At 68.6% G+C, this 57671-nt stretch carries 48 protein-coding genes and 1 pseudogene (2 of these 49 cut by a window edge); 33 read left to right on the forward strand and 16 right to left on the reverse strand.

Going from position 1 to position 57671, the window contains the following annotated elements:
• Positions 1-198, reverse strand: partial view of a response regulator transcription factor gene (locus ACWGSK_RS00235; RefSeq protein WP_452454813.1) — the 5' end (the start) only. 405 nt of this gene lie to the left of the window's left edge; 198 of the gene's 603 nt are visible here — the first part of the coding sequence; it begins with the start codon at positions 196-198; its stop codon lies off the left edge, out of view.
• Positions 195-1376, reverse strand: a complete 1182-nt coding sequence (locus ACWGSK_RS00240; RefSeq protein ID WP_452454814.1) for a sensor histidine kinase — start codon at positions 1374-1376, stop codon at positions 195-197. The genes ACWGSK_RS00235 and ACWGSK_RS00240 overlap by 4 nt, the downstream gene beginning before the upstream one ends.
• Positions 1377-1536: 160 nt before the next feature.
• On the opposite strand from ACWGSK_RS00240, the gene ACWGSK_RS00245 reads away from it, so the two are divergent.
• From ACWGSK_RS00245 to ACWGSK_RS00255, 3 genes are all read left to right on the forward strand, one after another.
• Positions 1537-2427: an ABC transporter ATP-binding protein gene (locus ACWGSK_RS00245; RefSeq protein ID WP_358506414.1), complete on the forward strand. Its 891-nt coding sequence runs from the start codon at positions 1537-1539 to the stop codon at positions 2425-2427.
• 38 nt (positions 2428-2465) lie between these two features.
• Positions 2466-3182, forward strand: coding sequence for an ABC transporter permease (locus ACWGSK_RS00250; RefSeq protein ID WP_358506417.1), 717 nt, complete (start codon positions 2466-2468; stop codon positions 3180-3182).
• A gap of 167 nt (positions 3183-3349) precedes the next feature.
• Positions 3350-4654: a DUF418 domain-containing protein gene (locus ACWGSK_RS00255; protein ID WP_452454815.1), complete on the forward strand. Its 1305-nt coding sequence runs from the start codon at positions 3350-3352 to the stop codon at positions 4652-4654.
• Positions 4655-4670: 16 nt separating this feature from the next.
• Here ACWGSK_RS00255 and ACWGSK_RS00260 read toward each other — a convergent pair whose 3' ends face one another.
• The 3 genes from ACWGSK_RS00260 to aceA form a co-directional block, all read right to left on the reverse strand.
• The gene (locus ACWGSK_RS00260) at positions 4671-5510 is read right to left on the reverse strand and encodes a CPBP family intramembrane glutamic endopeptidase (protein WP_358506423.1); all 840 of its coding nucleotides are present in this window, start codon (positions 5508-5510) and stop codon (positions 4671-4673) included.
• A gap of 106 nt (positions 5511-5616) precedes the next feature.
• Positions 5617-5850, reverse strand: coding sequence for a hypothetical protein (locus ACWGSK_RS00265; protein WP_452454816.1), 234 nt, complete (start codon positions 5848-5850; stop codon positions 5617-5619).
• Positions 5851-6116: 266 nt separating this feature from the next.
• Positions 6117-7415 carry an isocitrate lyase gene (gene aceA, locus ACWGSK_RS00270; RefSeq protein ID WP_358506429.1) on the reverse strand — a complete coding sequence of 433 codons (1299 nt, stop codon included), beginning with the start codon at positions 7413-7415 and terminating at the stop codon, positions 6117-6119.
• Between the two features lie 217 nt (positions 7416-7632).
• Here aceA and ACWGSK_RS00275 point away from each other — a divergent pair, with 217 nt between their 5' ends.
• Complete coding sequence (locus tag ACWGSK_RS00275; RefSeq protein WP_358506431.1) at positions 7633-9072, forward strand: helix-turn-helix domain-containing protein; 1440 nt, start codon at positions 7633-7635, stop codon at positions 9070-9072.
• Positions 9073-9148: 76 nt separating this feature from the next.
• On the opposite strand, the gene ACWGSK_RS00280 is transcribed toward ACWGSK_RS00275, so the two are convergent.
• The 8 genes and pseudogenes from ACWGSK_RS00280 to ACWGSK_RS00315 all read right to left on the reverse strand — a co-directional run.
• Positions 9149-10306 carry an alpha-hydroxy-acid oxidizing protein gene (locus ACWGSK_RS00280; RefSeq protein ID WP_452454817.1) on the reverse strand — a complete coding sequence of 386 codons (1158 nt, stop codon included), beginning with the start codon at positions 10304-10306 and terminating at the stop codon, positions 9149-9151.
• A 57-nt stretch (positions 10307-10363) separates the two neighbouring features.
• Entirely contained in the window at positions 10364-11008 is a 645-nt protein-coding gene (locus tag ACWGSK_RS00285) for a TetR/AcrR family transcriptional regulator (RefSeq protein ID WP_452454818.1), read from the reverse strand.
• Between the two features lie 1169 nt (positions 11009-12177).
• Complete coding sequence (locus ACWGSK_RS00290; RefSeq protein WP_452454819.1) at positions 12178-13545, reverse strand: DUF222 domain-containing protein; 1368 nt, start codon at positions 13543-13545, stop codon at positions 12178-12180.
• Between the two features lie 858 nt (positions 13546-14403).
• Positions 14404-15714 carry a TRAP transporter large permease gene (locus tag ACWGSK_RS00295; RefSeq protein ID WP_358506446.1) on the reverse strand — a complete coding sequence of 437 codons (1311 nt, stop codon included), beginning with the start codon at positions 15712-15714 and terminating at the stop codon, positions 14404-14406.
• Positions 15714-16346 (reverse strand): TRAP transporter small permease, encoded by a 633-nt coding sequence (locus ACWGSK_RS00300; RefSeq protein ID WP_452454820.1) that lies wholly within the window; start codon positions 16344-16346, stop codon positions 15714-15716. Before ACWGSK_RS00300 ends, ACWGSK_RS00295 begins: the two co-directional genes overlap by 1 nt.
• Before the next feature lie 40 nt (positions 16347-16386).
• Positions 16387-17460 (reverse strand): TRAP transporter substrate-binding protein, encoded by a 1074-nt coding sequence (locus ACWGSK_RS00305; protein WP_452454821.1) that lies wholly within the window; start codon positions 17458-17460, stop codon positions 16387-16389.
• A complete protein-coding gene (locus ACWGSK_RS00310) occupies positions 17453-19060 on the reverse strand; it encodes a glycoside hydrolase family 3 N-terminal domain-containing protein (protein WP_452455177.1) in 1608 nt (535 codons plus the stop codon). Before ACWGSK_RS00310 ends, ACWGSK_RS00305 begins: the two co-directional genes overlap by 8 nt.
• A pseudogene (locus ACWGSK_RS00315) lies at positions 18955-19611 on the reverse strand (glycoside hydrolase family 3 N-terminal domain-containing protein); the annotation flags it as partial. The gene ACWGSK_RS00310 and the pseudogene ACWGSK_RS00315, both read right to left, overlap by 106 nt.
• Between ACWGSK_RS00315 and ACWGSK_RS00320 the strand changes: the two are divergent.
• The 16 genes from ACWGSK_RS00320 to ACWGSK_RS00395 all read left to right on the forward strand — a co-directional run bounded on the left by ACWGSK_RS00320 (position 19495) and on the right by ACWGSK_RS00395 (position 36505).
• Entirely contained in the window at positions 19495-19740 is a 246-nt protein-coding gene (locus ACWGSK_RS00320; RefSeq protein ID WP_452454822.1) for a hypothetical protein, read from the forward strand. The pseudogene ACWGSK_RS00315 and the gene ACWGSK_RS00320 overlap by 117 nt on opposite strands.
• Before the next feature lie 309 nt (positions 19741-20049).
• Positions 20050-21090, forward strand: a complete 1041-nt coding sequence (locus tag ACWGSK_RS00325; RefSeq protein WP_358506457.1) for a LacI family DNA-binding transcriptional regulator — start codon at positions 20050-20052, stop codon at positions 21088-21090.
• Positions 21091-21159: 69 nt separating this feature from the next.
• Positions 21160-22578 carry a glucuronate isomerase gene (gene uxaC, locus ACWGSK_RS00330; protein ID WP_452454823.1) on the forward strand — a complete coding sequence of 473 codons (1419 nt, stop codon included), beginning with the start codon at positions 21160-21162 and terminating at the stop codon, positions 22576-22578.
• Complete coding sequence (locus tag ACWGSK_RS00335) at positions 22575-23978, forward strand: mannitol dehydrogenase family protein (protein WP_452454824.1); 1404 nt, start codon at positions 22575-22577, stop codon at positions 23976-23978. The genes uxaC and ACWGSK_RS00335 overlap by 4 nt, the downstream gene beginning before the upstream one ends.
• A 53-nt stretch (positions 23979-24031) precedes the next feature.
• Positions 24032-25246: a D-mannonate dehydratase ManD gene (gene manD, locus ACWGSK_RS00340; protein WP_452454825.1), complete on the forward strand. Its 1215-nt coding sequence runs from the start codon at positions 24032-24034 to the stop codon at positions 25244-25246.
• Between the two features lie 11 nt (positions 25247-25257).
• Positions 25258-25875: a bifunctional 4-hydroxy-2-oxoglutarate aldolase/2-dehydro-3-deoxy-phosphogluconate aldolase gene (locus ACWGSK_RS00345; RefSeq protein ID WP_452454826.1), complete on the forward strand. Its 618-nt coding sequence runs from the start codon at positions 25258-25260 to the stop codon at positions 25873-25875.
• Positions 25872-26813 carry a sugar kinase gene (locus ACWGSK_RS00350; RefSeq protein ID WP_452454827.1) on the forward strand — a complete coding sequence of 314 codons (942 nt, stop codon included), beginning with the start codon at positions 25872-25874 and terminating at the stop codon, positions 26811-26813. Before ACWGSK_RS00345 ends, ACWGSK_RS00350 begins: the two co-directional genes overlap by 4 nt.
• Before the next feature lie 183 nt (positions 26814-26996).
• Positions 26997-28226: an acyl-CoA dehydrogenase family protein gene (locus ACWGSK_RS00355; RefSeq protein ID WP_452454828.1), complete on the forward strand. Its 1230-nt coding sequence runs from the start codon at positions 26997-26999 to the stop codon at positions 28224-28226.
• A gap of 87 nt (positions 28227-28313) precedes the next feature.
• Positions 28314-29093 (forward strand): hypothetical protein, encoded by a 780-nt coding sequence (locus ACWGSK_RS00360; protein ID WP_452454829.1) that lies wholly within the window; start codon positions 28314-28316, stop codon positions 29091-29093.
• Between the two features lie 49 nt (positions 29094-29142).
• A complete protein-coding gene (locus tag ACWGSK_RS00365) occupies positions 29143-29793 on the forward strand; it encodes a TetR/AcrR family transcriptional regulator (RefSeq protein ID WP_452454830.1) in 651 nt (216 codons plus the stop codon).
• Positions 29794-29926: 133 nt separating this feature from the next.
• Complete coding sequence (locus ACWGSK_RS00370; RefSeq protein ID WP_452454831.1) at positions 29927-30355, forward strand: MerR family transcriptional regulator; 429 nt, start codon at positions 29927-29929, stop codon at positions 30353-30355.
• Entirely contained in the window at positions 30355-31326 is a 972-nt protein-coding gene (locus ACWGSK_RS00375; protein ID WP_452454832.1) for an aldo/keto reductase, read from the forward strand. Before ACWGSK_RS00370 ends, ACWGSK_RS00375 begins: the two co-directional genes overlap by 1 nt.
• A 331-nt stretch (positions 31327-31657) precedes the next feature.
• Positions 31658-33523, forward strand: coding sequence for a hypothetical protein (locus tag ACWGSK_RS00380; protein WP_452454833.1), 1866 nt, complete (start codon positions 31658-31660; stop codon positions 33521-33523).
• Between the two features lie 9 nt (positions 33524-33532).
• Complete coding sequence (locus tag ACWGSK_RS00385) at positions 33533-34555, forward strand: SEC-C domain-containing protein (RefSeq protein ID WP_358506491.1); 1023 nt, start codon at positions 33533-33535, stop codon at positions 34553-34555.
• Positions 34556-34677: 122 nt separating this feature from the next.
• Positions 34678-35985: a DUF5685 family protein gene (locus ACWGSK_RS00390; RefSeq protein WP_358506577.1), complete on the forward strand. Its 1308-nt coding sequence runs from the start codon at positions 34678-34680 to the stop codon at positions 35983-35985.
• A 142-nt stretch (positions 35986-36127) separates the two neighbouring features.
• The gene (locus ACWGSK_RS00395; RefSeq protein WP_452454834.1) at positions 36128-36505 is read left to right on the forward strand and encodes an ankyrin repeat domain-containing protein; all 378 of its coding nucleotides are present in this window, start codon (positions 36128-36130) and stop codon (positions 36503-36505) included.
• A 77-nt stretch (positions 36506-36582) separates the two neighbouring features.
• Here the strand turns inward: ACWGSK_RS00395 and ACWGSK_RS00400 are convergent, their stop codons facing one another.
• Positions 36583-38055, reverse strand: a complete 1473-nt coding sequence (locus ACWGSK_RS00400) for a catalase (protein ID WP_452454835.1) — start codon at positions 38053-38055, stop codon at positions 36583-36585.
• Positions 38056-38439: 384 nt separating this feature from the next.
• The gene (locus ACWGSK_RS00405) at positions 38440-40278 is read right to left on the reverse strand and encodes a SpoIIE family protein phosphatase (RefSeq protein WP_358506500.1); all 1839 of its coding nucleotides are present in this window, start codon (positions 40276-40278) and stop codon (positions 38440-38442) included.
• Positions 40279-40529: 251 nt separating this feature from the next.
• Between ACWGSK_RS00405 and ACWGSK_RS00410 the strand changes: the two genes are divergently transcribed.
• Positions 40530-41021, forward strand: a complete 492-nt coding sequence (locus tag ACWGSK_RS00410; protein WP_358506503.1) for a DUF421 domain-containing protein — start codon at positions 40530-40532, stop codon at positions 41019-41021.
• A gap of 96 nt (positions 41022-41117) precedes the next feature.
• Positions 41118-41828: a DUF2267 domain-containing protein gene (locus ACWGSK_RS00415; RefSeq protein ID WP_452454836.1), complete on the forward strand. Its 711-nt coding sequence runs from the start codon at positions 41118-41120 to the stop codon at positions 41826-41828.
• 74 nt (positions 41829-41902) lie between these two features.
• On the opposite strand, the gene ACWGSK_RS00420 is transcribed toward ACWGSK_RS00415, so the two are convergent.
• A complete protein-coding gene (locus ACWGSK_RS00420; RefSeq protein ID WP_358506509.1) occupies positions 41903-42118 on the reverse strand; it encodes a hypothetical protein in 216 nt (71 codons plus the stop codon).
• 366 nt (positions 42119-42484) lie between these two features.
• Here ACWGSK_RS00420 and ACWGSK_RS00425 point away from each other — a divergent pair, with 366 nt between their 5' ends.
• The 11 genes from ACWGSK_RS00425 to ACWGSK_RS00475 all read left to right on the forward strand — a co-directional run.
• Complete coding sequence (locus tag ACWGSK_RS00425; protein WP_358506512.1) at positions 42485-43204, forward strand: Crp/Fnr family transcriptional regulator; 720 nt, start codon at positions 42485-42487, stop codon at positions 43202-43204.
• A 120-nt stretch (positions 43205-43324) separates the two neighbouring features.
• Positions 43325-44206, forward strand: coding sequence for a hypothetical protein (locus ACWGSK_RS00430; protein ID WP_358506515.1), 882 nt, complete (start codon positions 43325-43327; stop codon positions 44204-44206).
• Positions 44196-46262 carry a hypothetical protein gene (locus ACWGSK_RS00435; protein ID WP_452454837.1) on the forward strand — a complete coding sequence of 689 codons (2067 nt, stop codon included), beginning with the start codon at positions 44196-44198 and terminating at the stop codon, positions 46260-46262. Before ACWGSK_RS00430 ends, ACWGSK_RS00435 begins: the two co-directional genes overlap by 11 nt.
• Positions 46259-47038, forward strand: a complete 780-nt coding sequence (locus ACWGSK_RS00440; RefSeq protein ID WP_358506521.1) for a hypothetical protein — start codon at positions 46259-46261, stop codon at positions 47036-47038. The genes ACWGSK_RS00435 and ACWGSK_RS00440 overlap by 4 nt, the downstream gene beginning before the upstream one ends.
• 311 nt (positions 47039-47349) lie before the next feature.
• A complete protein-coding gene (locus ACWGSK_RS00445; RefSeq protein WP_452454838.1) occupies positions 47350-50460 on the forward strand; it encodes a HelD family protein in 3111 nt (1036 codons plus the stop codon).
• A gap of 353 nt (positions 50461-50813) precedes the next feature.
• Positions 50814-51518, forward strand: coding sequence for a Crp/Fnr family transcriptional regulator (locus ACWGSK_RS00450; RefSeq protein ID WP_452454839.1), 705 nt, complete (start codon positions 50814-50816; stop codon positions 51516-51518).
• Between the two features lie 155 nt (positions 51519-51673).
• Complete coding sequence (locus ACWGSK_RS00455) at positions 51674-52489, forward strand: hypothetical protein (RefSeq protein ID WP_452454840.1); 816 nt, start codon at positions 51674-51676, stop codon at positions 52487-52489.
• A 73-nt stretch (positions 52490-52562) separates the two neighbouring features.
• The gene (locus tag ACWGSK_RS00460) at positions 52563-54170 is read left to right on the forward strand and encodes a hypothetical protein (protein ID WP_452454841.1); all 1608 of its coding nucleotides are present in this window, start codon (positions 52563-52565) and stop codon (positions 54168-54170) included.
• Positions 54167-54733: a hypothetical protein gene (locus ACWGSK_RS00465; protein WP_358506536.1), complete on the forward strand. Its 567-nt coding sequence runs from the start codon at positions 54167-54169 to the stop codon at positions 54731-54733. Before ACWGSK_RS00460 ends, ACWGSK_RS00465 begins: the two co-directional genes overlap by 4 nt.
• Positions 54734-54744: 11 nt before the next feature.
• A complete protein-coding gene (locus ACWGSK_RS00470; RefSeq protein ID WP_358506539.1) occupies positions 54745-55716 on the forward strand; it encodes a hypothetical protein in 972 nt (323 codons plus the stop codon).
• 755 nt (positions 55717-56471) lie between these two features.
• A protein-coding gene (locus tag ACWGSK_RS00475) for an MDR family MFS transporter (protein ID WP_452454842.1) crosses the window boundary here: on the forward strand, positions 56472-57671 show its 5' portion. Its footprint extends 258 nt past the window's final position; only the first 1200 of its 1458 coding nucleotides appear in the window; it begins with the start codon at positions 56472-56474; its stop codon lies beyond the right edge, outside the window.

A 57671-nucleotide genomic window follows, 5' to 3' on the forward strand; every position in this document is an offset into this window, starting at 1 on the left:
CACCGCGTCCAGACCGTCGACCCCGGGCATCTCCAGGTCGATGACGAGCACGTCGGGCCGATGTCGCAGGGTCGCCTCCACCGCCGACCCTCCCTCCTCGGCCTCCGCGAGCACGGTGATCTCGTCCTCCATGGGCAGCAACGCCGCCAACGCCGAACGCAGTAGGGCCTCATCGTCGGCCAGGACCACGGTGGTCATCGAGCATCCTTCCAAGATCGGGCGGTGATGTCCGAAACGGTGTCCGAATCATCGGTGAGAGAGGCGCTAGGGGCGGGAAAGGTCGCCTCGGTCAGGAAGTCCTCGCCGGAGCGCTCCACGACCAACTCCCCGCCCAGATCACTCACGCGGGCGCGGAGCGCCGCCAGCCCGCGCAGTTCGGTGACGGGTCCCGTCCGCGCGCCGTCGTTGGTGATGGAGATGCCGCGTTCCGTCAACGTGATCCGGACCCGTTCCGCCTGGGCGTGTCGCAGGATGTTGGTGGTCGTCTCCCGCAGCACCTGGCCGAGTATCTCGCCCACCCGTGAATCGACCTCGTTCCGGCGTTCGACGGACACCCGGATCCCCGCGGCCTCGAAGAGGTTGCCGGCGTTCTCCAGTTCCGCGGACAGGTTGAGTCGCCGCTGGGCGTGGGCGAGTTCCTTGGTCCGGGCGATGGTGTCACCGACCAGCTCGTACACCTCGCCCAGCTCCCGGTCGGCCCGCTCCCGGTCCTGCCGCCCCTGGTCGCGCCCCAGCAGCTTGCGGGCCAGCGCCACCTTCAGCTTCACCACGTGCAGGGTGTGCCCCTGGATGTCGTGCAGGTCGCCGGCGAACCGCACCCTTTCACGGGACACCGCCAGGTCGGCCTCGCGTTGGCGGGACCGTTCCAGTTCGTCGACGAGCACGGCCACCACCTGGATGAGGGACGTCAGGACGCTTCCGGTGACCGCGACGCACACGGTGGCCACAGTGTGGGTGAACAACTCGAAGGGGGACAGCCCCAGGGTCAAGGGCATGGCGGCGAGCACCACCACACCGAAGCCGATCAAGAGCACGGTCGCCGCACGCCGGTGCCGGGCAAGCCGTTGGACGAACAACGTCCCGACGATGGCCAGCCCGAAGGACGCCGACAGGGTCTCGGCCACCAGGACCCCGACCGCCCACACCACGGCGGTCACCACCAGGCCCGGCACCAGGACCCGCAACCGCTCGTCCGCCGCCGACCGGTTGACGGTGAACAACGCCGTGGCCAGGCTCGCCGCCAGCAGGAGGGCCTGCCACCAGACCTGGGTGTCGGTGATCACCAACAACGCGCCGGTGGCGGAGAGCGCCGCCGTCACGACGCTGACGTTGAGCCTGCGCAGATCACGTGGTGTCGCCTCGGTCTGTTCGGACATGGCGGGAGACCTTCCAGGTTGCGGGACCGGCCCCAGTATTCAGGTCGCGCACGGGCGTCACCAGTGACACCACGTCATGCCCCCGCACTAGGGAAAGTCACGGTCGGCTCCTGACACGGTGACACTGCCCGCCGAGCGTCGCGAAGACTGTAATCGAAGCATGGCGAACACAACGGTCATCGACGTCCAACGTCTCAACGTCCGCTACGGCGACTTCCACGCCGTCAAGGACCTGTCCTTCCAGGTGAACCGAGGGGAGCTGTACGCGCTCCTGGGCACCAACGGCGCGGGCAAGACCTCCACCCTGGAGACCATCGAGGGGCATCGAGCCGCCACCTCGGGCGAGGTCCTCGTCTTCGGGCACGACCCTCGTGATCGCCGCGCCGTGCGCCCCCGCATGGGCGTCATGTTGCAGGAGAGCGGGTTCACCCCGGACCTGACGGTACGCGAATCGGTCCGGCTCATCGGGGCGCTGACCCGCCGCACCGACGACGTCGGCCGCGTCCTGGCGGTCGTCGACCTCACCCGCAAGGCCGACACCAAGGTGGCCCAGCTCTCCGGTGGTGAGAAACGGCGACTGGACTTCGCCACCGCCGTGTACGGGACACCCGAACTGGTGTTCCTGGACGAACCCACCACCGGCCTGGACATCCGTTCCCGGGACGAGCTGTGGGCCGCGGTGGAACGGATGCGCGAGGCCGGTTCCACGGTCGTGCTCACCACGCACTACCTGGAGGAGGCCCAACAGCGCGCCGACCGCATCGGCCTGATGCACCGGGGTTCGCTACAGCGGGAGGGGACGGTCGCCGAACTCACGCGGGCGTTGCCGTCCGTCATCCGCTTCTCCGTGCCCGACACCGCGCCGCGCCCACCGTCGTCGGCGGCCCACCAGGGGGACGGAACGTTCCTGGTGGAGACCCTCGACCTCCAGGGGGACATGTACGCCCTGCTCGGCTGGGCGCGGGAGCACGCGGTGGAACTGCGCGGACTGGAAGCCGGCCCGACCCGCCTGGACGACGTCTTCCGCGCCCTGGACACCGCCGACGCCTGACCCCGCCCCGAGCACCACACCCATAAAGGACCCACGCCATGCTCACCATCGCCCAAGGCGAACTGATCCAGATCTTCCGAAACCGGTTGGTCCTGGTCACCATGCTCGTACTCCCGGCGGCGTTCAGTGCCTTCTACATCTACCTGCACGACCTCATCCCCGCCCTGGACCTGGGGGCGACCGCCGCGGTGGTGACGTTCCTCGTGATCGCACTGGGTCTGTACAGCACCTCGGTGACCACGCTCGCCTCCCGCAGGCAGAACCTGTTCCTCAAGCGACTGCGCTCCACGGCCGCCGGCGACGGCGAGATCCTGGCCGGGCTGCTGCTGCCCGTCACCGTCATCACCGTGCTCCAGGTGGCCGTGGTCCTGATCGCGCTGACCGTGTTCGCCGGAGGACCGGCCGACCCGCCGCTGTTGACCGTGGCGGTGCTGTCCACGGTCGTCATGATGCTGGGGCTGGGGCTGGCCACGGCCGGGGTGACCGACTCCCCGGACCACGCCCAGGTCACCACGTTGCCCCTGCTGGTGGGCACCCTCGCCGTGTCCGGCTGGGTGGGGTTCACCGGAACCGAGGAACTCACCCTGCTCAAGCGGCTGCTGCCCGGCGGTTCGGCGAGCGAACTGATCGTCAACGCCTGGAACGGCGGCATGCCGCTCGGCGACTCCCTGTGGCTCCTGGCGCCCACCCTGGCCTGGGTCGCGGTCGCCCTCTTCGCCGCCACCCGACTCTTTCGCTGGGAACCACGCCGCTGACCACCGGCCCCGTCACCAGAAGTCCACGAGCCTTCGCGGGTCGACGCAGTCGATGGTCACCTGCAAGATCACGTCCATGCGCGGAGCCTGCCACACCGCTCCGACATTCCCACCAGTGACATGGCGTCATGGGCTCGCCCTCACGGAAGTCACGGGCGAGGGGTGACGTGGACGCACTGCCCGGGACCACCCCCGACGGGAGACGGTGGCCACATGACCTCGAAACCCCCGACCCGGAGCCCATCACCATGACACTCCGCCGTACCGAGACCACCTCCACCACCGCCGGATCCACCCCGGTCACCGAACGCGCCCTGGCCCCGGACCTCGCCCGGGGCGCGATGCTGCTGCTCATCGCGCTGGCCCACGTGCCCTGGTTCCTCTACGACGCCCCCGTGGGCGCGACCATGCTGCACCCCGTCGACGGAGGGATCGCAGACCGGATCGTCCAGGCCCTGACCCTGATCGTCGTGGACGCCCGCACCCACACCATGTTCGGGTTCCTGTTCGCCTACGGGGTCGGACAGATGTACGCGCGACAGACGGCGCGCGGCACGATCCCGGATACGGCCCGCCGACTCCTGCGCCGCCGACACCTGTGGATGATCCTCTTCGGGGCGGTGCACGCCGCCCTGCTGTGGCAGGGCGACATCGTCGGTGTCTACGGACTCATCGGGCTGATCATGGTCCCGCTGTTCCTGGGCCGCACCGACCGGACCCTGCGCGTGTGGGTGGTGGTCCTGCTGACCCTGGGAGCCCTGGCCACGATCGTCTCGACCATCTCCGGGCTGCTCGTGGACTCTGCCGGTCCCATGCCCGCCGACCTGCAGCGGCTCAGCATCGCCGAGGCCGACTACGCGACCTCCGCCGCGGTCCGCTTCCCCACCTGGCTCTTCACCCTGCTCTCCAGCCTGTTCACCCTCGCCCTGCCCACGGCCTTCCTCATCGGGCTCCTCGCGGCCCGACACCGCGTCCTGGAGGAGCCCGCCCGACACCTGTCGCTGCTGCGCCGGACCGCGTTCGTGGGCATCCTGCTCGGCTGGACCACGGGTGTCGCGGCGGCCCTGGGGCACCTCGGACTCCTCGAAGCCGTCCCCGAGAGCGCCCTGGGCGGTGCGCACTTCTACACCGGGATCTTCGCCGGGGTGGGCTACGCCGCCCTCTTCGGGCTCATCGCCCACCGGCTCGACACCCGCCGGGCCCGAGAGTCGCTTCCGGTCCGCGCGATGGTCGCCCTGGGCCGCCGCTCGCTCAGCGGTTATCTCGCCCAGTCGCTGGTGTTCGCCCCGTTCCTGGCGGCGTGGGGACTGGGTCTGGGCGTGCACCTGTCGAGCTGGTCGGCGGCGCTGGTGGCCCTCGCCACCTGGCTGCTCACCATGGTGGCGGCGTATCGGATGGACCGCGCCGGGACGCGCGGCCCCGCCGAGACCCTGCTGCGTCGACTCACCTACCGACGCGCCCCGCGCCGATGACCGGAGCCGGAACGGATCACATCGGCAGCCACTCGAAGCGACCGATCAGGTACACGGCGCCCACGAACGCCACGATGTCGATCACCGTGTGGGCCACCACCAGCGGCATCACCCGCCCGTAACGCAGGTAGAACCACCCGAACACCAGCCCCATCACCAGGTTCCCGAAGAACATGCCCACGCCCTGGTACAGGTGGTAGAACGCCCGCAGCACCGAGCTCGCCAGCACCGCCTTCCACGGCGACCAACCCAACTGGCCGAGCCGGTGCAGCAGGTACCCGACCACGATCACCTCCTCCAGGACCCCGTTCTTCAGGGCCTGCAGGATCAGCACCGGCATCTCCCACCAGTGGCCCTCCAGGGTGCTGGGCACGATGGTGCGGGTCAGCCCCAGCTGCCACGACACCAGGTACACGACCAGGCCACCGGCGCCGATCGCCGCCGCGAGCAGTACCCCGCTCCAGGTGTCGAACCAGGGTCGGTGCCGGTCGAAGCCCACGGTGCGCGCCGACTCCCCGGTCCGGTGCAACAGGTAGACCACCAACGCGACCGGGGCCAGGGCGAAGACCACCGCGTACAACTGGAGCGACAGGTCCAGCCAGGGTCGGTTCTCCGCGCGCGAGCGGATCAGGTTCGCTGTCTGGTCGGCCATCGACTCGGGTGCGGTGAGCACCCCGAGGAAGGTGATGGTCGCCGAGACCGCGGCGGCGCCCAGGGACAGGGCGAGCACGCACAGGATCTCCCAACGAAGCAGGGAGCGATCGGGCAGCAGGTTCGGGATCGTGGTCTCGGCCGTTACGGGGGCGGCCGGAGAAGGGGTGGGTTCGCTCGGGTGCTGGCGGGTTCTGTCGGTCACGAGTCGAATGTACCCGCGTGGCCGATGGTGCCCGTGGGAACGTGCGGGCAGGGAGCGGGGCGAGGACACCACTCCTCGCCCCGAAGATCACATCGGGGGGAAGGGGTCAGTCGTCGTCGTTGTCGTCGTCTCCGTCGTCGTCACCATCGTCACCGTCATCACCGTCACCGTCATCGCCGTCGTCCCCGTCGCCCCCGTCCTCAAGTTCGACCCCCGAGTCGTCGTCGCCTCCGTCCTCGCACGCGGCGACGCCGAAGACGGCGACACCCGCGATCGCTCCGGCCGCCAGTACACGGCGGCCGGTGGTGAGCAGATCCTCGCAAAGGTCCTCGAACTTCACAGTGACTCCAAACGGTCGGGGCGGATACAGCCGGTTCACGCATCCTTCCCGAACGGCGGAGCCGGGACCCAGCCGTTCGGGATGAACTTCCATTGAACTCGATGCCCACTCCGGCCCTGGGCACGCGGCCCGCACACGGAGAAGCCGTCGGCCATACGCGTGTGACACGGACCGCGTATGGCCGACGGCTAGGGGGAGAGGTCGTCCCGCCCCGCCCCAGCCACGAAAGCGGGGTGGGACGACCTCTGAGGAAACGAAGACCGGACTCAGTGAGCCTCTGAGAACTGGTCTTCCTCGGTGGAACCGGTGAGGGCCGTGGTGCTGGCCTCGGGGGAGATGGTCGTGCTGATGGCGTCGAAGTAGCCGGTGCCGACCTCGCGCTGGTGACGGGTCGCGGTGTAGCCCTGGGCCTCCGCCGCGAACTCGGCCTCCTGCAGCTCGACGTACGACGTCATCCCGTTCTGGGCGTAGCCCTTGGCCAGGTTGAACATCGAGTAGTTGAGCGAGTGGAAGCCCGCCAGGGTGATGAACTGGAACTTGTAGCCCATGTGGCCCAGCTCGCGCTGGAACTTCGCGATGGTCGAGTCGTCCAGGTGACGCTTCCAGTTGAAGGACGGCGAGCAGTTGTAGGCCAGCATCTGGTCCGGGTACTCGGCCTTGATGCGCTCGGCGAAGTCGCGGGCGACCTCCAGGTCCGGGGTCGCGGTCTCCATCCAGAGCAGGTCGGAGTGCGGTGCGTAGGCCAGACCACGGGCGACGCAGGCGTCGACGCCGTTGCGGAAGCGGTAGAAGCCCTCGGCGGTGCGCTCACCGGTGATGTAGGGCTGGTCGCGCTCGTCGACGTCGCTGGTGATCAGGGTCGCGGCCTGGGCGTCGGTCCGCGCGATGACCAGGGACGGGACGCCGGCGACGTCCGCGGCGAGACGGGCCGCGTTCAGGGTCTTGACGTGCTGGCCGGTCGGGATGAGGACCTTACCGCCCAGGTGACCGCACTTCTTCTCGGAGGCCAGCTGGTCCTCCCAGTGGACGCCGGAGGCGCCGGCGGCGATCATGCCCTTCATCAGCTCGTAGGCGTTGAGGGTGCCACCGAAGCCGGCCTCGGCGTCGGCGACGATCGGGGCGAGCCACTCGGGGGCGTTGTCGTCACCCTCGGACCAGGTGATCTGGTCGGCGCGCAGGAGCGCGTTGTTGATGCGACGGACCACGGAGGGGACCGAGTTGGCCGGGTAGAGGCTCTGGTCGGGGTAGGTGTGGCCGCCGAGGTTGGCGTCGGCCGCGACCTGCCACCCGGAGAGGTAGATGGCCTTCAGTCCGGCGCGGACCTGCTGGACGGCCTGGTTGCCGGTCAGGGCGCCGAGGCTGTTGACGTAGTCCTCGGTGTGGAGCAGGTCCCACAGGCGCTCGGCGCCTCGGCGGGCCAGGGTGTGCTCCTCGGTGACCGAACCGCGCAGCTTGACCACGTCGTCGGCGGAGTAGGTCCGCTCGATGCCCGCCCAACGGGCGTTGGTCTCCCAGTCGCGCTGGAGCGCGGCGCTGGCTTCCTGACGACGAGCGCTGGTGCTCATGTTCGTTCCCGCCTTCGTGTAGTCCCCAAGGTGTTCACACCGGTCGAGGGAGGTCCTTCCAGGGCCAGGGGCTGAGCCCTGGGCGGTAAGTTCCCCGCCGGTAACTATGATTCTTAGGGAAGATCCAAGACTTTTCCACTCGAAATCGGGTGAAGATCGTTGATTCTTTCCGTAAGATGAAGTCATGGCGTACTTTGGTGCTGAAGAAATACCGTCTTTGACAGGTGACCTAGATCTCGTCACCTTTGGTCAGCGGCTCCGTCATCTCCGCCGCGCACGCGGAATGACCCTTTCCGACCTGGGTGAACGCGTGGGGCGCGCCCCCTCGCAGCTCTCGCTGCTGGAGAACGGAAAACGTGAACCCAAGCTCTCCCTCCTCACGTCCCTGGCCGCGGCCCTCGGGGTGTCCATCGAAGAACTTCTCTCCAAGCAGCCCCCGAGCCGTCGGGCACAGCTGGAGATCTCCGTGGAGGAGGCTCAGCGCGACTCCCTCTACCAAGGCCTCAACCTCCCGCACCTGAAGGTCGGGAAGAGGGTCCCCAACGACGTCCTCGAACACATCGTCGGTCTCTACGACGAACTCAAGCGGCGCCACGCCAAGCCCACCGCCACCCCGGAGGAGGCGCGTCGGGCCAACGCCGACCTGCGTCGGCAGATGCGCGAGCGCGGCAACTACTTCGAGAACATCGAGCGCGCCGCCGCCGAGACCCTCGACGCCGTCAACTACACGGCGGGACCCATCTCTCAGGGACAGATCCTCGCGATCGCCACCCACCACGGCTTCTCCCTGAAGTACGTGCAGGACCTGCCGCGCTCGGTGCGCTCCCTCACCGACCACGTCAATCGGCGCATCTACCTCAAGCGCGAGACCAGCCTGGGCATGCACAGCCCGCGCACGATCCTCCTGCAGACCCTCGGTCACGTGATCCTCGGGCACGACCAGCCCCGCGACTTCGGCGACTTCCTGCGTCAGCGGGTGGAGGCCAACTACTTCGCCGCGGCCGTGCTCATCCCCGAGACCACAGCCGTGCCCTACCTCCAAGAGGCCAAGCAGGCCCGCGACCTGTCCGTGGAGGACCTGCGCGACGTCTACTCCGTCTCCTACGAGATGGCCGCGCACCGGTTCACCAACCTGGCCCACCGTCACCTGGACCTGGTCTGCCACTTCATCCGCAACGACGAGACCGGCATCATCTACAAGGCCTACGAGAACGACGGGCTCATCTTCCCCACCGATGACTCCGGCGCCATCGAAGGTCAGCGCATGTGCCGCCAGTGGTCGGGGCGGCAGGTCTTCCAGTCACCCGACCGGTACTCGATCTACTACCAGTACACCGACAAGCCCAACGGCACCCACTGGTGCGTGGCGCACGTCGACCCCAGCCGTGAGCGCAACTTCGCCATCACCCTGGGCGTGCCCTACAAGGAGTCGCGCTGGTTCCGCGGGCGCGAGACCACCAACCGCACCAAGTCCAACTGCCCCAGCGGCGAGTGCTGCGTGCGCCCGCCCTCGGAGCTGGCCGGCAAGTGGGAGGGGAACGTGTGGCCCTCAGCCCGCGCCCACTCCCACGTGCTGTCCGCGCTGCCCGCGGGCACCTTCCCCGGTGTGGACGAACACGACGTCTACACGTTCCTGGAGAAGCACAACGTCGAGTGATCGACCGCCTTCGGTACCCGGATGACGCCAGGGGCCGGCGCCCACGCGCCGGCCCTTCGTCATGTCCGGTGCGGAGTCAGCGCAGGTCCTTGAGCGCCGAGGGGTTCAGGTCCGCGAGCGACCCGTAGCCGTCCACCGCCATGAGCAGATCCGCCTCGGCCAGCAACGACCGCAGGACGTGGACCACCCCGTCCGCCCCGCCCAACGCCAGTCCGTACACGTACGGGCGGCCCACCGCGACCGTCGTCGCGCCCAGGGCCAGGGCCTTGACCACATCCGAACCCGAGCGCACCCCCGAGTCGAAGATGATCGGCAGATCCGTGGCGGCGGCCACGTCCGGCAGGCACTCCAGCGCCGGGATGCCGCCGTTGGCCTGCCTGCCCCCATGGTTGGACACGTAGATGGCGTCCACGCCCCCGTCCGCCGCGCGCCGCGCGTCGTCGGGATGACAGACACCCTTGACGATCAGCGGCAGGTCCGTCAACGAACGCAGCCACTCCAGATCGTCCCAGGTCAACGGATTGCCGAAGACACCGGCCCAGTGCGCGACCACGGCGTCGGGCGCCGCGTCCTCGCCCACGCGCTCCCGGAAGACCGGGTCGGAGGTGTAGTTGGCCAGGCAGTGGCCGCGCAGTTGCGGGAAGTTCGAGGTGGACAGGTCGCGCGGGCGCCACCCGGTGATCCAGGTGTCCAAGGTGACCACGATGCCTCGGAAACCGGCCCGCTCCGCCCGTCGAACCAGACTCTGCGCCAACTCTCGGTCCGTCGGCGTGTAGAGCTGGAAGAACCCGGGAGTGTCCCCGAACCGGGCGGCGACCTCCTCCATCGGGTCCTGCGACAGGGTGGAGGCGATCATCGGAACACCCGTCCTGGCCGCAGCCTCCGCTGTGGCCAGGTCACCGTGCCCGTCCTGCGCGCACAGACCCACCACGCCCACCGGGGCCATCATCACGGGGGAGGGCAACTCGATCCCGCACAGGTTCACCGAGGTGTCCCGATCGGTGGCGCCCACGAACATGCGCGGGTACAGGCCCCAACGTTCGAAGGCGGTGGCGTTGGCCTCCTGGGTGTGCTCGTCGCCCGCTCCACCCGCGACGTAGGACCAGAGCGACGGCGGCAGTGCTTCCTTCGCCCTCCGCTCCAGCTCCGCGGCTGTCATGGGGTACCTCGGCAGGACCCCGGTCAGTCCGTTGAGGTAGATCTCCAACTGGTAGTCGCCGTAACGCGATGCCATGGACGCCTCCGAGGGGGTGGGTGTGACCCGCATCATCCAAGTTGACACATGCGTGTGTCAAGAAATCCGTCGTGCCTTCAACACCGGTACGAACACCCCCGCCACGTCCTCCGACAACTCCTCCCGGGTGCGGGAACGGTCGCTCAGCACCCAGTCGATGACCAGTTCGTTGGCCGCGCCCACCAAGGCCAGGGCCTGCTTGCCGAAGGGACGGTCCACCGACGTGCCCACCCGGACCGAGTGCCGGTACTCCTGTGTGAACAGGTCCGCGATCCGATGACGCACCCCTCGCCGATGCGCCTCCATGACCGGGTTCACCCCCACGCTCTCCACCGAGATCACCCGGGGCCTGCGCGGATCCTCCATGGAGAAGGAGAGATAGGCGTCGACAGCCGCCATCACCCGCACCTCCAGCGGGCCTTCGCCACCTTGCAAGGGCTCCGAGATTCGCTGTAGCGCCTCGTGGACCAGACCGTCGTAGACCGCGCGCAGGGCGGTCTCCCGGTCGGTGAAGTGCTCGTAGAAGTAGCGGTTGGTCAGGCCCGCCTCCCGGCAGATCCGGCCGACCGTGGCCGCGCGGAACCCTTCGGTGCCGAACACCTCCAGACCGGCCTCCAGGAGTTGCCGCCTGCGGGTCTCCTGACGTTCCCGGGGAGATTTGCCCCGCCAGGAGCGCACGAGTTCGACACGTGGTTCGCTCATGCCCCCACGCTAGACCGCCGGAGGCGGAGACGGTGTTATGCCGGTGGGCTCGTGGAGGATGGTCCCCGGAGTCGACGTCGATGCCGGAGCCGGAGCCGGTGTCGAAGCCGAGGTCGAGGAAGCGCAGACCCTCACCGAGGGGAGGGCCACGAGAGCGTCCTCGGTGGCCTGGCCTCGCTCCCCTCGAAGTTGGCCGCCCAGGGGCGCCTTGGGCCTTTGGGTCTTGGGGTGCTCTGAAGGGGTGTGGGGTGTGTGGGTGGGGCGCCTTAGGTAGGGGCTCTTCCGGTTGTTGGGCGTTGCTCGGGTGGGTTGGTGGGGCGCCTGGGGTCGGGAGCCCACCTGTTCACGGGGCGGGTGTGGGGTGTGTTGGGGGCGCCCCAGCTAGATAGCCGTTGGGTTGTTGGGCGTTGCTCGGGTGGTTCTCCCTCCTTCCCCGCCGCGTGATTGTTGCCGCCCGCACCGCACGCGTCAAGGCAATGTTGAGTTGCTCATCAGCGGTGTTGGTGGCCTTGACCCGTGCGGTGCGGGCGGCGGTTTGGCGGCTATCGGGGAAGGGGGGGAGAGTGGTTGAGGTCCCAACGGCCCCGGGCCCTTCGGGCCCCCGGGGGGCCCGGTCCGGCCGTAGCCGGCCGGATCCCTTCCCTTCCCTCTGGCTTTCTCGTGGGCGCGTCCCCACTACGTGACCGGTGAGGTCACGAAGAGCCCGCTACAGGTGGGCCACGGGGCGGGGCGCGTCCCCGCGGTAGCCGGCTCTGGTCTTCTCAGCGATGATCTTGCTCCTAGCGCCCATTTGGGCGCTCAACATGGCGCTACGAGCAAGATCATCATGGTGGAGAGACAACACGGGGTTGATGGTGCCGGTGGGCCGGTACCGGGGGTGGCAGTGGCGCCGGTACCTGTGCTGGGGGTGGCACCGGTAGGGCGGGTGGCCGCAGTATGGGCCGATCTCGCCAGGAGTGCTGCCGACACCCCCGATGGGAGCCACTCCGGCCCCGGAATGTGGCTCTGGGCGGGGGTTCGCGGTGTTTCTGCCCCTGGGCATGCCGATATCCCCACAGGGCACAGGGCCCTTGGGGTCTGACACCCACTCGGGGTGGTCGCGGCGGGGTGTTCTCGCCGGGGTAGTGTTCCACCTGGCGGAAACGCATGGGTGTGGGAGCGGGTGGTGGTTAGAGGGCGGTGGCTGGGGCTGGCTCCCCCTCACCATCCCCTGACCCGCTGTCCTTTCCCGCTTCTTGGTGGTTTTGGGCGTGGTGGTGTTCCCAGATCTGCCGGTTCATCTTGGCCTGGAGCCGGTGCTTGAGCCTGTTGTGGGTCGAGCACAGGATCTGCATGTTGTCGGCGCTGGTGGCTCCGCCGTGGGAGAAGGGGACGATGTGGTCGTACTGCGACCAGCTACGCGGCACATCACAACCCTCGTGCCACTCACAGTAGGACTTCTTGAACCCCGCCACCTGACGCACCGGGTCCGGAGCGCATCGCTGCTTTCGCCCCACATCCAGCAGAGTCCGACCCTGGGCGTCGGTCACGAACCGGCGCAGCCAACTGTCGGGGGTCAGGCGGGCCACCATCTGATCGGGGATGACCACACCATCCTCGGTGGTGGCGGGCTCTGCGGTGCCGTCTCCGAGGAAGCGTTTGAGGGGGACGGTGATGTTGAGGGTCGCCAACGGTTGGCGGCTCAGGCTGGAGCAACCCCGGTGGGTCAGAGCGGTCTCGAAGATGCGTATCAGCGCGTCATAGGTGCGCTGATGCTTCGCCACGGCGGCGTTCTCCGGGCCGTACGGTTCGGTGTAAGCCTGCAGGGCGGCCTGGATGAGCTCGTTGTCGGCCCCCGGCCCCCACATCCGCAGCAAAAACCCGGACTCGAACGTGGGGGAGAATTGGGCGCCCCGGTTCTCGAACGTTTCGTCGTAGTCCCGGTCGGCCTTTTCCGGGTCCAGGCGGGCGACGAACCATTTCGCCGCGTCCCGCAACTGGCGCACCGAAGCCTGCGGGCACTCCTGCTTATAGGCGATCAGCCCGTATTCCAACCGGGCCCGAAACCCCTCCACCGAAGGACGCTGGGCACGGAATTCCTCATCCGCTGCTTCGAGGACCTTCGCCCACTCGGTGGTGGCCTTTTCGGTGGAGGCGGCGATGGCGCAGGCTTCACCCAGCGACAGGGCGCTGGTTTGGAAGGCTTCTTCCACCAACGGCAGCTGTTGCTGGTACAACGCCCGGGCGAGGGTGGCAAGGCTCTTGGCCTCGGCCGGAGAGGTGCCCCACTGGTGGGTGATCCACGCTTGGATGCTGCGCTGGCCACCCTCTTCCAGCAGGGCGCCGGTGGCTTCCATGCGGGCCAGGGCGGGCAGCATCCCGTAGCGGATGCGGTCTGTTTCCTGGTTGAGGCGGCCGAACTGGGCGAGCACATCGGCTTCGCACCCGAACGGGATGTCCCGGCCGGAGAATTCCACCGCGATCTCCCGTGCACCCGCCATCGCCTTATCGACCGGGGTGTTCCCGGTCGGGCGCGGTGCGTGGGGAGGAAAGCTCATACTCTGATTATATGCGAACACCCCCAATAATGGTAGGCCTACTCGCCGGTTTATTGACCGAATTCTTGGGCTGGCATGTCTATCATGAAATGGCTGTTATTGTGGGTTATCCACAACCCCTTTTCCCTGTGGTCGGCACCACCTCTCATAGAAGTGCCTCCTCACGGTTTCGGTGGAGGGGCTCTGAAGAGAAACGATCTTGTCCGTAGCGCCATGTTGGGCGCCCAACATGGCGCTAGGAGCAAGATCATCGCTGAGAAGACCAGAGCCGGCCACCGCGGGGACGCGCCCCGCCCCGTGGCCCACCTGTAGCGGGCCCTTCGTGACCGGACCCGTCACGTAGTGGCGACGCGCTCAACGAAGACACCAGGCAGAAGGGAAGGGATCCGGCCGCCTGCGGCCGGACCGGGCGAAGCCCGGGGCCGTTGGGGACCTCAACCACTCTCCCCCCTTCCCCGATAGCCGCCAAACCGCCGCCCGTGCCGTACGGGTCAAGGCCACCAGCTCGATCGCTACAGGACTCAACATTGCCTTGACGCGTGCGGTGCGGGCGGCAACAATCACGCGGCGGGGAAGGAGGGAGAACCCACCTCCACCCCGCCCAACAACCCCAAGACTCCCGACCCGAGGCGCCCCACCAGCACTCCAACACTCCGGCACTTGATCGACCAGAGTGTGAGCCATGCCAGAACGCAGAAAGCCCCGAGCTCCCCATACGCCCGGGGCCGTTCCACAGTTCTACAGTCCTGCTCTCCTACTCTCCTACCTTTCTGCTCTTCTGCCCTTGCGACCTTCTGTCCTTTTTCTGTCCTTTCCGCCTTCCGCCTTCCGCCTTCCGCCCTTCCCCGCTCGAAGGCCCTAGTTGATCAGTCCCAAGAAGGTCGGCAACCACAGGGAGAACTGCGGGACGAACACCACCAGGAACAACGCGACCAGCAGCGCCACGAAGAACGCCCACAGGCGGCTGATCACCGGTTCGATCCGCAGACGTGCCACCCTCGCACCCACGAACAGCACGTTCCCCACCGGTGGCGTGATCACCCCCAGGGACAGGTTCATCACGACCATCACGCCGAAGTGCACCGGGTCGATCCCGAACTCCTGCACGATCGGCAGGAAGATCGGCACGAAGATGAGGATCGCCGGGGTCGGGTCCATGAAGGTGCCGATGACGAGCAGGACGATCATCATCAGCAGCAGGATGACCACGTCACTACCGGTGAACCCGAGGACGAAGCCGGAGATCACCTCCGGGATGCGCGCGAACGACATGACGAACGCCAGCACCGTGGACACCCCGACCAGGAGCATCACGATGGCGGTGGTCCGACCGGCGTCCATGAGGATCTGCGGCAGGTCCGTGAACTTGATCGACCGGTAGATCGCCGAGAGCACCAGGCAGTACACCACGGCGATGGAGGCCGACTCGGTGGCGGTGAAGAACCCGCTGAGGATCCCGCCCACCACGATGACGATCATCAGCAGGGATGGCACCGCGCGCCAGATCACGACCAGGCCCTGGGCCGGGCTCACCCGCTCCTCCGTGCGCAGTCGCCCGGGCCGGCGGCGCGCGTGCAGGTACACCACGACCATGCAGGCCAGAATCCACAACAACCCCGGCACCAGACCGGCCATGAACAGCGCGGCGATGGAACTGCCCGAGACCAGCGCGTAGACGATGAAGGTGTTGGACGGGGGGATCAGCATCCCCGCGGGCGCCGAGGCGATGTTCACGGCGGCGCCGAACCGGCGGTCGTAACCCTCCTGGGCCATGCGCGGGCCCATCACCGTGCCCACGGCGGCGGCTGAGGCGACGGCCGCGCCGGACACCGACCCGAACAGGCCGTTGGCCACGACGTTGGTCTGGGCCATGGAGGCCGGCATGCGCCCCGTCACGACCTTGGCGGCGTCCACCAACCTTCCGGCGATCCCCCCGTTGTTCATGATGACGCCCGCCAGGACGAACAACGGGATCGCCAGGAGTGGGAACGAGTTGATGCCGGAGAACACCTGTTGAGCGCTGACCAGGGCCGCCTGTTCGAGTCCGACGAGCGGGATGGCGGCCAGGAACGCCGACAGACCGATGGCCACGGCGATCGGTACGGACGAGGCGATACCGATGATGATGCCGACCAGGAGAATGAGTCCGGCCAGGGCTGCGGGATCCATCAGGTGTCCTTTCCGGTGCTGTTCTCGGACCCGTCCACGCCCTCGTCCGCGGGGGAACCGGGCGAACCGGGGGACCGGTCGACCTCCGTCAGCAGCACGCTGTCGGGGACGTACTTCTCTTGCCGGATCTCGGGGTCGTCCTCGGCGACGTCGGTGTACGGTTCCTCCGCACCCGTCAACAGGCCTCGGACGTGGTGCAGGGCGTAGAACGTCACCAGCACACCGGTGATCGGCATCGCCAGGTACATGTGCCCGTAGGTGAAGGGCAGCGCGCTCAGCTGTTGACTCCACGCGTTCTGCGCTGCGGCCCAACCGCCCCAGACGAGGATGATCAGGGCGAAGGCCAAGACGACGAGCTGTACTCCGACGGCGACGGACCTTTCGATCCCCGCCGGGGTCTTACGGGCGAGGTACTCGACGGCGATGTGACCGCGTTCGCCGAACACGTACGCCGAGGCGAACAGACCCAGCCACACGAAGGACATTCGAGCGCCCTCGTCGGTCCAGGTCGCGGGGTCGCTCAGGACCTGGCGGCTGAACACCTGCCACACGACGATCACCGTCAGCAGTGCGAAGAGCACGACGACGATCCAGTAGAGACAGGTGTCGAGGAACTTCTTCAACGACTCCACGGAAACCTCCGATCGGGGGTGCGGGAACTGCTGCGACGCTTCACTCCGCGGCCTCGCGCGCGGCGTCGTGGAGTTCTCGCTGGGTGTCGGTGACGACGAACTCCTCGACGAGGCCGTCCAGCGCCTCGGCGAACGAGGCCTCGTCCACCTGGTGGAACTCGGCGCCGTCGGCCTCGGCACCCGTGATGGCCTCCTCCGTGGCCTCGGCCCACAGCACGGCGTGCTCTTCGTAGGCGGCCGTCCACCTCTCGTCGAAGGCGGCGCGCTGTTCGTCGTTCAACCCGGCCAGCGCGTCGGAGTTGATGATCAGGTAGTCCAGACCGATCAGGTGTTCGGTGTAGGACCAGTACGGAGCCACCTCGTAGTGGCGTTGGGTGAAGTAGGAGACCTCGTTGTTCTCCGCCGCGTCCACGACCCCCGCCTGGAGACCGGTGTAGAGCTCGCCGTACACCATCGGGGCGGCCGAACCTCCGAGCGCTTCGGCGATGGCCACGTTGAGCGGGGACTCCTGCACCCGGATGTTGGCGCCGGCCAGGTCGTCGGGCGTCTGGACGGGGCCGTCCGCCGTGTACACGCTGCGGGCGCCCTGGGTGAAGCCGCCCACCACCGTCAGGTCGTGGTCCTCGTCCAGGGAGGAGTACAACTCACCGGTGATCTCCGGGTCGTGGACGACGTCCATCTGGTGGTCGATGTCGTCGAAGACCCTGGGCACGTTGAACGCGATGAAGTCCTTGTTCAGGTTCTCCAGCTGGGCGCCGGAGACGATGGCCATGTCCACGGCCCCGCCCGCCACGAGTTGCAGCACCTCGGCCTGCCCGCCCAACGTCTCGTTGGGGTAGATGTCGAGGTTCAGTCCGTCGGTGTTCTCCCGCAGGTGGTCGCCGAAGTGGTCCAGCGCGGTGAACGAGGGGTGTTCCTCCGACTGGTTCAGGGCCAGCCGCAGGGACCGTTCACCTCCGGGGCCACTGGATTCGGCGCCGCCCCCGCAGGAGGCCAGCACCAGGGTCGTCGCCACGGAGGCGGCGGCGACCAGGCACGTTCTGCCATGTGTGCGCACTGTCGGTTTCCCGTCCTTGGTCGCTTCGTGCCGGTGGCGTTCGAAGATCTCAGTCATGGTCGGTCACCCTCGAACCGCGCAGCAGGAGCAGGATCCCACCGGCCAGGACCAGGGCCACGGTCCCCCAGAGGAACCAGGGTGACGACAGGCCGGCCTTCTCCTCGTAGGTCAGACCGAAGCCGTACTCGTAGAGGGCGCCGTCGTCGGTCTCGGCGTAACCGGGTGCGTCGCTGTCCTGCTGCGTGATGGCCTCGGGGGTGCCGGCCAGGGCGAAGGGCATCCGCCCCTGGGGCGCGTGGTCCCCGGACAGCACGTCCATCAGCGCGGTGTCGCCCACCCCGAACCCGGCGACGATGGCACCGGCGTCCCGGAGTCCGCTCTCCTCGTCCAGGACGTAGGGCTGGCGGAAGTACACGTGCAGGATCACCCTGCTCGGGTCCTCGACCTCGGCCATGACCTCGCGCACCGACTCCAGGGACGGTTCGACCACCCAGGAGTCGGCTTCGGACATGCCGGTGAAGTCCAGTACGGACGACTCCCAGGGGTAGGAGCCCCCGAACCCGAGACCGTCGTCGGTGCACTCCGGGGCCCCCGACGTCACGCAGGCGTCGGCGGCGCCGTAGGGGCTCTCGCCGTCCAACCCCTCGATCCCGTCGATCACGCCGGGGTTGACGTGGTCCTCGTCGAGACCGAGTTCCTCGTCGTCGCTGACGTAGTCCTCGGCGTCGGTGCGGGCGATCAGCGAGATGATCGCGTAGTCGCTGTCGGCCGCACTGGGCCGCTCCTCGTCCTCCTCGACGTTTCCACTGGTCACGTCGTGTCCGTAGGAGGCGACGACGTCCTCGTCGAAGTCTCCCAGCAGGTACAGGCTCGACCCGTCCGCCAACGGCAGGGTGGGGCCGTCATCGGTGGTCTCGTTCTGGAGCAGGACCAGGGAGTCGCGTTGCGTCTCCAGGCCGATCTCGCGGTTCTCCTCGGAGCCGATCGTGGCCGTGGCGACCTCCGGGTCGACGTAGGGGTTCTCGAACAGACCCATCAGGAACATGGGGGTGAGCAGCCGTTCGGCCGCCAGTTCGACCCGTTGCTGCGTGACGAGCCCTTCGTCGACCAGGTCGAGGATGACCTGGACCTCGTTGAACCCCGAAAGCGTGTCCGTGCCGGAGTTGATGGCGGCGGCGACCCTTTCCGGAACGGTCGCCTCCTCCAGCCCCCAAGCGCGGTCGTTGATGATCCCGGTGTCGGAGTTGACGTATCCGGAGAAGCCCATTCGTTCGCGCAGGAGTTCGTCGACGATGTCGTCCGAGAAGGCGAACCCCACCTCGTCGAATTCCTGTCCCTCGTGTGAGACGTCGACCGGAACCCCGTAATAGGGCATGATCGAGGAGACGCCCGCGTCGATGGCGGTCTCGAACGGCAGAAGGTGCTCGGCGAAACCGTCGGAGGGGTACACCTGGGACTTGCCGAAGGAATAGTGCGGGTCCAGTCCCGATTGCTGCGGGCCGCCCCGGGGAAGTGTTTGAGGGTGAGCGCCACGGAACTGTCCGGGCTCAGCGAGACACCGTCCTGGACCGGTCCCTGAAGCGATTCCACGAGCGTGCCCATGACCGCGGAGGCGTGTTCGGCGTCCTCGGTGAAGGTCTCGTGTGTGCGGTACCAGCGCGGTTCCGTGGACAGGTCGGCCATGTAGCCGTACATCCCACGCAGACCGATCGAACGCCACTCCTGGCCCATCACGTGGGAGAAGTCCTCCACCATGGCCATGTCGCCGGTGGTCGGGTCCTCCCCGGTGGTGGCGGCCTCGGCGCCGAGCGAGGCGGCCGAGATCCCGGCCTCCTTGGGGAAGGAGGTGAACGCACCGACGGACTCGTTGATGCCCGCACGCGCGTCGGGGTCGATGTGGTTGCGGGCGTTGGATTTGAACAACGCGGGGATGCCCAGGCGCGTGGACTCGCTCATCTCCTGGACGGAATTGGTGAAATCGGCGGCCTCTTCCGGGGTGACGCTGGTCGAGGCGTTGAATCCGGCTTCGGATTCACCGCATTCGGCTTCATCGGGGCTGGTCACGGTATTGCGGAAGACGAATCTGTGCATGTGCTGGTGATCGACGTAATCGTCGGTGAGAGGGGGCACGGTCCCGCGTTCTCCGTCGACGCATTCGGCGTTGAGGGTGTCGATGAGCATGAGCCCGGCCATCTCTTCCAGGTCCATTTTCCCGACGAGGTCGTCGACCCTTTCCTCGACCGGCAGGCGCCAGTCCTCATAGGGGTCGAGTTCTCCGTCGTCGTCCAGGTCCCGGAAGTCGGCGCCGTCGACATCGATCACGTCCTTGACGCGTGACTCCACCTGGGGGTTCTCGTCCGCGGCGGCGACGTCCGGCACGGTGGCCGGCCCGAGGGCGACAGCCAGGGCGAGTGGGATCGCCAGGGCGGTAACGCGTGGGCCGGAAGTGCGCTGACGAGGGGATTCGGTCATGTCGTGAACTTCCAATCGGGGTGGTGTGCTCAGAGTCACACCGGCCTACGGGCCCGGCAAGAAGTTGCCATATGTTGGCGTGCGCTCCACCTCGACGCCCCTCGGCGGCCCATCGTCGGGGGGCTCGATCGGCGCACCGATCGAGTGCCACGGCGACCGCGATAGGTTGTGCGCATGTCAGGTGAGGTCTGTGGGAACGACGACCCGGTCGAGCGGCGCCCACCCACGATCTACGACGTCGCCGAGGCCGCCGGGGTCTCGCCGTCCACGGTCTCCCGCGCCTTCTCCCGACCGGGCAGGGTCAACGCCGAGACCGCCGAACGCATCAGGCGCGTGGCCCACGACCTGGGCTACCGGGTCAACCCCCTGGCGCGGTCGCTGCCCGTCGAACGCACCTCGATGTTGGCCCTGGTGGTCGCCGACGCCACCAATCCGTTCCACTTCGACATCATCCGGGGCGCGCAGGACGCCGCCACCAAGGCCGGATACACCGTGCTGCTCACCGACACCCGAGAGTCGGACCTGCTGGAACGCCAGGCGCTGGAACGCACCCTGCCGATGGTCGAGGGCATCGTCCTGGCCAGTTCTCGCATGTCGGACTCCACGATCCGGGTGACCGCCAAACAACGACCGATGGTCGTGCTCAACCGGGTGGTGACCGGGGTGCCGAGCGTGGTGACCGACATCAGTAGCGGGGCCCGCCGCGCCATCGACCACCTGCGCGGACTCGGACACGACAGGTTCACCTACGTCGCCGGCCCGGAGGCGTCCTGGACCGACGGGATGCGCTGGCGGGAACTGCGCGAGGCCGCCCGGGGCGCGGGCCCGAAGGTGCGCCGGATCGGGCCCTTCCCCCCGACCCTCGAAGGGGGAGTGGAAGCGGGGCGTGCGCTGCGCCGCGAACCCACCAGCGCCGTGATCGCCTACAACGACCTGCTCGCCATCGGCCTCATGGGCGAACTGCTCGGGCACGGCCACCGGGTCCCGGAGGACTTCAGCGTCATCGGGTTCGACGACATCTTCGGCGCCCAGTTGGTCACACCGGGGCTGACCACCGTCGCCGCCCCGCTCTACCAGATCGGTTCCACGGCGGTGGGCCACCTGTTGGCGGTGCTCAACGGCGCCCGACCCCAGACCGAGACCCCGCTGGTGGTGCCCACCTCGCTGATCCGTCGCCGCTCCACGGGACCCCACGGAGCCGATCCGGTGGCGTGACGCCGGCCGTCCAGGGCAACTCACGGCAACTCGTTGCCGTCCGTGTGAGGTGGGCCTCAGCATATGGCCATGACATCAACCGCGCCCCTGGCACCGCACCCGGATCGTCTGCTGCCCACGGATCCGTCGGTCCGGTCGATCGCGCGACGGCTCTACCGGCACGTGCGCGAACTCCCGATCCTCTCCCCGCACGGGCACGTCGATCCACGGCTGTTCGTCGAGGACGCGGCCTTCTCCGATCCCGCGACGCTGCTGGTCACCAAGGACCACTACGTCACCCGGATCCTGCACGCCGCCGGGTTCTCCCTCGACGAGCTCGGCGTGGGGCGGGACGATCTGACCGAAGCCGAGTCGCGGTCGATCTGGCGCGCCCTGTGCTCGCGGTGGGACGTCCTGCGGGGCACACCGTCCCGGTACTGGCTGGAGTCCGAGCTGTCGGAGATCTTCGGGGTCGAGCAACGGCCCTCGGCGGCCACCGCCGACGCGATCCACGACCGGATCGCGGAGTGCCTGACCAGGGACGAGTTCCGGCCTCGGGCGCTCTTTCGGAGCTTCGGCGTGGAGGTGCTCGCCACCACCGACGACCCCGCCGACGACCTGCCCGCGCACCGCTCGCTGCGCGAGGACCCCACGTGGAACGGGCGCGTCATCCCCACCTTCCGGCCCGACCGTTACCTGGAGGCCGGTCGACCCGGATGGGTCGAGGACGTGGACCGGCTCGGTGAGGTCGCCGGGATCGACACGGGCGACCACGCCGGATACGTCAGGGCCTTGGAGGAGCGCCGCCGCCGCTTCGTCGAGCTCGGGGCGACCTCGGCCGACCACAGCCACTTCGACGTGCGCACCGACCCGCTCGACGCGGGCGAGGCCGAACGGATCTACCGCGCCGCCCGCACCGGTACGGCCACACCCGAGGAGACCACGGCCTTCCGGCGTCACATGCTGCTGGAGATGGCCCGCATGTCCACCGAGGACGGTCTGGTCATGACCCTTCACCCGGGGGTGCGGCGCAACCACCACACACCCACCTTCCGGGCCCACGGGCCCGACACCGGCCACGACATCCCCGTCCGGGCGGAGTTCACCGAGGCGCTGCGCCCCCTGCTGGAGCGCTACGGAACCCACCCGAACCTCCACCTGGTCCTGTTCACCCTGGACGAGACCACGTTCTCTCGCGAGATCGCCCCGTTGGCGGGCTTCTACCCGTCCGTGTACGCGGGCGCCCCCTGGTGGTTCCTGGACGCGCCCGAAGCGGTGCGCCGGTTCCGCGGTGCCGTGACCGAGACGGCCGGGTTCACGCGCACGTCCGGGTTCATCGACGACACCAGGGCCTTCTGCTCGATCCCGGCCCGGCACGACATGTCCCGCCGCCTGGACAGCGGATATTTGGCGGGGCTGGTCGCCGAACACCGGTTGGCGGAGGACGAGGCCGCCGAGGTCGCGGTGGAGCTGTGCGCCACCATCCCTCGGGGGGTGTTCAAGCTGTGAGCCCGTCCAAGGAAGGGCCGGACACGACCGCCCGCACCCTCACCCGCGCCGGCCGGCCCGACCTCGAACCCGCACCGGTCCGCATCGTGCACCTGGGCCTGGGCAACTTCTTCCGCGCGCACCTGGCCTGGTACACCCACCACGCCCCGGGGCGCTGGGGCATCGCCGCCTTCACCGGACGCCGGGACGGACCCGCCGACGCGCTGCGGCCACAGGAGGGGCTGTACACACTCGTCACCCGACACGAGGACGGCGACCGCTTCGAGGTCGTGGGCAGCGTCTCCGCCGTCCACTCGGCCGCGGACCACGCCTCGTGGCTGGGCTACTTCCGCTCACCCGACCTGGCCGTGGTCACCTCCACGGTCACCGAGGCCGCCTACCTGCACGTCCCCGGCATCGGACTCGACGTCGACCACCCCGGAGTACGCGAGGACGTCGAGACCCTGCGGCGCGACCCGACGGCCCCGGTCTCCACCGTTCCCGCACGGCTTCTGGCCGGGCTCATCGCCCGCGCACGCGCCGGGCTGGGGCCGATCACCCTCGTGCCCTGCGACAACCTGCCCCACAACGGCTCCGTCGTGCGCACCGTCGTCCGCGACATGGTCGCGCTCGTGGACCCCGATCTGCTCCCCCTTGTGGAGCGGACCGCCGTCTACGCCACCACCGTGGTCGACCGCATCACCCCGCGCACCACCGACGAGGACCGCGACGCGGTCCTGGCCCGGACCGGGGCGCGCGACGCCTCTCCGGTGGTCACCGAACCGTTCACCCAGTGGGTGATCGGCGGTGAATTCCCGGCCGGACGCCCGGACTGGGAGTCCATCGGAGCGGTGATCACCGACGACGTCACCCCCTACGAACAGTGCAAACTCACCCTGCTCAACGGCGGACACTCCCTGCTGGCCTACGCCGGGAGCGCTCGCGGACACACCACGGTCGCCGACGCCGTGGACGACCCGGTCTGCCTCGGTTGGCTGCGGGAGTGGTGGGAGGAGGCCCGCCCCCACCTCGACCTGCCCGAGGAAAAGATCGGGGACTACCTGGACGCGCTCCTGCGGCGCTGGTCCAACCCGAGGATGCGCCACCTGTTGGCGCAGATCGCCGCGGACGGGTCGGTGAAGCTCCCGGTCCGGATCCTGCCGACGGTGCGGGCCGAACGGGCGCGGGGACGCATACCCCGGGCGGCGTCTCGGGTCCTGGCCGCCTGGGTATGCCATCTGCGCGGCTTGGGCGCACCGGTCTCCGACCCCCGCTCCCAGCCGGCACGAAAGGCGGCCGCCGGCCCGGTCGACGAAGCCGTCCCCCGTGTCCTGGCCCTCCTGGACCCCTCCCTGGCACACGACACCACCCTGGCCGCCGAGGTCGCGCGCCGCGTCGAGGAACTCGACGCCGCTTCGTGAGCGCACACCGCCCCGGCCGCCCCCACCACCCCGAACCGAACGAGGAACCGACCATGAAGATCGCCTCAGCGGACGTCATCGTGACGTGCCCCGGACGCAACTACGTCACCCTGAAGATCACCACCGAGGACGGGGTCACCGGCATCGGCGACGCCACGCTCAACGGGCGTGAGCTGTCGGTGGTGTCCTACCTGCGCGACCACGTGTGCCCGCTCCTGGTGGGCCGTGACGCCGGTCGGATCAACGACATCTGGCAGTACCTGTACCGGGGCGCCTACTGGCGGCGCGGACCGGTGACCATGACCGCCATCGCCGCGGTCGACTGCGCCCTGTGGGACATCCTCGGCAAGGTCACCGGACAACCCGTCCACCGCCTGCTCGGCGGGGCCGCGCGCGAGGGCGTCATGATCTACGGCCACGCCAGCGGGGGCACCATCGACGAACTCCTCGACGACGTGGCGGGCTACCTCGACCAGGGCTACAAGGCCGTGCGGGTCCAGGTCGCCGTCCCCGGACTGGACAGCACCTACGGGCTGCACCACCCGGGCACCGGCCACACCTACGAACCCGCCGACGCGGCGATGCCCTCCGACAACGTCTGGCACACGCCCTACTACCTGGACTTCGCGCCGAAGATGATGAAGGTGGTCCGGGACCGGTTCGGCTACGACTTCCACCTGCTGCACGACGTGCACCACCGGCTCTCCCCGCTGGAGGCCGCCCAGTTGGGCAAGTCCCTGGAGCCCTACCGGATGTTCTGGATCGAGGACGCGACACCGGCCGAGGACCAGGAGGCCTTCCGGACCATCCGGCAGCACACCACCACCCCGTTGGCGGTGGGCGAGGTCTTCAACTCCATCTGGGACTGCCGGTACCTGATCGAAAACCGGCTCATCGACTACATCAGGACGTCGGTCTCCCACACCGGCGGCATCACCCACCTGCGCAAGATCTTCGACCTGGCCGACCTGCACGGGGTGCGCACCGGTTCGCACGGCGCCGGGGACCTGTCCCCGGTGTCGTTCGCCGCCGCGCTGCAGCTGGACCTGACCGTGCCCAACTTCGGCATCCAGGAGTACATGGGCCACCTGGAGCCGGCCTCCGAGGTGTTCAAGACCTCCTACACGTTCGAGGACGGCTACATGTACCCCGGCGACGCCCCCGGTCTGGGCGTGGAGATCGACGAGGAGGCCGCGGCCCGTTACCCCTACGAACCCAGGTACCTGCCGGTGAACCGCCGCTTGGACGGCTCCATGCACGACTGGTGAGGGGAGCCGACATGACGGTCTCGAACGAGGACGTCCTCGAAGCGTTGGGCGCGGCCGGGATCCTGCCCGTGCTGCGCACCCGCGACCCGTCGCGGCTGAGGGACCAGGTCCACCGGCTGCGCGACTGCGGTGCGAAGGCGGTGGAACTGACCACCTCCATCCCCGGCTGGGACGAGCGGCTCGCGGAATTCACCGAGACGATGCCGGACCTGGTCTGGGGAATGGGCACCGTCACCGAACCGGCCGTGGCCGAACGGGCGCTGGGGCACGGCGCGACCTTTCTGGTCAGCCCCTACCCGGTGCCCGAGGTGCGGCGTGCCGTGTCCGGCTCCGGGACGTTGCTGATCGAGGGCGGCCACACACCGGGGGAGCTCGCGTCGGTCGCCGCCGCGGGGGTCGCCAAGGTGTTCCCCGCACACGTGGGCGGGACCCGATATCTCCGTTCCCTGGCCCTGGTGTTGCCGGGATGCCGGCTGATACCCTCCGGCGGGATCGGCCCGCGAGAGGTGCCGGACTGGACGGCGGCCGGGGCGTTCGCGGTCGCGGTCGGCTCCGCGCTCTTGGAGGTCGACGACCTCGCCGGGCACTTCGCCGCGGCGCGCGAGAAGAGAGCAGAGGTGGAGCGGTGACGCGGTTCCTGGCCATCGGTGAGTGCATGCTCGAACTCACCCACCGCACCGAACGCGACCTACGCCTGAGCGTGGCCGGTGACACCTACAACACCGCCGTCTACCTGGCCCGGAGCACCATGCTCCAGGAGGTGGGCGTGGACTACCTGACACTGCTGGGCGACGACCACTACAGCGACCTCGTGCTGGAGACCATGCGCGGGGAAGGCGTGGGAACACACCTGGTGGGGCGGGTGAGCGGCGCGCAACCGGGGCTGTACCTGGTGCGCACCGACGACGAGGGCGAGCGTTCGTTCACCTACTACCGGTCGCGCTCGCCCGCGCGCGGACTCTTCGGCGAGGGGCACGACCTCGCCGATGGGCTGGGCGGCCACGACGTGCTCTACCTGTCCGCGGTGACTTTGCAACTGCTGACGGACAAGGCGAGGCGGCGCCTGTGGGAGCTCTTGGCGCGGGCGCGTGAGCAGGGCGCGCGTGTGGTGTTCGACAGCAACTACCGGCCCGCCGGCTGGCCGAACCGGGAGGCCGCGCGCGAGGCGGTGAGCACGGCCTATGGCCTGGCCGACACGGCGCTGTCGACCTTCGACGACGAGAGGGCGCTGTTCGGCGACGACTCACCCGAGGCGGCGGCCCGGCGTCTGAGTGGCCAGGGGCCGCGGGAGGTCGTGGTCAAGGACGGTGCCCGCGGGTGCGTGGTCCTGGTCGAGGAGGAGACCGGCTCGGAACCGGTGCACGTGCCGGCCGAGGTGGTGGACGAGGTCGTCGACACCACGGCGGCGGGGGACTCCTTCAACGCCGGCTACCTCGCGGCGCGGCTGCGGGGGGAGGGCGCCGTGGAGTCCGCTCGCCGGGCGCACGCGCTGGCCGCCAGGGTCGTGGCCCGACCCGGCGCGGTGGTCGAGGATCCGGAACTGCCGCCGCGCGGCGCCCTGCCGTAGGCGGTTCGGGGCGGGGTCCCGGTCGAGTCCCAGGCTCGACCGGGATCTTCCTGTTTCCCGAGCCCCGCACTGGTCATTCGGGTGGAGATCGCCCTGGCGTGGGGGAATTCGTGCGTGTTACCGTTGGTAACACACGTAGGCCGTCCCTCCACCCCCGGAGGGTCCGACGAAGGACGTAAGCGCATGAGTGAGGACACCGCCCCCACCTTCAGCCTGGAACCGAGTCAGGACGTCCGCGACGTCCGGGACTGGGCCCACGGGTTCGCCAAGGACGTCATCCGCCCCGCCGGGGCCGAATGGGACGAGCGTGAGGAGACGCCCTGGCCGATCATCCAGGAGGCCGCCAAGATCGGCCTGTACTCCCTGGACTTCTTCGCGAACCAGTGGCTCGAACCCAGCGGACTGGGCATCCCCGTCGCCTTCGAGGAGCTCTACTGGGGCGACCCCGGCATCGCCCTGTCCATCACCGGCACCGGCCTGGCCGCGGTCTCCGTCGCCTCCAACGGAACCCAGGACCAGCTCTTCGAATGGGTGCCGCAGATGTTCGGCACCGCCGACGACGTCAAGCTCGGCGCGTTCTGTTCCTCCGAGCCCGACGCCGGCTCCGACGTCTCCGCGATCAAGACCCGCGCCGTCTACGACCAGGCCAAGGACGAGTGGGTCCTCAACGGCGTCAAGACCTGGGCGACCAACGGCGGCATCGCCGACGTCCACGTCATCGTGGCCAGTGTGGAACCGGAACTGGGCTCGCGCGGCCAGGCGTCGTTCATCGTTCCTCCGAACACCCCGGGGCTGTCGCAGGGTCAGAAGTTCCAAAAGCACGGCATCCGCGCCTCGCACACCGCCGAGGTGGTCCTGGACGACGTGCGCGTACCCGGATCCTGCCTGCTGGGCGGCAAGGACAAGCTCGACGAGCGTCTGGCCCGCGCCAAGGAGGGCAAGCGCTCCAAGGGACAAGCCGCCATGAAGACCTTCGAGGCCTCTCGCCCGAGTGTCGGCGTCATGGCGGTCGGCACCGCGCGCGCCGCCTACGAGTACGCCCGCGACTACTCGATCCAGCGCGAGCAGTTCGGCAGACCCATCGGTGACAACCAGGGCGTGGCGTTCCTGCTCGCCGACATGGCCACCCGCATCGACGCCGCGCGCCTGCTGGTCTGGCGCGCGGCCTGGATGGCCCGCAACGGCAAGGACTTCGACAACGCCGAAGGTTCCATGAGCAAGCTCTACGCCTCCGAGACGGGCACCTTCGTCACCCAGAACGCCCTGCGCATCCTGGGCGGCAACGGCTACACCCGCGAATACCCGGTCGAGCGCTGGCACCGCGACGCCACCATCTTCACCATCTTCGAGGGCGCCAGCGAGATCCAGAAGCTCATCATCGGCCGCACCATCACCGGCCTGCCCGTTCGGTAGGGACGATCTGATCGGGGGGACGACCCCTCTCGGGAGTGGAAGGGGGTGGGCGCGGACGATCCGGACACGCCCACTACCCTTTGGCGCATGAAACCCGGCAGCGGCACCCCCACGATCACCATCCCCGGCGGATTCAACGGTCCCGACGGGTCCGGCAACGGTGGTTACAGCGCCGGCCTGCTCGCCGAACGGCTCACCGGCGTCGGCGGCACGGCCGTCCAGGTCACCCTGCGCACCCCGCCGCCGCTGGACCGGCCGCTGACCGTCGAACCCGACGGAGAGGACGCCCTGCTCCTGACCGGCGACGAGACCGAGGAGCCCGGCGAGACCACCCCGATCGCCGAGGCGGTACGCGTGGCCCCCTTCGACCGCGGCGTGATCCCCGGTGGTCCCGTCTCCGTCGCCGAGGCCGAGAACGCGAGCCGGCTCTACCCCGGGTTCGACGACCACCCCTTCCCGCGCTGTTACAGCTGTGGCCCCGAGCGCCAGGAGGGTGACGGGCTGCGCCTGTTCCCCGGCCAGGTCCTACCGGGCGACGGTCGCGCCAACGTCGGCAACACCGTCGCCTGCACGTGGGAGGTCGACGAAGCGGTCGACGACGGCACCGGCTCCGCCGCGTTCGCCCAGGTATGGGCGGCACTGGACTGCCCCGGTGGCTGGTCCCACGACATCACCGGACGCCCCATCCTGCTGGGCCGCTTCACCGCCCAGGTGCTCAGCGCCCCGAAGGTGGGCCAGACCACCGTGGTCATGGGCCGGCTGGCGTCGGTGGACGGCCGCAAGATCCACACCGCAAGCGCTCTGTACGACGCCGACGGCGGGCTCCTCGCCCAGGCCCGTGCGACCTGGATCGCGCTGAGGACCTGAACCCGCCCGGCGGCCCCGCGCCGCCCCGAAACCGCTACGGTGAACCCTTGTGGCCTTCGAAGACATCCGACAGACGGTGCCCGGTGAGAACGGCGCCCCCGCCCCCAGCCGTGGACGCAACGTGCGTGGACGCGACCCCCAACGGCGCAAGGCCATCCTGGACGCCGCCGATCGGGTGATCCAACGGGAGGGCCACGAGGCCTCCATGCTCGCCATCGCCACCGAGGCGGGCATCAGCAAACCCATCCTTTACCGGCACTTCGGTGACAAGGGCGGCCTCTACCAGGCGCTGGCCCGGCGCCACGTGGACCCGCTCATCGAGCGCATCCGCGCCGAGCTGCACCAGCACACCGACTTCGAGATCCGGGCCCGGGCCACCGTCGGCGCGTACCTGTCGATGATCTCCCAGAACCTCAACCTGTACCGGTTCCTCATGGACCGGGCCACCTCCGAGGACGTGCGCACCCGCAGCGACCTGGGCCTCATGGTCCGTCGTCTGGGCGAGGAACTCGCCGACCTGCTCCTCATCGAGAACCGTATCCAGGGTCGATTGCGCGCCCAGATCGCCGCGCACGCAGTGGTCGGCATGGTCCAGGCGGCGGGGGAGTGGTGGCTCGAACACCCCGAGGTCGGCGAGGACGAGATCATCGAGAACCTCACCGCGGCCGTGGTGGGCGCCATCCGCGGCAGCGTCGACTGACGACGGATGACCCGGGGCCACCTCATCCGCCGAACCCACCACATGCCGCCCCACCAGCGGTGTTCGGGGTTCATCGACGTTTTCCGGTCGAGGGCTTGACCTGGAGCGCGCTCCAGGTCCCATGCTTTGTCCCATGAAGGACTACTTCACCCCGGGCGAGATCGCCGAACGCTTCGAACTCACCCTGGACACCCTCCGCTACTACGAGAAGGCCGGACTGCTGCGCCGCGTCGACCGCGCGCCCAGCGGGCACCGCCGCTACCGCGCCGACGACGTCGAACTCCTCCACCTGGTGCGCTGCCTGCGCGACACCGACATGCCCATCTCCCGGCTGCGCGAATTCGCCGAACTCGTGCGCGAGGGCGACCACACCATCCCCGAACGGGTCGAGGTGTTGCAGAGCCACCAGCACCGGCTGAACGCGCACATCGAACAGATGCGCGAACGTCAGGAGGCCATCGGCCACAAGATCGACTACTACCTCGGGGTGCTCTCGGAACGTCCCGAACCCGCTCGGCGCCCCGAAGGTTCCATGGACACCCCCGTGAAGGAGACCGGCTGATGCGCCACACCACCATCGGCGACCGCACCGTCAGCGCCCTGTGCCTGGGCGCGATGCAGTTCGGCTCGACCACCGACCCCGACACCTCCCTGGCCCTGCTCGACCGGTTCGTCGACGCCGGCGGCACGTTCATCGACACCGCCGACTGCTACCAGTTCTGGGTCGAGGACGGCCGGGGGCACGAGAGCGAGACCTTACTGGGACGGTGGCGGCGCGAGCGCGGCATCACCGACGAGGTCTTCATCGCGACCAAGGTCGGCGCCCAGCCCACCATCCCCGGCGCCGGTCTGGAGGCCCAAGAAGGGCTGTCGACCCGGGCCGTCACCGCCGCGGTCGAACGCAGCAGGCGACGACTGGGCGTGGACACCCTGGATCTGCTCTACGCCCACCGAGAGGACCCCCTCACCCCGGTCGAGGAGACCATGGGCGTCTTCGCCGACCTGGTCGAGCGCGGACACGTCCGTGAGCTCGGGATGAGCAACCACCGCACGTGGCGGCTGGAACGCGCCCGCGCCGCGACCGAGAACCACGGATGGCCGCGCCCGCGCGTCCTGCAATATCGCTACACCTACCTGCAGGCCCGCAACGAGGTGCCCCTGCTCTCGCCCGGGCACACCTTCGCCACCCCGGAACTGTTCGACCACATCCGGGCCGAGGCGGCTCAGGGGCGCGAGTACACCCTGTTGGTCTACAACTCGTTGCTTTCGGGGGCCTACACCCGGCCCGACCGGCCGTTCGAGTACGCCTACGACCACCCGGGCACCCCGGCGCGCCTGGCGGTGCTCGACGAGGTCGCCAAGGAGACCGGCGGTAGCCGCAACCAGGTGGTGCTCGCCTGGTTGCTGGATCACGAACCGGCCATCGTGCCGCTCGTGGGGGTCAGCTCGATCGGCCAGCTCGACGAGGTCCTGGAAGGTGTGGACCTGCGCCTGAGCGCCGAACAGCACGAGCGCCTCACCGCCGCGCACTGAGGGCCCGCACGGAGAACGGGAGAGGGGCCGTGGCCGGGAGAGGGTGGAAAGCGCTTTCGGTCACGGCCTCGCGCGGAGCCCGTCCAGACGCTCGCGTCCGGAATCGTGGGAAGCGCTTTCAGGTGCGGGCTCGAAGCAGGGGCGGCTTCGTCGGGAGGAGAGTGCCCGGTGAAGCCGCCCTCTTCAGGCGAAGCCCTCAACCCTCACAATCGGTGTAAACGTCGCAAAGATGCACGTAGCTCTGCTTTTGCGGTTTCTTGACGCTTGCGACGGATACCTTCCCTAGGGAAGCGCGCGACCGGCCGGGTCGCCAACCCGTGGGAGGGGCCACTTGCCCGAAAGCACAGAGTCGTCCGACCGGCGTTCGGGCGCCGACGACAAGGCCTATGAGCAGATCCACTTCGCCTGGGCCGAACCCACCCTCCTCGGCCGTGTCGGACCCGGACCCGCCGCCACCTCACTGCCCGAACGGGACCAACCGGTCCTTCGCTCCTGGCGTGACCGGCTACTGCCGGCACTCACCGCCGACTACCGGTCCGCCCTGCCGGGCGTCGACCCCGGCGACTACCCCGAGACCCTGTGGGCGCACCACTACCCCGACGGGCAGAGCGCCCTCGTCTACCGATGGCCCGGCGACGTCCGCGAGGCCCACGCCTGGGCCATCGTCGGACCCACCGGCGGGCTTACCCTCTCACGCATCCTGTCCCTGCACGAGAACCCCAACACCCGACCCGCGCAGAGCCGCCCACCCACCCCCGGTTGGGCCACCATGCGCCCCCTGACCACACCCGACCCCTGGGAACTGACCGCCGCGCCCGGTGCCCTGCGTACCCGCGACCGCCGCGCCGCCGAGACCCGCATCGGCGACGAACCACTCCTCGTCGGCGCGATCGCCCGCGCCCTGGCCCACCCCGACCGGCCCATCCACATCACCCTGGACCCGGAACGCGCCGACCTGTGGCAGGCCACCCAGCTGCGATTCCTCTGGGGCATGCACCGAATCCTGCACGAGGTCCTGACGCCACGAGCCGCGATCCCCGCCGCCGGCTGGAGCTGGTCCTTCTCCACCTACGACCCGGTCCTGGGCGTGGAGGACGGTCCGCACCTGGCCTTCGGGCCACCCGATGACCCCACCTCCGCCAAGGGCCCCTTCCGGGACCCGGCCCCGGCCGAGTACCTCAAGGTCGCCGACGGCCTGGTCACGGTCCTGCGAGAGGAGGGCGGCGACGCCCTGGCCCAACACCTGCGTTCCCGGGGTGTTCCCGAGGGGGCCACCTTCGCGGGCCGGCTCGACCGGCTCCACGACTGGCTCGACCCGCGCCCGACGGCGCCCGCCCGGAACGTCGAGCCGCCGGAAGCGGAGGAAGAGCTCCAGGAGGCCCCCGACCCGTTCTCCGACACCGAGGAAGGCCCCGAGGAGCGCGAGTTCCCCGACACCGTGGACCCCCTCGAACCCGAACCGCTCCCCGAGCCTCGGGATGACCTCGAAACGGGCCCGCCCGAATCACCGGAGCCGCCCGAGCCGGAGCACCACCACGAACCGGTCCCGGAATCGAAACCGGCCTGGACCATCGGCGCCTCCTCGGGCTCCACGGCCGCCGAGATCCCCGACCCGGCCCCGGACCCAGAACCCGACCACCCCGAACCCCCCGCCCCCGATCGCCCCGAAGGTCGCACCCCCGCCGACGCCCCACCCCTGCCGGTCCTCGACGAGGCCACCGAAACGGCCGTGGGGGAGGGCGACGAACCCCTCGACTACGCCTCCGAGACCGAACCGGAGGCCGGTGAGGGATACTCCGACTCCGACGACAACTGGCCCACCCACTACGTCGACCTGCCACTGGCCCGCCTGGAACGTTGGCACCGGCGACGCGGCCCCGAAGGCGCCCGCACCGACGTGGCCGACGTACGCGCCGCCATCCGGGCCGAACGCGCCGAACTCGGACGGGTACGCGGTGAACGCGACCACTACCACTCCGAGGTCCAGGAACTACGCAGGGAGATCGCTCGCTTGGACCAGTCCTGGATCGACGCCGACTCCGCCGCCGCGAACAGACGGGGGCGCCGTTGGCCCCGCCATCTGCTCCTGTTCCTCGTCCTGCTGGTGGTCTTCGCCGCCGGCCTGGAGACGGGGGCGCGGGCCGACACCGGCGTCCTCGACCTGCTGCGCGCCATCCCCGGCCTCCCTCTTGGCTAACGTGCTGGTATGACACCCGATGAACCCCGATCGGTCGAGCCCGCCGGCCTCTTCGACCTCGAACCGTGGAAGCCGATCCACCAGCTCGACCTGCCCCAGGAGATCCTCGACGATCTCGACACGAGCGCTCCCGAGGAGACCGGAGAGATCCTCCTGATGGCGAGCGAACTCCTCCTCGCCAACGAGCGTCCGGATCAGGCCCGGCTCCTGCTCCAGACGCTTCATGCCCATCCGCCCACCCCGGAGGACGGCCAGTACGCCCTGTTCGACCTGGTCTGCCTGTATGAGGACGAGGGGAACGAGAAGGAGGCGAACCGGCTTGTGAACGAGGCCGTGAACCCGGACGAGCTGACACCGGGCCCCGCGGCGCTCTTCGCCGAACGGTTCGAGAGCCGGGGTGAGGCGGACAAGGCGCTGCGCTGCTTCAACATCGGAGCACGCGACCACCTGGCGCTCCCGGCCGACGCGATCGCCGACCTGAGCGCCTACGACCTGCTTCCGCTCCAGGGGCGGGCACGGGTGCGGAAGGCGCTCGGGATGCCCGCCGACGAACACGACACGCACACCCTCGCCGCGCAGGAACTACTCCCGGCCGACCCCCTGGGAGTGGGTGACCCGCTCGACGGGCCCCTCGGATACGACGAGGAGGAGCCGCCCGCACAAATCGTCGCCGTTCAGGTGGTCTTCTCCCGCAAGGCGCTGCCCGAGGTCCTCGAACGTGGGTGGGTCCGGCTCGAACGGACCGAGGCGACCTACTTCCTCGACGCCGAGCGGGAGCTGCGCGCCGAGGCCAAGGAACGACCGGACGTGCACTTCGTCGTGCTCACCGCGGAGGTGGGTGAGGTGGCGGACTTCGTCGCCCACACCGGACTCGACCCGTGCGACCCGAGAACCCTGATGGCGTGGAGCGAAGCCGAGGTCCCCGACGAGTCGGACCGTCGCCTGCCCTGGCCGCCCGAACGCAACCACACCTGCTGGTGCGCTTCAGGGCGCAAGTACAAGAAGTGCTGTGGATCCCCCTCCCTGCGCTGACCTGCCAGAGCGAGCGGCAAGGGCCGATGACGGGATAATCCGAACCGAATGCCCGTGACGGGAGTCGTACCCCGTTGCGTGAGAGTCCCCAGGTGGGACTCCGTGAGGAAATGGGAGCGGTCGTGTTCGGAATCCTGCGGCCCTGTCGGCACACTCTGCCCGGCGGGTTGGCCACGGAGTGGATGTCCCATCTGTGCGGGCTCTGCCTGGCCCTGCGCGATGGGCACGGTCAGGCCTCGCGCCTGGCCACCAACCACGACGGTCTGGTCATCTCGGTGCTGACCGCCGCACAGTCCCGGGCCGAGGCCGGAACCCGGGCCGTCGGCCCCTGCCTGTTGCGCGGCATGCGCTCCGCGCGGGTCGCCGACGGCACCGGTGCGAACCTGGCCGCCACGGTGTCGCTGATGCTGGCCTCCGGCAAGATCAGCGACCACATCGAGGACGGCGACGGGCGCCTCGCCCGGCCCGGGGTGCGCGCTGTCGCCGGGAGGATGGCGCGACGCTGGCAGCAGGACGCGAGGGAGGCGGGCACCGGTCTGGGCTTCGACACCTCCGCGCTCACCGCCGTCATGGATCGCCAAAGCGAGGTCGAGGCGGTCGCCGGTCCGGGCACCGACGTCCTCACCGTGACGGCACCCACCGAGGAGGCCACCGCCGAGGCGTTCGCGTACACCGCGGTGCTGGCCGAGCGCCCCGCCAACGCCGAACCGCTCCACGAGGCCGGTCGGCTCTTCGGTCGGATCGCCCACCTGCTGGACGCCGTGGAGGACCAGAAGGACGACCTCGCCAACGGTTCCTGGAACCCCCTGACCGCCACCGAGACCGGAGCCGACCGGGCCCGTGAGCTCTGCGACGACGCCGTTCTGGGCGTGCGTTTGGCCTTGGACGCCACCGAGTTCGCCGATGACCGCCTGGTCCGCGCCCTGCTCGTCACCGAACTGCGCCGAGCCGTCTCACGTACCTTCTCTCACGCCGGCCACCCGGGGCAGCCCGGATACGGTGCGGGCCATCCCGGATACGGGCCCGTCTCAGGCGGACACCACCACCCCGGGTACGGGGCCGGTGATCACTTCCACGGTGGTCACGGCGACCACGGTGGAGGTTCGGGGTCGGGACATGGACACGGCGGGGGTGGCTCCGGGGACGATGGCGGCCACCGGAGCAAGGGCGGCTGCTGCACCGCTTGCAACTGTGAGACCCCGGCCCTGGAGACACCACCCCGCTCTCGTGGCTTCTTCGCCGGTTGCGCCGCCGCTCTGTTCATGTGCTGTACCTGCCAGCTCTGCTGCCGTGGTCCACACCCCGGCCCCTGGACGGGCAAACCCCGGGAGGCCTGGTGCGACATCTGCGAATGCGTGGGGGACACCTGCGGTAACTGCTGCGGCTGTTGCGGTCGCTGCAAGGACTGCGACTGTAATTGCTGTGACTGACCCCGACCCGGTTCACCTCGGATGGATCGGGCGCCCTGGCCCGGAGCCCGCTCGGCCACCGCGGGAAATCTCGCGGAGGGCCTGTGGAAAACCCGGTCCGGAACGTAGGGGAGGCCTGGTCGGGGCTTCTAGCATGGGAACCATGAACGAACTGTCACCAGAGCAGGTCGACCGGGTGATCACCCTGGCCATGGACATGGCCCGAGAGGGGCGGTCCACCGAACTCCTGGAGTTCCTCGACCACGGACTCGCCGTCGACGTCCGCGACAACGACGGCAACACCCTGCTCATGCTCGCCGCCTACCACGGCAACGGGGAGACCGTCCGGAAGCTCATCGGACGCGGAGCCGACGTGGACCTGCGCAACGGCCGCGATCAGTCACCGTTGGCCGGAGCGCTCTTCAAGGGTGAGGACGAGGTCGTCAAGGCCCTCGTCGAGGCCGGGGCGGACCTGGACGCCGGCACACCCAGCGCCCGCGCCACCGCGCAGATGTTCGGCCGTACCGAACTGCTTTCCTGATCCCCACCATCGGCACGAAACACCGAAGAGCCGGCACGGTCGCCCGTGCCGGCTCTTCTCGCTAGTGCCGCAAAGCGTTACAGACTGCCGGCCTTGTGGGCCTCGATGGCCTTGCGCACGCCCTCACCGTAGGCCGGGTCGGCCTTGGTGCAGTTGGCGATGTGGCGCTCGATGGTGGCGTCGGAGGCCCCGTCGATCGCACGCGCGGTGTTGGCGAACAGACGCTGCTGCTCCTCGCTGTTCATCAGACGGAACAGGTCGCCGGGCTGCTGGAAGTAGTTGTCGTCGTCCTCGCGGTAGTTGAACCGGTCGGCGTTGGCGCCCACGCCCAGCGCAGGCTCGGCGTAGGCGGGCTGCTCCTGCCAGCGGCCGTAGGAGTTCGGCTCGATACCGGGAACGCTGCCCTGGTTGGCGTCCACACGCATGGCACCGTCACGGTGGTAGCTGTTGACCATCTTGGCGCCGCGCGGGTAGTTCACCGGGATCTGGTGGTGGTTGACGCCCAGGCGGTAGCGGGCGGCGTCACCGTAGGAGAACAGACGGCCCTGGAGCATGCGGTCCGGGGAGACACCGATGCCGGGGACCAGGTTGGCCGGGGTGAAGGCGACCTGCTCCACGTCGGCGAAGTAGTTCTCCGGGTTGCGGTTGAGCTCGTACTCGCCGACCTCGATGAGCGGGAAGTCCTTCTTCGACCAGACCTTGGTGAGGTCGAAGGGGTGGAAGCGGTACTCCTCGGCCTCGGCCTCGGTCATGACCTGGATGTACATGGTCCACTTGGGGAAGTCGCCCCGCTCGATGGCCTCGTACAGGTCACGCTGGGAGGACTCGCGGTCGTCGGCGACGACCTCACGGGCCTCTCCGTCGGTGTAGTTCTTGATGCCCTGCTGGGTGCGGAAGTGGAACTTGACCCAGACGCGCTCGTTCTCCTCGTTGATGAAGGAGTAGGTGTGCGAACCGAAGCCGTGCATGTTGCGGTAGCCGACGGGGAGGCCGCGGTCCGACATGACGATGGTGACCTGGTGCAGGGACTCGGGGAGGTTGGTCCAAAAGTCCCAGTTGTTCTCGGCCGAGCGCATGTTGGTGCGCGGGTCGCGCTTGACGGCGCGGTTCAGGTCGGGGAACTTCAGCGGGTCACGGAAGAAGAAGACCGGGGTGTTGTTACCGACGATGTCCCAGTTGCCCTCCTCGGTGTAGAAGCGCAGGGCGAAGCCGCGGATGTCGCGCTCAGCGTCGGCGCCACCACGCTCACCGGCGACGGTGGAGAAGCGGTTGAAGACCTCGGTCTTCTTACCGACCTCGGAGAAGATCGCGGCCTTGGTGTACTGGGAGACGTCCTTGGTGACGGTGAAGGTACCGAAGGCGCCGGAGCCCTTGGCGTGCATCCGCCGCTCGGGGATCACCTCGCGGTCGAAGTGGGCGAGCTTCTCCAGGAACCACAGGTCCTGCAGCAGCATGGGGCCGCGCGGACCGGCCGTGAGGCTGTCCTGGTTGTTGGCGACGGGGGCACCGTTCGCCGTGGTCAGCGGCTTGGTGTTGTCCTGGTACGACATGTGTTCCTTGTACCTCCACGGAAGGCGGTGGGATCACCGACAGGTGTCGGGCCTCGTGACACCCACGCGAGTGGTCTTCGCGGCGGAGTTCGTCGTGCCACGCTCGACGCCTCGGGCCGGGACCGCTCTGGTGCTTTCTCGTATTGAATCAGTTTTCTGGATTGATTCCAAACTAGGAGCCGATCCGTTTTGGGGCAAGGTGCGTGTCACGACCCGGATCGGACGCGGGAATGTGTTGTGCCTCACACGTAGGCCGCCCTCGGATGAGGTCGAGAGGCGTGCCGGTACGGGTCCCGGTCCGTGGCACGAGGAACGGGAGCGGCCGGCGGGGATGGGATGGCCCTTGTTCTCCGGGCGTGAGCCTTCCGGCGCACGGCTCTGGCGTCAGCCCGGGGTGGAGTCCGGCTCGGAGGTGTCACGCACCGGGGTGTCCTCCACCCGTGAACCGGGAGCGCCCCGATCGGGGGCGGCCGGATTGTGCGCGTGCTGGGGTGGCGCCATGTCGTCCCCGACGCCCTCACCCGCCTCCGGAATCCGCAGCGCCAACAGGGCCACGTCGTCCCCACTGGGATTGATGCGCACCAGGAGTTCGTCGAGGAAGTCCTCCAACCCCAGGTGGGTCAGGTCCATGGCGTGCCCGCGCAGCTTCTCCAACCCCGTGTCGAGATGCTCATCGCGGTTCTCGACCAGACCATCGGTGTAGAAAAGCACCGTGGATCGCTCCGGAAGCTCCTCCCACGCGTCGGGCCACTCCAACCCCAGGTGTAGGGCGGAGCTCATACCGATGAGGGGACCGTGCCCCTCCTCCAGGTATCGGGCGGTCCCGTCGGGTGTGATGAGCAACGGCGGCGGATGCCCGGCGTTGACCCAATGCAGGTGCCACGGGCCGCCGTCGGTCCCCTCGATACGGGCGATCACGACGGTGGCCATGGGCGCGTCACTGGTGTTGGTCATGACCTCGTCCAGACGCCGCATGATCTGGCTGGGCGGCTCCTGGCGGTCCCAGGCCAGCGCGCGCAGCATGTTGCGCACCTCCGCCATGTGCCCCGCCGCGTGCAGGTCGTGCCCGACCACGTCCCCGATGACCATGGTCGTGACCCCGTCGGCCAGCAGGAACACGTCGTACCAGTCCCCGCCGACCTCCGCGGCCCGCTGCGCCGGTTGGTAACGGGCGGCGAACCTCAGGTGGTCGATCTGCGGCAGCGGGGTCAGGAGCTGTCGCTGAAGGGTCACCGCCATGTCGCGCTGCTGCTCGTACAGACGGGTGCTCTCGATGACCAGACCGGTACGGCGGGCGATGTCGCCCAGGAGCAGGATCTCGGCCTCGGTGTGGCCGGCCCCCACACCGGTGCGTCCCACCGTGAGCGCGCCGAAGACCTTCCTGCGGCTGTACAGCGGCACCACCACCGCGCTGCCCTCACCCAGGACCTCGAACAACCACCGATGCGCGTGGGCGAACGGCTCGTCCGGCTCGTTCGCCTGGGCCTGGGCGTCCAGCAACACGGGGCGGGTCCCGCGCAGGGCCCGCGCCAACGCCGAACGCGACGGGTGTGAGGGCGGCGGCAACGGCCCCTTCAACGAATCGTCGACGTCGGGGGCGCCCTGGGAGTGGACGGCCGCGCGCCGCATCCGACGCTCCGTGTCGGCCTCCGGAAGCAGGTCGACCACCGCCCAGTCGCCCATCTCCGGCACCAACAACCGCACCAGTTGGTCCAACGCCTCACCTATGTGCGAGGCCGAGATGAGCAGGACCGAGCTCTCCGCGACCATGCTCAGCCGTGCGGTGAGCTCCTCCAACGCCGCCAGGTGCGACGCGGTCTGTTCCCTGGCGTCCCGGTGCTTCTTGAAGTTGTGGAAGACGATGACGGCACCCACCGTCCGATCCATCTCCTGGAGGGGCGTGGCCGCCCAGATGATGGGTACGAGCGTGCCGTCTCCGCGCAGGAAGAACTCGTCGCTGCCCTCGGTGGGCCGACCGCTGTCCAACACGCTCTGGGCGAGGCACTCCTCGCGCGGAAGCTCTTCGCCGTCGGCGTCCCTGTGCATCAGGTCGTGCAGGTCGGCGCCGAACAGCTGTTCCTCGTCGCGGCCCACGATCTGACGCGCGTAGGGGTTGGACACGGTGATGCGGCCGGCGGTGTCGATGACGAACAACCCCGCCCCCACCTCGTCGAACACCGCGCGCAGCATGGCGCTCTCCGGTGGCCCACCGGTGTCGCCCATCGTCCTCACCTCCGGCGGCCACGCCGTGGAACTTCCTCTGGGTCCTCCCCGGGCCGCGTCGGGTCGCATCGAAATACCCGATCGAACGTTGGGTACACGCAAAATCTCGGTAAGTGATGACGATCCGCGAACGGGCCTCCGGCCCACGAGCGCCGCCGAACCTCCGTGTCGTCCCCACCCGGTTCACACCGTCGGGGCGAGACTGGGGCTGTGAACCACGGCCCCACTTGTCATAGCCGAGGAGGACGCCCATGGACTGGAGCGTGATCCTTCCACCGAGCGAGTCGATCCTCGAACTCATCGCGCGGGGCAGCATCACCTTCCTCCTGCTGGTCCTGCTGCTACGGCTCGTCGGCCAACGGGAGTCCGGCGGCCTGGGCATCACCGACCTGCTCGTGGTCGTGCTCATGGCCGACGCCGCCAGCGCGGGCATGACCGGGAACGCCGACACGATCGGTGACGGCCTGGTACTGGCGGCCACCATGCTGTTCTGGAGCGTGGCGCTCGACGGGGTCGCCTACCGCTGGCCGGCCTTCGCCCACCTGATCAAGGCCCGCCCCCGACCGCTCGTCCTGGACGGCCGACTCGACCGCCGGGTGATGCGACGCGAGTTCATCACCGAGGAGGAGGTGCTCACCCAACTGCGGCTGCACGGTTACAGCGACCTCGACATGATCGCCCGCGCCTACCTGGAACCGAACGGGATGATCAGCATCGTCCCCAAACCGGACAGGAAGCCCTGAACCCGGCCCATCCCTGAGGCAAGGTGGGTTTTGTCGGCGAAACCGCAGGTTAGGAGGACCATGAGAGTCGATCATCGCTCGACGCGAGGGGGGAACATGATCGCCTATCAGGAACTCATGGAACACGTGGCCCGCGAAGGCGGCACCTCCGACAACGAGGAGGCGCGCCGAGCGCTGGAGGCCTCCGCCGAGGTACTGGCCCGGCACACCGACCCGGATACCCGCGAGTATCTGCGCGAACAACTCCCCGCGATGCTGCGCGACCATATCCCCGAGCAACCGGGTGCGCCGGCCCTGGAGAGCGGTGAACTCTCCGAGGAGGTCGCCCAACGGATCGGCTGCCCTCCGGAAAGAGGCGTGCGCCTGATGGGAGCCGTGCTCTCCGGGATCCACCGGAGCGATCCCCGGCTCGCCGAGGAACTGGCCTCTCGGCTTCCCGACGAACTCGCCGAGTGGGCCCGCGACCCCCAGGGAGCGCGCGGCCGGGCCGATACCGGCCAGACGGACACGCCCGACCGCCTGGATCAGGCCGGCCTGGAGCGGGCCTTGGAGGGGCTTCCCGACTGGCAGGGCGACACCGAGGGTCTGACCCGGTCCGTGAACCTGCCGGTCGACCGGCTCACACCGCTGCTGAACCAGGCCCACAAGGCTGCTCGCGAACTCGGTCACGGTTTCGAACACCACACCACCGGCACCGAGGTCGTCTTCACCGTGCGGACCGCCTCGATAGGCGCGGTGACCACCCGGGACATCGAGATGGCGGAACGCGTCGACGCCGCCATCGCCAAGATCGGTGCCGGCGGCTGACGCTTCCGCCGCCCACGGTCGACAAAGAGAAGGACCCGACACGTCCGTGTCGGGTCCCCTTTTCTTCTTGGAGGCTACTTCTTCTCCTCAAGACGTAGAGCGACGCCCAGAGCGAAGAAGGTGGGAGCCCACTGTCCGACGAAGATGCCCCACCGGTCGGCCCGGTCGAGGGAGGCGTCCTCCTTCTTCTTGGACATGGCCCAGCTCAGGAACGCCAGGCCGATGCTGGCGGTACCGGCGGTGTAGGCCATCTCGGAAGTGAGGCCGATTTCGGACAGCTTCGCGATCATGAGGTCCCCTCGATGTCGGGTGCGGTTCGTGGAGCACCTGCCCGGGCGAACACCAAGGTACGGGCAGGAACAGGCAAAACATGCGGTGCCCGGACACGCGCTCGCGACGGCCGGGACCGGTACCGGTGGCTCGGTGACGCCTTCCGCCTGAACTCGACCGCCACGGCGAGACCGCCCGAAGGACCGCCGAGGTACCCGGCCCGCGTTTTTCGCGCAAATGGTTGACATTATTCACAGAGTTGTATTTAAGATGATGACGCCAATACACGGAACGGCTCGCCGCTGACCCGGAGTGGGCCGCGGCCCGCCGGAAGGGGGCACCTTCACACTCGGCAGCGACCCCTGAGCGGAAAAGGAACACCCCCCATGCGCAGACACGGTTTCGGTGGGTTGCTCACCGACGACCAGTGGCACCGACTCGTCTCCTCGACCCCTTCCAGCGCCTTCACCCGTGGGCAGGTCCTCCTGCACCAGGGCGACACGGGCACCGGCGTCCACCTCATCCTCGGCGGCCGCCTCCGCGTGGAGTCGGTGTACGCCGACGGCACCCGGGCCCCGCTGGCCTTCCGATCCCACGGTGAGATCCTCGGCGAATCGGTCCTGGCCGGCGGGGGAGTGACACGCAGCGCCACCGTGGTCGCCCTGACCGACGGCGCCACCGTTCACCTGCCCGCCGAGCGTTTCCAGCGCAGGCTCAAAGAACTCGACCTGGTCTCCCGGCTGTGGGAGAGCGTGGTCAGACGGCAGAGCGAAAGCGACCAGATCCGCGTCCAGCTCTCTCGGCTACCGGCCGAACGTCGCCTGCCCGCCGCCCTGGTCCACCTGGCGACCATGCTCGGCGAGCCGATCCCGCCCCCGCTCACTGACGCGCCCGACCGGCCCGACGACCCGGGCCGAGGCGTGCTCCTGAACATCCCCCTGCCCCAACAGGAGATCGGCGGTTTCGTCGGGCTCTCCCGCACCTCCGTGCACAACGCCTACACCCGTCTCAAAGAGATGGGGCTGATCCGCACCGGTCGCCAGTACGTGGCCCTCCTCGACCTGGTCCGCCTGGAGGCCATCGCCCGGGGAGACGAACCCGGCTGAGGTGCCGTGCGTCACTTCCCTCCCGTTGTGTTCAGAACTGAACAAAGTCCCATCGGACACCGCGCGATGCTGTCCGCGGACGGGCCGCCGAGGCCCACTCACCCCCTGAGGAGAATCGGCATGGAACTGGATCTGCCCGCACACGGTGACGTCACCCCGCTCCCGCTCTACCGGGCCGTATTGGCCGTAGACATGGAGAACTTCAGCAGTACCAGCGCCAGGAACCAGCAGATCATCGGCGCTCTCATCCCGAAGGTGCTGGAGGAGGCGCTGAAGGAGTCCGGCATGGCGAAGGTCTGGGAGGAGAGGCTGTTCGCCCGGCACGGCGGCGACGGCTACGTCTTCGGCACCGACCCCGAACACCTGCCCTTCCTCATCAGCCCCTTCCTGGGCAACCTGCAGAACTCCCTGGAGCACATCCAGCCCGTCCTGGCCGCCCTCGACCGGGACCTGCGCATGCGCCTGCGGGTGAGCATCGACGTCGGTCCCCTGCCCTACCACGGCGCCGGAGACCCCAAGAACGCCATGGGCGAGGCCATGATCAGCACCCACCGCCTGCTCGACTCCGAACCGGTCCGCGCCGAACTCAAGCGCACCGACCCCGACACCACGTTGGTCGCCGCCATCATCTCCCGACGCGTGTACGAGGACGTGGTTCTGGGCGACTTCACCACGGTGCGCCCCACCCGGTGGCGTCAGGTGAACGCGACCGTGGGCGGCAAGGGCTTCTCCGCGGAGGGCTACCTGTTCGTCCCCACCCCTTCCTGGGGTCCCGACCCCGATGGGGACACGTCGCCCAAGGACACCCCCGACGACGGTGCCCCCACCGGTGACTCCGGCGGCGCCACCACCGACGACGCTCCTTCGCGTACACGCTCTGTACCTGAGCAGGTCGACGCCTACAACGAGTACGCGGTTCGCAACAATAACCGCGGCCAGGTCGTCCAGGGCGGGACCATCAACGGCGGCGTCCACTATGGGGAGAACGTCGATGACCGCTGAACCAACGGGCTCCGAGCACGACCCGCCCCCTGAACCACGGCAGGCGCAACCGACCGAAGAAGGGGGCGCCAAGGATGCGAAGACCACTGGGGAGCGCCCTTCCGAAACCAAAGGGGACGCCACGAAGAAGGGCCGCCGCAGGCCCCGCTTCGGGAATAAGGTCGACAAGAACAGGGGCCAAGCCGTCGCCGCCGGAAAGATCAACGGCGGCGTCCACTACCACGAGCACATCGGCGAGGGCATCACCCAGCGACTCCGCCAGACCGCCACCGTCGACGAGGAACGCGTCAAGGAGGTGCGCAACACCTTCTGTGCCGCCGACCCCGCCGCGTACGACATATTCCGGAACGAACTCAGGGACGACGGCGTGGGGGTCGTTTCGGGCAAACCCGGAACCGGACGCTTCACCGCCGCTCTGCATGCGTTGGCTTCGGTACGACTCGGAAGCCCGATCGAAGAGCTCACGATCGACACGGCGGCCAAGGACGCCGGGGTCTCCCTGATCAACGTGGATTCCGACGAGTCTCTCCTACTCGACCTCACCGGACTGCCCGAGCCCACGACCACGCAGAAGGTGGCCCTTCGAGGGTTGGCGATGGGCGCACGTCGATCCGGTGCTCTGCTGGTGTTCGTGAGCGATTCGGTCTCTAGGGGCTTCCCAAACGACCTCCGGGCCCGGTTGCGTATCGACGCGCCGGCCGGTGCGATCGATGTCTTCCGCCGCGTCATGGGCCGCATATGCGGTGAAAGGGCCACCGCGCTCTGGTTGGACACCGCCGAGGTACGCGAGGCCCTGGAAGGTGCCGAACCCGCCCGGGTCATCACTCTGGTTCGTGAGGCACACCGGCGTAAGAACTCCTTCACCGATGAGAAGGAGTGGATCGCACACGTTCTGAAGGACCACGTTGAGAACTCCGACGATCTGGCCGGATGGTTCCGCGAACACGCTCTCGACACCGAGTTCCAGCGTGTATTGCTGGCCACCGTCGCCCTGCTGGAAGGGGGACCCCGGGCGGCCATCGCTCACCATGCCCGTGGGCTGGCGAAGGTGTGGCACGTTCCGCCGCTATGGCGTACCCCCATCTCCGGCGACGGGCTCACCTCCCACCTGGGGGAGATCAAGGCCCACGTGCGTGAGGACGGCATCTACTTCAATCGGCCCAAAGCCGCTGACGAGGCGCTCGACTACCTGTGGCGTGAGCACCCAGAGACCCGCACCCTCCTTCGGGAATGGGTTCCCGTGGCCGTCGCCGACCTGGGTGAGCACCACCGGTTGGAGGCGGCCCGGCGGTGGTTGCGCCTGGCCCGCAGACAGCGGGACTTTGCCCCGGTCCGCATGCTCATCGAGGAGTGGGGCAATACCAAGGAACTCATGTGGGAGGCCATCCCCGTGGTGGCCGAAGCCGCACTCTCGCCCGAGTTCGGCCCCCGAGTGCGCCGACTGCTCTACAACATCGCGAGCTCCCCGCGAGTGCGTATGAGTGACCGGACTGTTTTGGAGGTCTGCCGGGTCTACGGCCGGATCCAGCCCGAGACCGCACTGACCCGCATCCGTGCCATCGCCGAGAAGGTCTTGGTGTTCTGGGACCCGAGCCTGGTCCAGGCATTGGAGGACATCGCCGGGGAGCCGGAGAACACCGGCGTCGTCCTGGAGTCCCTGGTCGACTGGACGTTTCGGGAGAGGAAGGGACGAGCGAACGAGGTCGCTGCTCTGGCGCTGTGCCGTCTGCTCGCCCGTGGGGGCAAGGCAGGGCCACGAGTGTTGGTGGACTTGTGGTCGGGGGAGAGGACATCCGACGAACTCGCTCGCGCCTGGCAAGCGGCCACCTCATCTGAGGCCGAGGTAGGAAGGGCGCTGTGGGCGTGGTTCGACGCCCTGGCCGATTGCCGGGACGCGAGCGACATCGGCTTCGAGGTGCTCAGAGGCGTCGCCCGTGAACACGGCCCCTTCCGGTCCGCGCTCGAACGGTGGATCAACCGTTGGCGGCACGCCCACACGCACAGAGCTCCGGCCATCGAAGAACTGTGGCGGATCATCACTGAGGAGAGGAAATGATGATCGGACGTGGACGCGGAACCAAGCGCGGTAATAAGCACGATACGCCGGTGTGGAGCATCGCCTTCCGCTCACCGGACACGACGGTGGAGTTCCAGGCCAGGGTCCCGAGCGCCGCGGCCGGGATGGGGTTCGAGGCCACCTTCGAGATGACCATCGCTTGGAACGGGGCGGGAGCTGCGGCGCAGGCGCGTGCGCGCGCCCTGCTGCAACGCGAGGTCATTCGGATCGCGAAGGGGGTGAGCTCGGGGTTCACCCTTGGCGACCGAGGGAGCGCCGAGGCCGAGATCGGCTGCGCCCTGGCCGAGGCGAAGGGAACACATGAGGAGGTGGTGCGTGAGGTCGCGGTCCTGGCGCGGTTGTCCGTAGACAAGGAGGACCTCGACCTGGAACGCGAACGAGAACGCGTGGGCCCACGCAACGAGGTCGAGCGGGCCGCCCACCGAGTTCGTATGGAACGGGTCCGTGAACTTCAGCGCGACGTGCTCAGTGACCCGCAGGTGGCCAGGGTGTGGTGGTACGAGCAGAACCCTGACCTGCTGCACGAGATCGAGAACGCCGGGGCGGCTCTCGACCTGATGAGCACCTCGGGGAACAGGTCGGAGGAGGCCGGTGAACATCGTGGTGGAACGGACGATCCCGTACTCGACGCCTTCCTGAGTGGTCTGTCGGAGTGGGAGGTGCCCTCGGCCCTGGAGCGTCTGACCACCATGTTCGAAGGGCTCGAACGCCGCGACCTGGCCGAGCGGCTACGCGAGAGGTGGCTGAGTAATTGAGTGAGGGCCGGGGCGCTGGCCCCGAATGAGCGCGGCCAAGGCGATCGACCTCTCCCGACGGCTCGGGAACGCCTTCCGTTGAGGGCGTGAAGCCCGGGTGGGATGACGAACACGGATTTCGGTGGAGAACAAGTGCCCAACGCCATCTGGTTGGTCGTGTTCACGCCAAGTATAATTTGGTGTATTCGTTGAAAACTTCGGTCGGCAGGCGCATGACGTAGCCGGTGTGTTCCCGACCCCCCGACCTCGCAAGCGGCGCCGTCCCCCCGACGGCGCCGCCCGTCGCATTCCTCTTCGAAGGAGGCCAGGCCATGGAGAACACGGCCCGAGAGCGGATCATCGAGCAGGAACAGGTATCGGTGGACCGGGCCCACCGATACCTGGAACGGCAACGTGTGAAGACCGAGCGGCTCGCCGGGGTGAACGCCGCGGCCAGCGCCAAGGACGGTGTGGCCCAGCACGCCGAGTTCACACGCTGGGCGCAGGAGTACCGGATCGACGAACGGCAACTCGTCGTCCAACGGGTCGACCTGCTTGAGAAGGCCGAGGCCGAGACCTTCTACATCGGTCGCAAGAACGTGCGCGACGAAAGTGGAGAAGTCTTCGTCATCAAGTGGACCAACCCTGCGGCCGTACGCTGGCGGCGCGAACGCGGAACCGACAAGGGCGTGGTCACGCTTCGCCGGCGCCTGCGCTGTCGCGGTGAACGGGTGGTCGACTACCACGACGAACTCGTCCGCGACGTCGGTGGGCCCACCTACGGGACGCCGTCCCCGGCACGGGTCGCGGCCATGGTCAAGGCCCGCGGCGAGCAGCAGTCGGGCATGCCCGAAGACCCCTTCCTCCACGAGGAGCTGGACCGTTCCCGTGACGGGCTGATGCGCGACATCGTCGAGACGATCCACCGCGACCAGCTCGACCTGGTCTGCCACGACCGCCCGGGCGCACTGGTGGTCCAGGGCGGCCCCGGAACCGGCAAGACCGCCATCGGTCTCCACCGTGTCACCTGGCTGCTGGACAACGACCACTTCACCCCGGAACAGATCCTCGTCGTCGGCCCCACCCGGCACTTCCTCGACTATGTCAGCGAGGTGCTGCCCTCTCTCGGCACGCGTGGGGTGACCTCGGTGCGCGTGGACGACCTGTGCCCGGGGCGTATCGATGGCCAGGACACCATCGAGCAGGATCAGGTCAAGTCCGACGCCCGCATGGCGCAGGTCCTCCGCCGAGCCGTCCACGACACGGTGAACGAGGGCGCCTGGACCAAGTTCCTCGACGACGGGCGACTCGTCGCTCACATCGACGACGAAACCCTCGCGGTGGACAGTGCGGAGATCCAACGGCTCTTCGAACGGACACAGGACCTGGACATGCCCTTGGACGTCCGCCGCGAGCGCTTCACCGACCTGCTCGTCGACCACATGATCGACCAGGTCACCTATAGCCCTCGCGGACATGGTCGTGCCCTGCGTCAGCGCGTCACCGCCCAGCTGTCAGGTCCCGTCAACGCCACCTGGCCCAAGGTCTCCGAGAGCCGTCTGTACCGCCGCCTCCTGAATGACGCCGACCTGTTGGCCCGGGTGTCCGAAGACGTCCTCACCGACCGGGAGCGCTCGATCCTGCACCGTCGCCCGGTCGGACCGGTCGGTCAGGCGACCTGGACCCGCGCGGACCTGCCCTGCCTGGAGGAACTTCGGATCCTGCTCAGTGGGCAGACCCCCGATCGTCACCGGCACATCGTCGTCGACGAGGCACAGAACCTCACCCCCATGCGGCTGCGCGCCCTGGCCCGCCGTTGCCCCACCGGTTCCTTCACCCTCCTGGGCGACCTCGCCCAGGCCACCGGAACGCACCATTACGCCGACTGGTCGGCGCTGACCGAGCACCTGGACCTGCCGGACGGCTGGGAGCAGGAGGAACTCACCCTCGGGTACCGGATTCCCAGTCAGGTCATGCACACCGCGGTCCCCGCGGCCGTGGCCGCCTCCGAACTGACGACCTTCCCCACCACCCTCCGGGCGCCCCGAGACGGGGAGTTGTCCATGACCCGGTTGGGCCGGGACGACCTGGTCGACGGTGTCCGGCGTCGTGTACACGAGTTGGCGGCCGGTGCGGGGGAGCGTTCCGTGGCCGTCATCGTCGACGACGCCTCCAACCACATGGAGACGATCGCGCGGGCGTTGGCTTCCGATCCCACGTTCACCGGTGACAACGTCCATGTCCTGGGCGCGTCCACGGTCAGCGGCCTGGAGTTCGACCACGTGGTGCTGGTGGAACCCCGCGAGATCGCACGTTCGGGTCCTGGAGGCCATGGGCGACTCTACGTGGCGCTGACCAGGTGCACCCGAACACTGTCGGTCCTGTACGCCGGGGCGCTGCCCGACAGCCTGTTCGCCCCGAACGCACCGGTCGAGCACGAGGAGCGTGCCTGCGTCCGCCACCACGCCGACGGTCGGCGTTGCGACAACCGCACGAAATCCCCGGACGGCTGGTGCCGGGAACCCGGCTGCGACGGTTACCGCACCGCACATCCCCTTCCCACGAGTCCACCGGTCAACGTGTTGGAGCCACCGGCCGGGGCGGACACCCCCGCCCGGCTGAGGGAAGGGGCCCGGGCGGAGGAGATCACCGTCGGCGCCGCGGCGCGTGCCCGGTTCGCGGTCCTGCACCGGGCAGGCGCGTGGGACGCCCAGGTCGAGGTCCGTGCCATGCTCACGGACTTCCTGGCCGAGGGGCGCCAGACGCGGCGTGCGGACGGCTTCTGGCAGCTGGAACACGAGGGCTACCGGTTGGTCTTGGACCGCGTCGCCGCTTCCGTGGTCGATTACCAGACCGTGCACGCCGAACGCACCTGGCTGCAACACCGGGCCGGAGTCGCCTCCAGGATCTCCGCGCGCGTCCGGGCCGAGACCACCATCAAGGAAACGGAAGAACAGCGGATGGGCGCGCACACCTCACCGGTTCCACCACAAGGCGGCCCGCAGGACCCCACCGCCACCGAACACCTGGCGTTGTTCCTGGCCGCACGCGCGCGGGCGAGGGGACCGCAGGACCAGGGCGCGGCCGGTTTCCTGCGCCACAGCCTCCTGGCCGGCCTGTACAAGGCGGGACACCGTCCGACCGAGTCGGAGGGTGAGGACGTGATCTGCGCATCGGTCGGTGGGTCGGTGCTGTACCGGATCCTGCCCGACACCGACACCGGCTACGAACGGTTGCGCGAGGCCGCCCTGGAGGCGTTGGAGTGGCGTTGGTCCCGGGGGTCAAAGGCCGATCGGGTGTGCCTGGTCTTGGCGGAGGAACCGAAGGAAGAGTGGGCGTCCGCCGCGCTCACCGGAACCATGGGGGTGGCGGTCATCTGGCACGACGAGGACGAGTGGCGGGGCGAGGCCACCACCTCGCTGAGGGCGCGTGCCGCTGATTGAGCCCTGATCGTTCTTCGGAACGGTCCTGCCGAAGGACGATGCCGTGGCCTGGGAGAGGCCACGGCGTCGTCATGGTGGGAACAGGAGTCCGGTGGGATCGAGGGATGATCGGATCCGCACCCTTACCGAGGATCACCCCTTTGTCTTTATCGCTCTCCTGCTCAGGTGAATCTTCTTCATATTCCATGGTGACCCCGTGGTGTTCTCGCGGTCGGGAAATGTCGTTTGCACAAGGCGTTCCTGGAAGTAATCTTCATCGAACGCCCCATGGGTCACGGATGGGTAACTCCTCGCCGAAGTCCTGATTCGGTGGATTTCGGTATCGGAGAATGAAGACCCGGTGACCATGGTGGATGCCGGTCTTCGTGTGCGGAGGGTGTGGGGTGGGAAGGCAGGGTTTCGGAGGTCTGCTGCGAAACGAACAATGGAACACGTTGATCGACGCGGGTCGGATCAGGGTCTTTCTGTCCGGTGAACAGATCATTCACCAAGGACAACCGGACGACAGCGTTTATTTTCTGGACCGCGGAAACGTCAAGGTGTCCGTGACGCATTCCGATGGGATCGAGACCCTGGTGGCCCTGCGCGGAGCAGGCGAGGCGCTGGGGGAGTTCTCCGCGCTCTCCGGACTCCCGCGAACGGCGACGGTGCGGGCCTCGGGAGGCCGGTGCACGACCTACGCCCTGAAGGGTGACCGGTTCCGCGGTCTCATCAGGAGCATGGACCTGGACCGCCTGCTGTGGAAGCACATCGTGCGCCGCCAGGAGGAGAGTGAGGGGTTGCGCGCCGAACTCCTGGCCCTGAATCCGCGCCAAAGACTCGCGGCCTCCATGCTCCGCTTCTCCACCGCCACCGCCCCCGGACATGGCGAAGCCGGCCACACGCGTGAACTCCGGCTGAGCCAGTGGGAACTGGTCGGCGTGGTGGGCAGATCACGTTCGTGGATCCAGGAGGAACTACGGCGATTGCGCCGTGACGGGGTGGTCTCCACCGGTCGTGAGGTCATGGTGATCCACGACGTGGAACGGCTCCGATTCCTGGCCACGCCCCGGGAGTGACCCCCGTGCCGACCCCCGCACCGGCCTCCACCGCACGACTTTCGTAAGTAACCCGGAAGTGTGTCCAGTTCTGGACATCGCCCCGGTCCGAAACCCACAAGGGTGGGTTTGCGCAGTCCGAAATCGCCCGTGTTCATCCCTTGGGAGCCCCGATCATGTCGACCCTCTACCCTCCGCTGCCCGAAAAGGGCACGAGTTCGCCGATGCCGCCCTACCGCGCGGTGCTGGCGGTGGACGCCGAGAAGTACTCGCGGTTCGCCTCACGGCACCAACAGCTGCTCAACGGCATGGTGTGGTCGGTGCTGCGCGAGGGCTTCGTCCGGTCCGGGCTGGAAGCGCTGTGGGAGGAGGCCTCCTTCCCCCAGCACACCGGGGACGGCTACGTGGTCGGGGTCCCCATCGAACACCTCCCCGCCCTGATCCACCCCCTGCTCGGCAGGGTGCAGGAGGTGCTCGCCGAGGCCCAGCCCACGCTGACCCAGGTGGATCGGAACCTGCGGTTGCGCATGCGCCTGTCCATCGGCCTCGGCCCGCTTCCCGACAGTGGGGGACTCCAATACGGCGACGGTGTCGGCAGCGCGATGAACGAGACCCATCGGCTCCTGGACGCCCCCGCCCTGCGCCGGGCCCTGGACGAGGCCGACCCCGACATCACCCTCCTCGTGGCGGCGCTCACCGACCGAGTCCACACGGACGCGGTCCTGGGCGGCTACACCGCCCTGGCGCCCGGCCACTTCCGGGAGATCGACGTGGACCTGCGGGCCAAGGACTACAGGGCCCGCGGCCACCTCCACATCCCCCACCCCTCGACAGGTTCCGGCGGCATCTCCTGGACGGAGGAGATGCCGCCGGAACCGGCGCCGAACCCGGAAACGGCCAGGGACACCGGCCGGACCGCCGCCACCGGTGGGCGGCGCACCGGCGGCCACCGCCAAAGCGTGATCTTCGAACCCGTCCGGCGCCGGGAGTGACCCCCTGGTTCGCCTTGGCCGACCGCCCCCTTGTTCGCACGACCCCTTTGGCACGATGACGTACGGAGCCGCGATGACCACGAAGACACCTCTCGACCACACGGTCCCCATCGGTGAGAACAGACGACCGGAGGAGGCCCCCGGTGAGGTGACCCGGTTGTTGTGCGTGAGCGCCTACCTGAGCGAGCACTACCGCACGGGGGTCCTCGGGCTGATCCTGGGCTCGCCCAAGCACGTGGTCTCGCCCTCCCCCGGGTTCGACCTGGTGCCGGTGCTCGCCCACTGCGTCCGCGCCCGGGAACTCGATCGGGAGTACGCGGCCAGGATCGTGCGGGCCTGGATACTCGGCGCCCTGCTGCTCACGATCCTCTGCCTGTGGTTCGTGCGCGCGTTGGCGGACACGTTCGCAGAGGACGGCTCCGGCGGTTGGCAGGCGAGCCTGTTCTTGCTGCTGATCGTCCTCCTGCTGCCCTTCGCCGCCCTTCCGGTGCTTCAGGGCGAGAACCGGGATCGGTTGCGTGCGGGCATCGACCGGGTCGGGGCCTGGTTCCTGCCGTCGCTCATGGTGGCCGCCCACCGTGACCACGTGGCGCACGTGCCGGCCACCGAGCTAAGCGAGGAGACCTTCACCGGTAACTCGCCCAGGGTGGACGCCCGTTACCGGAGCGCGCTCGCGATGGTGGGCCGCGAACAGTACTCGCCGGTGACCCTCTACGACCCGAGATCACCCTTCGAAGGCGCGGGGCTCGCATTGGAGAAGCAGTCCCTGGCCCTGGAACTCCAGCCCTCCGAGGACCGGGACGGCACCGCCCCGCTCACCGAACGCGAGGTCATCGACCTGGTCCGGCCGCGACTGGAATCCCTGGCCGAGTCCGCGGTCGAGACCAGCCAGGATCGCCTCGGGCGCTTGGAGATCACCGAGTGCGTCCTGTTGCCCGGACCCCTGCCCCGCGGATATCGGCGGGAGGAACTCCCGGTGGGGGACGCCTCGGACGGGGCCGTCGCCGAGCACCTACGGGACTCGGTGGGCGAGGGTGGCGAACAGCGCCGGCACTTCCTCCGGGTGCGTGTGGGCGGTTGGGGCGAGGGCGTGGTGGTCACCGTCTTCGTCCGAGTGCACACCCAGGGACGCATGCTCCTGATGGAGATCGCCCCGTACCTGCTGACGCCGCTGCGGGCGGAGTTCCACGCGAGGGCGGGCCTGGTGGTGGCGCTCACGAACGCGAGGGACCGGGCGGACGAGAAGGCCGTGCGCGGGGTCCTGGCGCGATGCCTGTCCACGTCGAGGTGGCCCCTGGCGATGGCGCGGGCCGCTGTCCGGCCCGCCGACGAGGACCGGCGCGGTGACGACGAACCGGAGGTGGTGCACCCGCCGCTGATCAGCCTGCGGGAGATCGTCGCCTCCAACGCACTCTCCCCCTTCCAGGAGATGGACGTGACCAGGTACGTCAAGACGCTCCGGGTGCGGATCGGTGAGGGGGTCGAACAGGCACTGGTACGCGCCGGATATCGGACCGAGGAGTTCCAGCGGCAGATCGTCAACATCGGCGACGGCGGGGTCTTCATCGGTGGTTCGTTCCAGAACGGCGCCATCGCCACGGGCGACGGCGCCAAGGCGGAGGACAACTCCTCCGCCACCCACAAGAGCGGTGTCGACTTCGGAGGAGGAAAGGGCGCATGAACGATGACCGGCCAGACGGCCGTGAACACGAGGAGGACAAGGTGGGCGCAGGAGTCTTCGTCGGCGGCTCGATGACCGGCGGCGCCATCGTCACCGGCAAGGACGGCAGGGCCGAGGATCGCGGCCGGCGGACGGGACCGCCCTCGGAACAGGAACTCGTTCCGCCGGCGGCCTTCCCCGCGTCGCTCCCACCGGACGTGGTGGCCGTGAGCGGACACGTCACCGGCGGAGCCCTGGTCACCGGTGCCGGAGGGGTCGCCGTGGACGCCTCCACCTGGCTGGATTCCAGGTCGGAGGAGGTATTGGAGGGGCTGGCACAGATCCGGCGGGAGCTGTCCGGGCTGCGGAACACCTTCGAGGTGCGGTCGGTCATGGCGGAACTGGACCTCGTGGAACGGGAGATCCACGAGAGGGGCGAGGCCGGGCGAGGGCTGATCGAACGCCTTCTGGGGCTGTTCAACGGTGGGAGCACGGTACTTCGAGACGTCTCGCGGGGAGCGGAGTTCGCGGAGCGGTTGCGCGACTCGCTCATGCTCTTGGACGCGAACCGGGAAGAGACCTGAGCGGAGAGAAAGTGAAGAGCACGAATACCGTCCGATGGGACAAGGACCGGCAGCGTTGGGAACGCGCTCCGGAGCGGGAGGTGCCCGCCATCGGTCGACACGGAACACCCGCGGGGGTGATCGTGGGTCTGGCCGCGGCCGCACTGTTCACCGGATTGGCCCCCGCGGTGGCCGGCGTGATGGACCCGGGAGGGTCCGAGGCCGGCGGCGGGGTCGCCGATGGGGGCTCATCGACCACGCTGCGGTCCTTGGCCGGTGACACGGAGGGGGACCTCGCGAGCTCACCGGCGCCGTGGGCGACGGAGCCACAAGGGCCACCGGAGCGTGACGGTGTCGGGACCCGGGGCCCGGACAGCACCGGGGCCGGATCCGGTGAAGAGGGCTCCGCGACGGAATCGGAGGAAACGGGTTCGGGGGGAACCGATGGCACCGGTTCCATCGATAACGATCCTGACGAGGATGCCTCCTCCGCCTCTTCCCCGGTGGAGGAGGAACCCTCCGAGGACGAGGTGCCCCGGGCCGAGGATGGCGGGGAACGGATCGTCGCGGACCCCGCTGACTTCACCCTGGGCCTCCCCGAGTCCTGGGAACGGCGCTCGGAAGGTCCGACCGAGGCGGTCTTCTACGACACCGCCGACGAGGCCTTCCACCTGAGCGTTCTCTGGGAATCGGACACCGAGGCGACCCCGCTGGAGGTCCTGGAGGAGCGCGTGGCACAGGAGAGCCGACAGGCCGAGGGATACGAGGAGATCCTCGCCGTCACCGAGGACGCCTGGCACCCGGACGAGGTCGCCTTCGAGTACCTCACCACCGGCGACGAGGGCACCGAGCGCGCCTTGGCCATCGCCTTCCAGCAAGAGGAGGGGCCGATCTACGTGATGGTCTCCGTCGGCCCCGAGGAAGCGCGTGACTCGCTCCAGGACACCCTGGACCTGGCACGTTCCACCTTCACCCCGGGCAGCGGAGAACCACGACAGGAGTGACCGGAGCACCCCGAACGCCCGTCGGTGGATGAGCCCCGCCGACGGGCGTCGCGCGTCCATACCGGCCTCCGGCCCCACTCCGCCACCGCTCTCCCACGAGCCACGGCCACCAGGGCACGACCCGGTCCGCGCCATCACATGCGCCGCGACCGCGATCCCTCCCCATCGAAATCCCCGTGATGGCGCGCTCGTGTTCCGCCCTCGCCCGATCGGCTCGGAAGGGCCACCGCGGCGCCGTCGAGCCGACCGGACCCACCGGCCGGCGGGAAGCCTTCGTCCCCGGTCATCGTTGCGCGAAGGTCACCACCGAGGGGTCCCCCACCACGTGCGCCACCGGGGACGGCCGCCGAGATCATGGGGTTCGGCGCCGACCACGCCCGGACGGTCAAGGGCGACCCGCCCACCCTCTTCGGTAGGTTGAAGAAGCCATCCTGGGAGGATGTCGTTGCCACCAGGCAGGCCGAACGTTCCTACGGGCGCAAGATCACACGCGCGATCAAGGTCGTGGACGTGCCCGGATGGTCCCGGTTTCCCGGTACGGCGCAACTCGCCCAGCCACGTCGCGGGACGGGAAGAAGACCGTCGAGGTCGTATACCTGATCACCGACGCCGATGCCCGTGTGGCCCGGCCGCAGGTCTTGGCCGCGTGGGTTCGGTCGCGCCGACACGTCGAGAACCGAGCACCCACCGACTCCGCCTGCCCATCGAGAACAACAGGAACCCTGGCGGACACGCCGGCCAGGACCAATGACCACATGAGAGAAGGCTTCACCTTGGCGAACGGGGACGAGAGGCCGGCCAACGCGCACGACCCGGATCCGGTGAACCGGAACGTTGTTCTGGCCGTATTGGTATCCGGCGCGTTCGTCGTCATTCTCAACCAGACCCTGCTGAACACGGCACTGCCCGCGTTCATGCGGGATTTCGGCATCACCGCGAGTGCGGCACAATGGGTGACGACCAGTTTTATGCTGGTCAACGGGATCATGATCCCGATCACCGCGTTCCTGATCCAGAACTTCACCACGCGCTTCCTGTTCCTGGCCGCGATGGGGATATTCATCGCCGGAACGCTCATCTGCGCTCTGGCCCCTGTCTATCCCGTTCTGTTGATCGGACGAGTGGTCCAGGCCGCCAGCGGCGGAATGATCATGCCGTTGATGCAGACGATTCTCTTCGCGATATTCCCTCGGGACAAACGCGGTACGGCGATGGGCACCTTCGGGCTCGTCATCTCCTTCGCCCCCGCCATCGGGCCGAGCCTGTCCGGATGGATCGTCGATCACCTCCCCTGGCAGGTCCTGTTCTACATGATGCTGCCGATCGCCTTCATCGTTTTGATCGTCGCGTACTTCATCCTGCGAAACGTCACCGAACGAACCTTTCCACGCCTGGACGTTCTGTCGATCATCCTCTCATCCGTGGGATTCGGTGGCCTTCTCTACGGGTTCGGAACGGTCGGCGACGCGGGGTGGGCGAGCCCCCTGGTCCTGGTGCCGTTGATCGTCGGTGCGATCGGTTTGGTCCTCTTCATCCTGCGTCAGTTGAAACTGGATGAACCGATCCTCGAACTCCGAGTTCTCCGATACCCCATGTTCACCCTCAACACGGTGCTGGGGATGCTCGTGTTCATCACCATGATCGGAGGCATGCTGATTCTGCCTCTGTACATGCAGAACATGAGTGACTTCACCGCGATGGAATCGGGCCTGGTCCTTTTGCCCGGAGCCGCCGTGATGGGGTTGATGTCCCCGGTCACCGGAAGGATCTTCGACGCCATCGGAGCGAAGTGGCTTTCCGTCATCGGGTTCACCCTGCTCACCGTCACCACCTTCATGCTGACCGTGCTCACCGTGGACACCTCGTTCGCCTACCTCGCGTCGGTGAACACGGTGCGCATGCTCGGCGTTTCCATGGTCATGATGCCGGTGACCACGGCGGCGCTCAATCAGCTT

Source organism: Nocardiopsis sp. NPDC055551, from assembly GCF_053619415.1.

Bases quoted from the DNA above. Each gene is read 5' to 3' on its own strand.
- ACWGSK_RS00425 (WP_358506512.1), top strand. From the start codon at position 42,485: ATGCGCAGACACGGTTTCGGTGGGTTGCTCACCGACGACCAGTGGCAC.
- ACWGSK_RS00345 (WP_452454826.1), top strand. From the start codon at position 25,258: ATGACGGTCTCGAACGAGGACGTCCTCGAAGCGTTGGGCGCGGCCGGG.
- ACWGSK_RS00370 (WP_452454831.1), top strand. From the start codon at position 29,927: ATGAAGGACTACTTCACCCCGGGCGAGATCGCCGAACGCTTCGAACTC.
- ACWGSK_RS00435 (WP_452454837.1), top strand. From the start codon at position 44,196: ATGACCGCTGAACCAACGGGCTCCGAGCACGACCCGCCCCCTGAACCA.
- ACWGSK_RS00285 (WP_452454818.1), bottom strand. From the start codon at position 11,008: ATGAGCGAACCACGTGTCGAACTCGTGCGCTCCTGGCGGGGCAAATCT.
- ACWGSK_RS00395 (WP_452454834.1), top strand. From the start codon at position 36,128: ATGAACGAACTGTCACCAGAGCAGGTCGACCGGGTGATCACCCTGGCC.
- ACWGSK_RS00305 (WP_452454821.1), bottom strand. From the start codon at position 17,460: ATGACTGAGATCTTCGAACGCCACCGGCACGAAGCGACCAAGGACGGG.
- ACWGSK_RS00455 (WP_452454840.1), top strand. From the start codon at position 51,674: ATGTCGACCCTCTACCCTCCGCTGCCCGAAAAGGGCACGAGTTCGCCG.
- ACWGSK_RS00360 (WP_452454829.1), top strand. From the start codon at position 28,314: ATGAAACCCGGCAGCGGCACCCCCACGATCACCATCCCCGGCGGATTC.
- ACWGSK_RS00240 (WP_452454814.1), bottom strand. From the start codon at position 1,376: ATGTCCGAACAGACCGAGGCGACACCACGTGATCTGCGCAGGCTCAAC.
- ACWGSK_RS00430 (WP_358506515.1), top strand. From the start codon at position 43,325: ATGGAACTGGATCTGCCCGCACACGGTGACGTCACCCCGCTCCCGCTC.
- ACWGSK_RS00375 (WP_452454832.1), top strand. From the start codon at position 30,355: ATGCGCCACACCACCATCGGCGACCGCACCGTCAGCGCCCTGTGCCTG.
- ACWGSK_RS00445 (WP_452454838.1), top strand. From the start codon at position 47,350: ATGGAGAACACGGCCCGAGAGCGGATCATCGAGCAGGAACAGGTATCG.
- ACWGSK_RS00420 (WP_358506509.1), bottom strand. From the start codon at position 42,118: ATGATCGCGAAGCTGTCCGAAATCGGCCTCACTTCCGAGATGGCCTAC.
- ACWGSK_RS00440 (WP_358506521.1), top strand. From the start codon at position 46,259: ATGATGATCGGACGTGGACGCGGAACCAAGCGCGGTAATAAGCACGAT.
- ACWGSK_RS00295 (WP_358506446.1), bottom strand. From the start codon at position 15,714: ATGGATCCCGCAGCCCTGGCCGGACTCATTCTCCTGGTCGGCATCATC.
- ACWGSK_RS00460 (WP_452454841.1), top strand. From the start codon at position 52,563: ATGACCACGAAGACACCTCTCGACCACACGGTCCCCATCGGTGAGAAC.
- ACWGSK_RS00280 (WP_452454817.1), bottom strand. From the start codon at position 10,306: ATGGCATCGCGTTACGGCGACTACCAGTTGGAGATCTACCTCAACGGA.
- ACWGSK_RS00450 (WP_452454839.1), top strand. From the start codon at position 50,814: ATGCCGGTCTTCGTGTGCGGAGGGTGTGGGGTGGGAAGGCAGGGTTTC.
- ACWGSK_RS00385 (WP_358506491.1), top strand. From the start codon at position 33,533: ATGACACCCGATGAACCCCGATCGGTCGAGCCCGCCGGCCTCTTCGAC.
- manD (WP_452454825.1), top strand. From the start codon at position 24,032: ATGAAGATCGCCTCAGCGGACGTCATCGTGACGTGCCCCGGACGCAAC.
- ACWGSK_RS00400 (WP_452454835.1), bottom strand. From the start codon at position 38,055: ATGTCGTACCAGGACAACACCAAGCCGCTGACCACGGCGAACGGTGCC.
- ACWGSK_RS00410 (WP_358506503.1), top strand. From the start codon at position 40,530: ATGGACTGGAGCGTGATCCTTCCACCGAGCGAGTCGATCCTCGAACTC.
- ACWGSK_RS00405 (WP_358506500.1), bottom strand. From the start codon at position 40,278: ATGGGCGACACCGGTGGGCCACCGGAGAGCGCCATGCTGCGCGCGGTG.
- ACWGSK_RS00415 (WP_452454836.1), top strand. From the start codon at position 41,118: ATGATCGCCTATCAGGAACTCATGGAACACGTGGCCCGCGAAGGCGGC.
- uxaC (WP_452454823.1), top strand. From the start codon at position 21,160: ATGACATCAACCGCGCCCCTGGCACCGCACCCGGATCGTCTGCTGCCC.
- aceA (WP_358506429.1), bottom strand. From the start codon at position 7,415: ATGAGCACCAGCGCTCGTCGTCAGGAAGCCAGCGCCGCGCTCCAGCGC.
- ACWGSK_RS00245 (WP_358506414.1), top strand. From the start codon at position 1,537: ATGGCGAACACAACGGTCATCGACGTCCAACGTCTCAACGTCCGCTAC.
- ACWGSK_RS00250 (WP_358506417.1), top strand. From the start codon at position 2,466: ATGCTCACCATCGCCCAAGGCGAACTGATCCAGATCTTCCGAAACCGG.
- ACWGSK_RS00465 (WP_358506536.1), top strand. From the start codon at position 54,167: ATGAACGATGACCGGCCAGACGGCCGTGAACACGAGGAGGACAAGGTG.
- ACWGSK_RS00290 (WP_452454819.1), bottom strand. From the start codon at position 13,545: ATGAGCTTTCCTCCCCACGCACCGCGCCCGACCGGGAACACCCCGGTC.
- ACWGSK_RS00325 (WP_358506457.1), top strand. From the start codon at position 20,050: ATGTCAGGTGAGGTCTGTGGGAACGACGACCCGGTCGAGCGGCGCCCA.
- ACWGSK_RS00355 (WP_452454828.1), top strand. From the start codon at position 26,997: ATGAGTGAGGACACCGCCCCCACCTTCAGCCTGGAACCGAGTCAGGAC.